Genomic DNA, 56,174 nt, shown 5'->3' on the forward strand with positions numbered 1-56,174 from the left:
CACTCCTTCGCTCGTGTGGAGTTAGGGATGATCTCCGCGCCCGGGTAGAGCCACTGGCATCTCGCACCCCACGTATAGCCCTCCAGATCATGCGTCCTCGGATCAGCGAGAAGGCGATCATCGAGAGATTCCCTCCACTGCTCTGGAAGGATCGCTGTGCGCGCGTGCGCCTCCACGCAAAATCGGAAGAGATAGCGGAGGTAGACAGGTGCAATCCCCGACCGTGGGTCAGTCGTCACATAGATGATCATCTCGTAGTCGCGCATGTAGTCGGTGTACGCGTGATAGATCAACGCCTGGTCGAACACATCGTCCAGAGCGTTTTGAAGATCCGCGACATCCATAGCTGCTCCCTACGCCACTGCTGTAAAGGCAACTGCGAGCTCGTGCATGCTCCGGACCACCGCATCGGCCCCGGCCTCGGCGAGACTCATCTCTTTGCCTCGCTCGTTGGCGTAGGCGATGCTGCGGGTTCCGGCGTTGGCCGCGGCCTGCATGTCGAAGTCGGAATCTCCGATCAGCACAGCTTCGCCCGGCGGCACGTCGACCATCTCACAGGCTCGGAGCACCGATCCGGGGTGCGGCTTCATCTCAGCGGGATTGCCGATCGGCCGGCCGACGACTCCGGCAACCTGCTCCCTCAGATCGGCTAGACCGAGAAACGTCTCGATCGCCGGTCCGGAGTTGTTGCTCACGATCACCACTGACCGGTCCGTCTCAGCACAGGCTTCGAGCAGTTCCCGCACCCCCGGCGTGATCTCGGCGCAGCCTGCGGCCTCGACCTCGTAGGCCATGAACGCGGTCTCCACCTTGTCGACCAGGCTCGGCGCGAAGTCCGCCGTACGGCGCAGCACCTTGAGCGGGTCGTCCAGCTCCGCGACATCTTCGGGAAGCTCCGCCCCCTCGTCCTGGAGCAGCTGCTTGAGCCGGGCCGCGACCACAGGCGCCGGCAGACCGGCGAAGACGCTGCACACCGGTCCGTCGAAGTCGAGAAGCACGGCGCGGGACTGCCGGAAGATCTCCGTCAGTGCCTCGGTCACAGCTCGACTTCCCGGCTGATGGTGGTCCACATGCTCTCGAACCACGCGCGGACCTGGGCGACGTACTGCGACTGCATCGACGACGCGTCCTCGGTCACCTGGTAGTGGAACAGCACCGCGTCCTTGCCCATGACGTCGTACAGCTCGTGCGGCTCGCCCTTGATCCGGACCGTGTGCTTGACCACCGGGTAGAAGCCGAAGAACACCTGTTCCCGGTTGATCACGTAGAACTTGAACGCCGGGGTCGTCTGGTGGATGCGGACTTCGACGGATGCGGACTTCACCAGTCCGAGGTCCGCCAGCTCGTGGACGGCGTCGGCGATGGCCTGGGTGCTGCGCTGCTGGATGCGGTGGGCGCGTGCCCGGATCACCGGGTCATCGCTGAGGTCCTCGGCCCGGCACGGCAGGGACATCGGGTGGTCCATGTCCGGGACCAGGATGCGGATGTTGATGGACTCGGGTGTGAGCCGTCCGAGGCGGATCTTGTCCAGCGGCTCCTGGAGCATGCCCTGAAGCGTCTCCCCGGAGAAGCCGGCGAAGTCGATGGCGACGTTGGTCGCCTCGAAAGCGTGCTCGATGTGCGGCCGGAGCTCCACCGGGCGCTCGGTGCGCTCCCGGACGAACACTCCGCTCCCCTGACGCGACACGATCAAGCCCTCGTCCCGTAGCAGGCGGATCGCCTGCTGAACGGTCATGCGCGCCACGCCGTACTGCTTGGCGAGTTCGGTGCCTGAGGGCAGCTTCTCCCCCGGCTCGAACTTCTTCGTCAGGATCGCCGCACGCAGGGCGTTCGCCACCTGCTGGTAGGGCGGGCGCGGGTCGTCAGGGTCGAGACTCATCACGCAAATCAGTCTAGTTCTCCTAGGTCGCCTAGGCCAGTTAATCCAAGAGGCTTGACATGGCTAGCCATGCTGGTCAACATTGAGCCATGGCCAACCTGGCTAGGCAGGTTAGACAACTCAAGGAGTGATCCACATGCGCAACATCCCCGTCGACCTCTCGGCCCTGGCGTTCATTGTCGCGGGCGAGCCCGAGCCCAAGATCGTGGACCGCGCTACGGGTGAGGTCAAGAGGGACGCGGAGGGGCGGGAGCTCTACACGATCCCGCTGCTGCCCAAGCCGAACGACGACCGGCGCAACCCGGTGATCGTGGTGACGTTCCCCAGCGAGACGTTCCCGCAGATCCCCGAGGGCGTGCAGGTCGTCCCGGTCGGCCTGGCCGCGTTCTTCTGGTCGATGAACGGCCGTTCCGGTCTCGGCTTCCGCGCCGAGACGATCCGGCCGGCCGCGGCACGGGCCGCCTGACCGGCCGGATGTGACGCCCCTGGAGCGGGCTCGCCTGGCAGCACCGCCCGCTCCGGGGCCTCCCTCTCGCCTTCACGAAAGGAGAGCACCCATTATGTTCGAGCGTCTGCTCTGGCCGGCCCTGGTCATAGCTGCGGTCACCACCCTGTTTCTGTGCTGGCGCAGGTGGCACCGGCCTTCGTTCTGGTACGTGGTCGGCTATCCGCTCGCCGCGATCACCGTCCGCGCCACCTGGCGCAAGGTCGCCTTCGGCTGCGGGCTCACCAAGAAGCGTCAACGGTTCTGGTTCACCACCGTGCCCGGACTGATCTCCTCCACCGGCACCGTACGGGTCAAGCGCAAGTTCCAGCGGGTGGCGGTGGACACCAAGCCGTGGATGTGGCTGCCGCTGCCAACCCGGCACGGCTGGCGGGTCACCGTTCACACCCTGGAGGGCCAGGTGCCCGCTGACTACAGCGCGGCGGCGGAACAGCTGGCGCACTCGTGGGGCGTGCACGCGGTTCGCGTCTCCTCGCCCCGGCCGGGACGGGTGGTGCTCGCCGTGACCGTCCGCGATCCCCTGGTGCGCATCGACGACCTACCTCCTTCGCCCGACCTGCTCAAGGTCATAGTGGGGCGTCTGGAGACCGGTCACCCCTGGGAGATCGACTTCCGTACCGTCCCGCACTGGCTCAACGCCGGCGCCACCCAATCGGGCAAGTCCAACCTCGCCAACGCCCTGATCGTCGGCCTCGCGCCCCAACCGGTGGCACTGGTCGGCTTCGACCTCAAGGGCGGCGTGGAGTTCACCCCGTACCGGCCTCGGCTGTCCGCCCTGGCCACCACGCGGGCCGAGTGCGCGGCCCTGCTGGACGACCTGGTGAATCTGATGACCGACCGCATGGAGACGTGCCGGGAGGCCGGAGCACGCAACATCTGGCAACTGGACGGCGAGAGTCTGCCGGTACCCGTCGTAGTCCTGGTCGACGAGCTGGCCGAGCTGTACCTGATGGCCGACAAGAGTGAGAAAGACGAGATCGCCCGCACCTCGACAGCTCTGCTGCGGGTCGCCCAGCTCGGGCGGGCCTTCGGGATCTATCTGTTCTGCTGCGGCCAGCGGATCGGCTCCGACCTCGGCCCCGGCGTCACCGCCCTGCGCGCCCAGTGCTCCGGCCGTATCTGCCACCGGGTCAACGATCCGGAGACCGCGACCATGACCCTCGGCGACCTCGACCCCGCCGCGCTGGTGTCGGCACGAGCGATCCCCTCGGAAACCCCCGGCGTCGCCATCGTCGCCTCACAAGATGGCCAGTGGTACCGGGCGCGCTCCTTCTACGTCTCCGAGGCTACCGCCGAGTACGCCGCTCACCACCATGCCCACCTGGCTCCGTCGTGGGCCGAGGTCATGGTTCCTCGCATCGGTGACACCGTGCGGGACCTGCACGCGGCCTGATCTCACCTCCCCGCGGCCCGGTGTGAGCCCTGATCACGCCATGTCCCTACCTGACCCATGCCCGAATCCGGAAGGAGGTGAATCGCGATGACCGGTCACAAGCCTGGCCGCGTCCGCTCCACGCTGCTGGACTCCGCGCCGATCGTGGTCCTGGCCGTGATCGCGGCAGTGGGGTCCTTCACTCACATCTCCGAACTGGCCGCCGAACACGGCCAGCACGGCTGGCAGTCCTGGGCGGTCGCGGTGTGCATCGACCTGATGTGCGTCATGGCCGCCCGCGAGCTCCAGCGCGACAAGCGCACCGGCCGCCCCCGACGGGGGCCGATCTCCTGGCCCGCTCTCGTGCTGGCCGGCGGCATCGTACTCACTCTGGCCGCCAACCTGGCCAGCGCCGAGACCTCGGTCTGGGGATGGATCTGCACCGCGATGCCCGCGGTGGCCTTCCTGGTGGCGGTCTCCATGCTGGAACGCCGCGCTTCTCACCGGCCTCCGTCTCCGGCCGTCGTCGTCGACCCGGCCCCGGCACCCGTCCCCGAGATCGACACAGCTCCCGTCCCCGCTCCCGAGGCCGCCGAGGGCTCTCCGGGCCACCCGCCTGGTCCGTCTCCGGCCCTGCTCACCTTCGCCCGGCGGCTGGCCGACGAGCACAGCGCCAAGCACGGCCGTCCCGTCACGGCGGACCTGCTCCGTACCCGCATGGGCATCTCCGGCGATCTCGCCGCCGACCTGCTGCGGCAGATCGTCACCGATCCCGTCTGACAGAAAGGACCCGACCCGTCATGACTCTTCCCAACCTCCCGCACCTGGTAGAGGCTGCTCGCGCGTGGGCGCGTGGCTCCTACGCGCTGGAAGCCGCCGTAGAACTGCTGATCTGCCACGGCACGTGGCTGTACCGGAGTGACTTCCTCCGTATGGCCGTGGAGTACGCGCCGGCCAGCTACAGCAGGATCCCGCTCGCCGTCATCTCCTGGGACACCCTCCACGCGGCGCTGTGCAACGGCCTGCTCCCCTGCTCCAACTCCGAGGCGGCCATCCTGCGCATCGTGCTCAGCATCGCCGCGGGCCACCCTGTCGACCTCGGCCCGGCCATCACCCGCCTGGATTCCACCAACCTCGCGTACGTCCTGGCCGCTATCCGGCATGCCGGCGGTGACCGGTCCGCCTGGGCCATCGCCGAACGGGACGCGCCATGACCCGGCTGATCTGCCCCTTCTGCCGATGCTGCGCCCGCTACGGCTGCGAGCTCGACGGCGACCCGACTGACTGCGATCGCCTCGACACCACCTACGACACCCGCTGCCCCTGTCCCCGCTCTGAGGAAGGAGACACCCCGTGATCCACGCCTACGCCTGCGGCACCTGCAACGGCACCGGCCTGGTCAACGACGACAGCGACAGCAGTCCCTACCAGATCGCAGTCACCTGCCTCGACTGCGACGGCACCGGCATCGACACCTGATCGGCGACGCCACCACGGGGCGGCTCAAGCCTGGCAGCCCGCCGCTCCGTGGGGCGTCCCCTTCGCTCGCTCGCAAAGGAACCACCAGTATGCGCCACCGACCATGCGCGGACTGCGACGGCTACGGATCCGTCTGCGTCCGTCCGGCCCATCGAGACAACGACCAGTTGATCACTGTCGACCGCCCCGGCTGCGGGGGCACCGGAGAGGAGGGGAAGTGACCGAACAACCCGCCCACATCAGCGACCTGATCGGCCCGGTCATCCGGGACCTGACCCACCACTCCGGCCGAGACCTGAACCGCTGGCTCCACCTGGTCGACCGGCTGCGCGGCTGCTCCGACCCGATCCGCCTGACCGGCGAGGTCTCCACCCTCGACTCGGGCACCGGGGAGATCCTGCATCACTACTCCACCGGCGGCGAGCCGCACGGACAGTTGCTCGTCCGCTGCGGCAACCGGCGAGCCTCCCGCTGCCCGGCCTGCGCCGAGACCTACCGGGCCGACACCTTCCACCTGATCCGCGCGGGCCTGCTCGGCGGGGACAAGGGCGTACCGGCCACCGTGAGCACGCACCCGCGCGTCCTGGCCACCCTCACAGCCCCGAGCTTCGGCCCGGTCCATCGAGGTCCCGACAAGCACGGCCAGGCCGACGTCTGCCACCCCCGCCGCACCGGGCCGGCCTGCTTCGAGCGGCACGCCTCCGGGGACCGTCGCATCGGCCAACCCCTCGACCCCGACACCTACGACTACGTGGGCCACGTCCTGTGGAACGCCCACGCGGGCAAGCTGTGGCACCGCTTCGGGATCTACCTCCGGCGGCACCTGGGCATGGCGGCCGGGCTCACCCGTGCCGAGTTCAGCCGACAGATCCGGCTGTCCTTCGCCAAGGTCGCCGAGTACCAAGCTCGTGGGATCATCCACTTCCACGCGGTGGTCCGCCTCGACGGCCGCGCTCCGGAAAGCGGAATCGACGCACCACCGGCCTGGGCGACCGTGGAACTGCTCTCCGAGACCATCGAGTCCGCAGCAAAGGCCGTACGTCTCGACGTCCCCGACCCGGACGGCGAGACCTCTCGGGATCTGTGCTGGGGCGCGGTCGACGTGCGGCCGATCGCATCGACCGGCCCGGACGGGTCCGCGCTCTCCGAGGCGGCGGTGGCCGGCTACGTCGCCAAGTACGCCACCAAGGCCGCCGAGACCTCCGGCACCCTGGACCGGCGGATCAAGCGCTCCGACCTTGCCCGGCTCGAACAGCACGGTGCCACCGAGCACGCTGCCCAGCTGATCCGTACGGCGTGGGAGCTCGGCAATGCTGAAGCCCATCCCGACCTCGCGCCGCTCCGGCTTCGGCAGTGGGCGCACATGCTCGGCTTCCGCGGCCACTTCTCGACCAAGAGCCGGGCCTACTCCACCACCCTGACCGCTCTGCGCCGCGTCCGCCTGGAGTATCGCCAGGCCCGCGACCTCGGGCGGCTGCCGTACGACCCCGCCGCCACGCTCGTCCTCGCGAACTGGAAGTACGCGGGCCAGGGCTACACGGCCGGTGAATCCGCACTCGCCGCCAGTCTCGCCCCACCGCCAACCACGCCACATGACCGGGAAGGAGGTGGGATCCCACATGGATCACAAGCTCTACCGCACTCCTGAGGCTGTCGGTGGAACCAAGCCTCTCACCGTTGCCGAGTTCTGCGCCGAACTCGAAATCTCCCGCTCCACCTTCTACGACTGGCGCGCCAAGCGCCGTGCCCCCAAGTGCATCACCCTGCCCAACGGCAGCCTGCGCATCCGCCGCGCCGAGTACGAGCGCTGGCTTGCCTCCCGAGAGGACGCCGCCTGATGAACACCACCTATGACGTGCGTGTATGGCATGTGCTTACCAACAAGAACAAGGGCGGGAACACCTACACCGTCCGCTGGCTCACCGCCGAAAAGCCGTGGCGGGAGACGTTCACGACGCGAGCACTCGCCGAAAGCTTCCGCGCTGAACTGCTCACCGCGCTTCGGAAGGGCAAAGCGTTCGACCTGGCCACCGGGCGACCCGCCGAGCACGCCGGGAAGCGAGGTCAGGCGGTCACGTGGTGGACGCTGATGTGCGACTACGTTGATCATCGCTGGGACGATGCGGCCCCGAACACGCGCCGCTCGATCGCTGACGCGCTTGCCACTGCCACGCTTTCCCTCCTCGCCAACGGGGCCGGCAGTCCACCTAAGAAGGAGATCCGCCAGGCCGTGGCCAAGTGGGCCGCTCATAAGCCGCGGCGCACCACCGGGAACATGCCAGCGGAGATCGCCCGTGCGGTTGCCTGGCTGGAAAGGAACACGGTTCCCGTGTCCGCGCTTGCCGATGAGGCCGTGGTGCTGGGAACGCTGAAAGGCATCTCCAGAACCCTGACGGGAAAGACCGCGTCGGGGACCACGATCGCCCGCAAACGTGCGGTCTTCTACAACATCCTGGACTACGCGGTGAGCCCGGCGAAGCTCTTGACCAGCAACCCACTGATCAGCGTGAAATGGAAGACCCCGAAGGTTGCCGAGGAAGTCTCTCCCCGCCGCGTGGTCAACCCGCAGCAAGCCGCGGCGCTGTTGACCTCAGTTGAAAAAACGATGGATCAACTGACGGCGTTCTTCGCGGTCATGTACTACTCGGCCCTGCGCCCTGCGGAAGCCGTAGACCTGACCGCTGATGAAATCGACCTTCCCGGGGCCGAGAACGGCGATGAGTGGGGATGGTTCTGTCTCGGCGGTTCCGCGCCGGCGGTGGGGGCCGACTGGACGGGCAACGGGAAACGTCGGGAGTCACGCGAGCTCAAGCATCGGGCGCGCAAGGCAGTCCGGCCGGTGCCGATCCCACCGCCCCTGGTGGCCATTCTCCGAGACCACCTCGCCGAATACGGGGTGAGCCCGGACGGGCACCTGTTCATCGGGGAGCGTGGTGGCCCGCTCTCGGAAAGCGTCTACGGTCGTGTCTGGCAGAAGGCCCGTACGGCAGCGCTGAGCAAAGTAGAGGCTGCCTCGCCGCTCGCGGCGCGGCCGTACGACCTGCGACACGCCTGCGTCTCCACATGGCTCAACGCCGGCGTCCCGGCTCCCCAGGTCGCCAAGTGGGCGGGGCACAGCGTGAACGTGCTTCTACGGGTCTACGCCAAGTGCATCGTCGGCCAAGACGACCTCGCCCGGAAGCTGATCGCCGAAGCCCTGAGCCCCTCACAAAACCCCGACTGATCGCCGACGCGCATACGACGCGGGCACCCGTAGTGCGCCGTTGACGACCATGAACAGCCGGACATACGAGAAGAGCCCCGTCACTGCGTTTCCGCTGGTGACGGGGCTCTTTCTGCTGGTGTGGCAGGTGCAGGACTTGAACCTGCGTAGGCTGAGCCGACGGTTTTACAGACCGCTCCCTTTGACCACTCGGGCAACCTGCCGCGTCATCCGCTTGAGGCGGCGACAGGAAGAAGAATAGCGGACTTCCGGGCGTGACGTGACATCGGCGGAGACCGCCTGTCGACGGGCTGCCGTACCTGTACTTCTGAGGCTTGCGCCTGCATCTGGCGGGCAGCTACGGGGGTGGAAGGGCTGACGGGGAGCTGGGGAGGGCTGGAGGCTCCGGGGTGGGGGTGCCCGTCGCCCGGGTGGGGCGGATGGCTTCCCGGGAGGTGAGGGTGAGCGTCGTGCCGCGCGGGGGCAGGGGCCGGCACCGGCCGTAGAGGCTCCATCGACACCGTCATCTGAGCGTTGACGGTCACGTTCATCATGAGCCGATAAGCGAAGCGCTAGGGTCGGCATGAGAGCTAGAAAGGATAGTCGACGCATGGCCGACAGCAGTTTTGACATCGTCAGCAAGATCGACCATCAGGAGGCCGACAACGCGCTGAACCAGACGGTCAAGGAGGTCGGGCAACGATTCGACTTCAAGGGCACCGGCGCGTCCATCGCCTGGTCGGGCGGCCAGAAGGCTGTCGAGATCAGGGCCAACAGCGAGGAGCGCGCCAACGCCGTCCTTGACGTGTTCAAGGACAAACTGATCAGGCGTGGGCTCTCGCTCAAGATTCTGGACGCGGACGAGCCCAAGCTGTCCGGCAAGGAGTACCGCCTGGTGGTCACCCTCAAGGAGGGCATCGACCAGGAGCACGCCAAGAAGATCTCGAAGATCATCCGGGATGAGGGGCCCAAGGGGGTCAAGGCCCAGATCCAGGGTGAGGAGCTGCGGGTGAGCTCCAAGAAGAGAGACGAGCTGCAGGAGGTCATCGCCCTGCTCAAGGGCAAGGACCTGGAGATCGCCCTGCAGTTCACGAACTACCGCTAGAGACGGGCGATCGAGGCCCTGACCTGCAGCTTCAGGGTCAAGCTCGGCGCAAGAGGCACATCCGGGGCACACGGCCGGCGACGCATGTCTCCGCCTGTGCCCCGGCCGCTCCCCGGCGGAGCCCGCAGGCGGCGGTGCGGAAGACTATGCGGAGCGGGTCCCGTGCCCGAATGCGCCGGCGCCGGGGCCATGCGACTCCCGGCCGGTTAAGGCCGACGTGCGGCATCCGTCCCGGTGAGGTCATGTGCGGCGCCTGCTCCGTTGAGGCCGGTGTGCGACATCCAACCGGTTGAGGCCATGTGTGACGCCCGCCCAGGTGAGGCCGGCGTGCGGCATCCGTCCCGGTGAGGCCGGCCTACGAAGAAGTGGGCGGTCCGACGCCCCGCCCCTCCCAGCGGGTGGACAGCGGCGGGGCACAACGGGCGGCGGGGCACCGGGCACAGCCGGGTACGGCGGCGCCCGGCGGTGCGGCTCCCAGCGGCCCAGCACCGTGATCACCGACATTCCGCAGATCACGATGGCGGCGGCCGGCTCACGGATCATCGGTGATCAGACGTGGCTCCCCCGTAACGGCGGCCCGGAGCACGCCATGGGGAACGTGTCTGATTCGTGACGCAACCTTTCGCACCTGAGCCGCATCTACCGAGGTGACGAAAGGAACGCCGATGAGACCCTCACGCGGATTCGCCGTCCTGGCGATCGCGGCAGCGGCCGCCTCGATGATCACAACTCCGGCGGATGCGAGGACGGGAGCCGCATCCGACGATTCCGTCCGGTACGCCTGGATCAAGGCCTGCCCCAAGCCCAAGAAGGACTACAAGATCCCCTGTGGCAACTGGACGCTGGCCATGCGCAGCGGGAAGACCATCAAGCTGACCGACGCGCGGGTCAACCCCAAGCGGGCCGGCGGCAAGGTGGACAAGGAGTCCAGCGCCCTGTTCGCGGTCAGCGGTGACGGCCGCTCCGTGAACTACATCAGGGGCGACAAGCTCGTCGTCCGCGATGTGAACAGCGGGAAGGTCCGTCCGCTCCCCGGCCGGGCGGCCAAGCTGCCCAAGGGCATCGGCCAGGGCGAAGTGGACACCACGCTCTCCCCCGACGGCTCGATCGCCGTGGTCGACTATTTCGACGACGCCGAGAAGCTGCCCAGCCTGGTCGCCAACCTGAAGACCGGCAAGGTGGTCGAGCTGCCGTCGAAGAACAGCGTGATGAGCTTCAGCCCCGACGGGCAGCACCTGCTGACCGGCCGGTTCACCGATGACAACATCACCGAGTTCGCGGTCTTCGACGCCGAGGGGCGTGAGACCTCAAGCCAGGTCGTCCCCCAGATCGTGTCCAACAACGCGCCGATCGCGCTGGCCGATGACGGGACCACCGTCACACTGATCATCACCGGCGGTTCGGGCAAGGTGCGGCTGCGCACCTACGACCTGTCCTCGGACACCGTCTCCGACCCGGTCCCGCTGGGCACGCCCAAGGGCGAGAGCGCGCAGCGCCTCTACTGGGACGCGGCCGGCACCCTGACGCTCTGGACCAGCACCGGCGACGAGGAGGGCACCGTCATCTCCGCGGTGAAGCGGACGGTGAACGCCGAGACCGGGGCCACGCGCAAGCTCGACTCCTTCAGGGTCAGGAGCGACCCGTGGACCTGGTGGCTACCCGGCGAATGAACAAGGAACTATCTTCCCCTTATGGGGAAAATTCATGACAAAATTAACGATCGGCTGCGCGCGTTCATCGGAGCGCAGCCGGTCTATTTTGTAGCGACCGCTCCCGAGCAGGGCGGACACGTCAACGTCTCCCCCAAGGGATACGCCGACACCTTCGCGGTCCTCGACGACACCACGGTGGCCTATCTGGACCTGGACGGCAGCGGCGTGGAGACCATCGCCCACCTCCGCCAGAACGGCCGCGTCACGGTCATGTTCTGCGCCTTCTCGGGTCCCCCCAACATCCTCCGCCTGTACGGCACCGGCCGGGTCGTCGTTCCGGAAGACCCTGACTTCCCCGAGCTGATCAAGAGCTTCGGCCCGCACCCCGGCGTCCGGTCGATCATCGTCGTCGACTGCGACCGCATCTCCGACTCCTGCGGCTTCTCGGTGCCGTTCATGTCCTTCGAGAAGGACCGGCCCCTGCTGGACGAGTGGGCGCAGCGCAAGGAGGTCCAGCAGAAGCGCGCCTACCGCGCGAAGAACAACCGCGAGAGCATCGACGGCATCCCCGGCCTGTCTCCGGAGGAGACCGATCCGGCCGTCCAGCATTCCTGAAACCCGCTCTCGCCACATGCCCTTCCGTGGTCTCGGCGCTCACGCTCCGTCCGTCCACCCACCCCGTCGGCGGCCTCACAGCGCTCCCTCTCCGCATGGCGACCCCGTGACACCGGCGGCCGCACCGGTGGCAGGCCCGTCGCGGCGCCTACAGCGGCCGGTAGGTGGCGCGTACAGTGGCCGGTAAGTGATGTCCCCCTGTCGATGAGCTCAGGGGGCCTCGATGAGCCTGCTCCGCCGACCGGCCGTTCTCGTCGCCGTGCTGGCCGTACTCACCGTGGCCATGAGAGCGGAGGCCCCTGCGCGGGCGAGGGCGGAGCCGGAGGCGGGAGGGGCCTCGGTCCGCTATGCGGGGCTGGCCGGCTGCGTCTGCGCCCCCTGGACTCTCTGGACATGGAGCGGCCAGGTGATCAAACTCACCGACGCCCGGGTGTTCGCGTCGAAGGCGGGTAAGCAGCGGGCGCCGCTGGCTCTGTCACCGGACGGGGAATATGTCGCTTATTTCCGGCGAGGAGACCGGGCGCTCGTCATCCGGAACATGTCCACCGGCCAGGTGCGCGAGGTCCCCGGGATGCAGTGGTCGCGCAAGCTGCGCTCCACGCGGATCGACCTCGCCCCGGCCGGACGTTACGTCGTACTGGGCAGCGGGCGCGACGACAGGGTGCTCGACGCCTACAGCGGGGAGAGCTCGGTGGTGCCGCCGGGACTGCGGCCGTGGAGCTTCAGCTCCGACGCCGGACTCATGCTCGCCGTGGACGACGAGTTCAGGGCGGGGATCTACGTGACGTCCACCCTGGCCGAGCGGGGACGTGTCCCCGTGGGGGGCGCGCTCAGCCCGGACGGCGCGACCGTCGCCCACTTCACCGACGACGACTCGGCCATCAGCCTGTGGGACATGGCCGCGGGCCGGGCCGACGGGCAGCCGATCGCCCTGCCCGCCGGGCAGATCCCCACCCGGCTCCGCTGGGGCGGCTCCGGCCACCTCGACCTGCAGACGGTCGCCCGCAGGGGCGAGAAGAGGACCGACACCGTCTACACCTGGTATCGGCTGGACCAGGGGACGGGGCACCTCCAGACGGTGGACACCTTCGCCGTGCCCGACTCGGTCCACAACCCGATCGTCGCCGGGCTCAGCCCGTGATCGGCGTCAACGGCGGTAGCCGGCCATCCGCTCCAGCCGGGCGACGCGCTCGGCGGTGGACGGGTGAGTGGAGAACAACCGGCCCAGTCCGGCCCCCCGGAAAGGGTTGGCGATCATGAGGTGCGAGGCGGAGGCTATCCGGCCGTTCTCCGGGAGCGGCAGCTGCCGGGTGCCCATCTCGATCTTCCTCAGCGCCGAGGCGAGGGCCAGCGGGTCACCGGTCAACCGGGCGCCGGACTCGTCGGCCTGATATTCACGGGATCGGGAGATGGCCATCTGGATCATCCCGGCGGCGACCGGACCGAGCACCATCATGAGCAGGGCGCCGATGAAACCGGGGCCCTCGTCGTCGTCTCCGCCGCCGAAGAACAGGCCGACGTAGCCCAGATAAGTGATCATGGTGGCCAGCGCGCCGGCCACGGAGGAGACCAGGATGTCCCGGTTGTAGACGTGGGACAGCTCGTGCCCTATGACACCTCGCAGCTCGCGCTCGTCGAGAAGCTGGGTGATGCCGTAGGTCACGCACACCGCGGCGTTGCGAGGGTTACGGCCGGTCGCGAAGGCGTTGGGCTGCATGGTCGGCGAGACGTACAGCCTGGGCATGGGCTGGCGGGCCTCGGTGGACAGCTCGCGCACGATCCGATAGAGAGCCGGCTGCTCGACCTCGCCCACCGGTCGGGCGCGCATGGCGGACAGAGCGATCCGGTCGGAGAAGAAATAGGCGACGCCGTTGGTCACCAGCGCGATCAGAACCGCGATCTGCACGCCGACGCCGCCCCCCAGCCACGCCCCCACCGCGATGATCACCGCGGACAGTGCGCCGAGAAGGACCGCGGTACGCAGACCGTTGTGGTGCACTGCACCCCCCTTTCGGTTGATGCTGATTCACCAGTGCCAACGTCTCCGGCCAGGCCGAACGTTCCCGAAAGCGGTCAGCCGGGAGTGACGAACATCTCCGGCAGGAGGTCGAGCACCACCTGCGGGGCGATCGAGAACACCACCGCGACGGCCCCTGCCAGCGCGATCGCCACCCCCACCGGCACCCATCGGGCACGGCCGCCCACCGCGGGGACCTCACCACCGGCGCCGCCACCCGCCGCGGCGGAGCCGCCCTCCGTCACACCGGCGCCCGCCGCGGCGGAGACACCGGTGGTCTCGGTCACCGGAACGGGGGTGAAGATCCGCGCGGCCCAGGCGACGTAGTAGTAGAGCCCGATGACCGTGTTGACGGCCATCACCACCGCCAGCCAGGCTCCGCCTCCGTCGACGATCTCCCGGAACACCACGATCTTGGCGAACAGCCCGGCCAGCCCCGGCGGCAGACCCGCCAGGCAGATCAGGAAGAAGGCCAGGGCCAGCCCCGCCGCCGGGTTGCGGAACACCAGGCCCCGGTAGTCGTCCAGCTCGCCCCGGGCACCGCGCCGCGAGACCAGCATGACCACCGCGAAGGCCCCGAGATTCATCGCCGCGTAGAAGACGAGGTAGGCAACCGAGGCGCTCATCGCCTCGTCGTCACGGACCCCGAGTGGGGCGAGGATGTAGCCGGACTGGGCGACCGAGGACCAGGCGAGCAGACGTACGGCATGGTGCTGGCGCAGGGCCAGGAGATTGCCGACGGTCATGGTCAGCGCGGCGATGATCGCGACCAGCGGAGCCCAGACAGTGATCTGCGCTCTCAGTCCGGCGACCAGGATGAGGATCAGCCCGGCGAACCCGGCGGCCTTCGAGATCACCGACAGCAGGGCCGCGACCGGGACCGGGGCCCCCTGGTAGACGTCGCCCGCCCACGCGTGGAACGGGACCGCCGCGACCTTGAAGGCGAACCCGGCGAGCACCAGGACCACGGCCACGGTGAGCACCGGCGGCAGGTCGTAGGCGATCGGCAGGGTGGCGGCGTAGGCCCCGGAGGCCGCCGGCTGCGTCCCCGGACCCGCAGGACCCGTGATGGGCCCGCGCAGCGCCTGGGCGAGCCGGTCGAGGTAGACGGTCCCGGTCATGCCGTAGAGCAGGGAGACGCCGAAGAGCATCACCGCCGTGGAGACCACGGAGACCAGGAAGAGCTTGACCGCCGCCTCCGAGCTCCGGCCGTCGTAGCGTCTGAGGGCGGTGAGCGCGAAGACCGGCAGCGAGACCAGCTCCAGCGCGACCACGAGCATGACCAGGTCTCGGGAGGCGGGCAGGGCGACCGCGCCGGCCAGCGTGCACAGCAGCAGGAAGTGCCACTCGCCGACGGGGATGTCACCGGAGGAGAGCTCGGCCATCGACAGCAGCACCACGACGACCCCGGCGGCCAGCGCGAGCCCCGCGAAGATCAGCGTGAAGTCGTCGACCACGAACGAGCACGGCGCCGGGGCGGCGCCGCCCGCACCGGCCGGCCCCGATCCGGACGTTCCGGGGCCCAGCGCACCGAGGCCCGCGCCGGCGGGGCCGGGGAGTCCGGGAGGCACGCAGAAGGTCCGCATCGGATCGCCGCCCCGTACGGCCTGCGAGACCACCACGCCCAGGGCGCCCAGCACCCCGGCCAGGGTGACCCCGCCGAGCGCGGGGCGCACGTACGGCCTGCGAGGCAGGAAGGCGTCGAGGAGCAGCACGAGTCCGGCGGTGAAGGCGAGGACCAGCAGTGGCGCGACCGCGTAGTAGTCGATCGACTGGATCACGGCGCCCCCAGGAGGGTCTGGGCCACCGGGTCGGTGACGAGGAGGAGCGCCTTCGGCCAGAGGCCGAACAGCAGGATGAGCACGACCAGCGGCACCCAGGCGGCCAGCTCGTAACCGGCGACGTCTCGCCGGCGCGCGCCCCCGGCGCCCGGCGCGCTCTCCGGCCGGCCGCCGCCTCCCCCGCCCACGGCGGCGAGCACCGGGGCATGGACGGTCTCGACGGACCGGCCGTGGGTGACGCGGGAGAGCATGACCAGGAAGTAGGCGGCGGTCAGGACGGTCCCGAGACCTCCGACGGCCATGAAGGTCAGGTAGAGCGGGCGGGACAGGCCCGTGGCCGGCTCGAAGGCGCCGAGGAGGGCCAGCATCTCGCCCCAGAAGCCCGCCAGGCCGGGCAGTCCGAGGGAGGCGACACTGGCGAAGGTCAGCAGGGAGCCGAGACGCGGCAGGCTCGACAGCATGCCGCCACCGAGTGAGGGCATGTCGGCGGTGCCGTAGCGGTCCTTGATCGCACCGGCGACGAAGAACAGCAGGGCGGTGATCAGGCCGTGGGCGATGTTGCCGAACAGGGCGCCGTTGAAGCCGACGGGGGTGAGCGTGGCGAAGCCCAGCAGGACGAAGCCCATGTGACCGATGGAGGAGTAGGCGATCATCCGCTTGAGGTCGCGCTGGGCGAGGCAGGCGAGGGAGCCGTAGACGATGCCGATCACCGCGAAGGCGCCGAGCCAGGGCGCCACGGCGGCGGCGCCGTCGGGCAGGACCGGGATGGCGATGCGGGCGAAGCCGTAGGTGCCCATCTTGAGCAGGACACCCGCGAGGAGCACCGAGCCGACGGTGGGCGCCTCGGTGTGGGCGTCGGGCAGCCAGGTGTGCAGCGGCCACATCGGGGTCTTGACCGCGAGCCCGAGGCCGACGGCGACGAAGGCGAGGACCTGCGCCGAGGAGGACATCCCGGTCCCCCGGGCGCGGGCCAGAGCGACCATGTCCAGGGTGCCGGTCTGCGCCCAGATGAGGAGCAGGCCGAGGAGCAGCACGACGGAGCCGAGCAGTGTGTAGAGGATGAACTTGATCGCCGCCGCCCGCCGGGCGCGTCCGCCCCAGACGGCGATCAGGAAATACATCGGGATGAGGACGACCTCGAAGAACACGAAGAACAGCAGCAGGTCGAGCGCGAGGAACGTGCCGACCATGCCCACTTCGAGGACGAGCAGCGTGAACACCAGGGCCCGGGGCCGGTTGCCGCCGGCCGTGGACCGCAGCAGCTGGCCGGGCCCGTCGGCCCGGCCCCAGCACAGGTAGACGGAGCAGAGGAAGGTCAGCAGCGTGGTCAGCACCACCAGCGGCAGTGAGATCCCGTCCACGCCGAGATGGAACCTGAGGTCCAGCCCCGGGACCCAGGCCAGGTCCGTCGAGAACTGCACCCGGGCCGCTCCGCCGTAGTCGAAGGCGGCGGCCAGCACCACGGACAGCGCGAACGTGACGCCGGTCACGGCCAGGGCGTGCACCCGGAGCAGCCGTCTGCCGGCCGCGACGTCCGTCCTGGACGGTGCGAGCAGCACGGCGGCCCCGGCCAGCGGCACCCCGAGAAGCGCGATCAGCACCCAGTTCATGCTCCGGCCACCTCACCCAGGACCAGGCCCAAGATCGTGATCGAATCCCGGACCGAGGTCGAGGCCGATCTCAAGCTTGGGGTCGAGCTCAGCGCCGAGGCCGGGGTCCGGCCGCCGCCCCCGGAGGGCGAGATCGGGAAGGCGCCTGTCGCCGCCGGCCGGATCGACGGCGGGACCGGGAGCCCAGCCGTCGCCACCGGCAGAGCCGGGAACCGGGCCGTCGCCGCCCCGATCAGGGGCGGCACCGCGATGGCGGTCGGGATCGGCGGCAGGGGGCTCATCCGAAGATCACCGCCCCGACCGCGATGAGAAGGACCCCGGCGAGCAGACCGGTGACGTAGAGCTGGGCGTTGCCGTTCTGTATCAGGCGTGCCAGGCCCGACAGCCCCACGGTGGCCCGGCCCGAACCGCGCACCGCGCCGTCGACCACGCGGTCGTCGGCGCGGGTGACCAGGCGGGCGAGGCCGAGCACGGGCCGGACGAACAGCGCGGCGTAGGCGGCATCGACGTAGAAGGCCTGCTCGCAGGGGACGCGGAACGGGCCGAGCACACGGGCCGGATCGCCCAGGGGGTCGCCGCGCCACATCGCGTAGACCACGCCGGCGCCCAGCAGCGCCAGCACGACGCTGAGGGCGGCCGTGCCCCAGTGGACGTCGGCGATGCCGACCAAGCCCAGGAGCAGGGCGGGGACGGCGAGGACGACGATGGGCCAGCGCATGGTGGCCGGCGCCTCGCGGGTGTCGGCGGCATGCGCCGTGCCCGGCTCCGGCTCGGGGAGGGCGATGACAGCACGCTCCCCGAAGAAGGTCCGCAGCCAAGCACGGGTGGCATAGGCGCCGGTCACCGCGACCGTGGCCAGCGCGCAGCCGTACAGCAGCAGGGCCGCCGCGTCGGTGAGCGGCCCCGCGGACAGCGCGTGCTCGATGGCCACCAGCACCTCGTCCTTGCTGAAGAAGCCGCTCGCCGGGGGCAGGCCCATCAGGGCGGCGAAGCCGATCGTCATCGTGACGAAGGTGACGGGAAGCTGCTCCCGGAGCCCTCCCATCGCGCTCATCAGGTTGGAGCCGACCGCGTGGATCACCGCTCCGGCGCAGAGGAAGAGCAGGGCCTTGAAGGCGCCGTGGGTGACCAGGTGGAAGATCGCCGCGCTCTCGGACCCGGCGGCCAGGGCACCGGCCATGTAGGCGAGCTGGCTGATCGTGGAGTAGGCCAGGACGCGTTTGAGGTCGTCCTGTGCCAGGGCGGCCAGGGCCGCGCCGAGCATGCCGAGCGCGGCGAGCACCGCGAGCACGTCCAGGGTGGGACCGGAACCGAGGAAGACGGGGTAGAGGCGGGCGACGATGAAGATGCCGGCCGCCACCATGGTGGCGGCGTGGATGAGGGCGCTGATCGGGGTCGGACCGGCCATCGCGTCGGGGAGCCAGACGTGCAGCGGCACCTGGGCGCTCTTTCCGGCGACCCCGGCGAGCAGCAGCATGGTCGCGGCGATGACCGTGCCGGAGGACATCTCCGGAACCTTGGCGACGACGTCGGCGATCCTGAAACTGCCGGCCGCCGTGCCGAGCACGAACACGCCGAACAGGAAACCCACGTCGCCGATCCGGGTGACCAGGAACGCCTTGACCGCCGCGCGGGAGTTGGCCCGGTCTTCCCACCAGTGCCCGATCAGCAGGTAGGAGCACAGCCCCATGATCTCCCAGCCCACGTAGAGGACGAGGAGGTCGGCCGCATACACCACCAGGAGCATGGCGCTGGTGAACAGGCTGATGAACGCGCTGTAGGACGGGTAGCGCCGGTCGTCGCCCAGGTAGCCGACCGAGTAGATCTGCACGGCCAGCGCGACCACCGTGACCAGCACCGCGACCGAGGCGGCGAGACCGTCGACGAGCAGCCCGACGGAGATCGGCACCGAGCCCGTGTCGATGACGCCGAGAGTGCCGGTGACCCCGGACGGCCCGGCGGCCCCGGCGGGGAACGGCCCGCCCCGGCCTCCACCCGCGCCGGCCCAGCCGGCGTAGGCCAGCCAGGCCGCGAGCGCCGTGGAGATCGCGGTGGGCACGATCGCGATCCAGGCGGCCCGGCGGCCGGCGGCCACGTCGGCGGCTCCGCCCCGGAGACCCCGGGGGAACCGGGATCCGAGAAGTCCGGCGGCCGCCGCGACGAACGGCAGAAGGATGACGAGAGCGGCAACAGTGATCATGGCGTGTCACCCGGTCCGGTGGCCGTTTCGGACGCGACGTGGCCGAGGCCGGGACCGGTGACACCGCCGTGGGATCCGGCGGCGTCCCGCCTCCGCGCCGGGTCCTGAGCCGGGTGCTGCCCTTCGGCCGGGCTCTGAGACTGTGAGCCATCCTGAGCCGGGTCCTGGCCCAGAGGCGGGGCGGCCCCGCCCTGGTCCTGGTCCGGGGTCTGGGCCTGGTCCGGGGCCCGGAGGTGAGGCCGGTCGGCGCCGGTGGGTTCGGCGAGAGCGCGCAGCCGGTCGAGGTCCACGGTCTGGCGGTTGCGGTAGAGCGCCAGGATGATCGCGAGGCCGAGGCCCACCTCGGCGGCGGCGATCACGATGACGAACAGGGTGAGGACCTGGCCGCTGTGCAGCCGGTCACGCAGCCACACGTCGAACGCGACCAGGTTGAGGTTGACCGCGTTGAGCATGAGCTCGACGGACATCAGGACGAGGATCGTGTTGCGGCGGGCGAGCACGCCGTACACGCCGATGGAGAACAGCAGCGCCGAGACGACAGCCGGATAGACGACGTGCAACGTCAGTCCCTCCCCCGGATGTCGGTGCGGGACAGGACGATGGCGCCGATCAGGGCCGCCAGCAGGAGGACCGAGAGCGCCTCGAACGGCAGCACCCAGTTGCGGAAGATGCTGGAGCCGAGATCCTTGGCCGAACCCCGGCCGGGCTCCAGGGGCATATAGGCCATGCGGAAGCCGTCGATCACCACGGTGACCAGCACGACGGCGGTGGCGATCGCCACGGCCGCGGCGGCCGGCCGGTTGCGGCTGTCGAGGTCGGCGGTCCTGCCGATCGGGGCACGGGTGAGCATGATGCCGAACAGGAGCAGGACGACGATCGCGCCGACGTAGATCAGGACCTGGACCCAGGCGACGAACTCGGCCGTCAGGATCAGGTAGCTCCCGGCGAGCGCGCCGAAGCAGACGACCAGCCAGAGGGCGGCGTGGACGAGTTGCCTGGTGGTCACCACCAGCAGCGCCGACCCGACGGCCACCGCGCCCAGCAGCAGGAAGACGATCTCCTGCCCGGTCGGCGACAGATAGGACGGCACCTCGGTCACTTCTCCTCCTCAGGCTCTCCGCTCGGATCCGTGGAAGAAGTCTGCTCCGGATGGCCCGCCGGCGGGGGTGTGCCACCCCCGCCTGTGGACGACTTCTCGACAGATGGCTTGCCTGTGGATGAATCGTCCTTCTTGGGGAGCGCTCCCGGTGGCCGGATGGCCCGGACGTTCGCGTGCCCCGCCGAGGCAGTCCGCGCGGGCCTCGGCGGCCTCCGGCCGGGCGGCGGCTCCGCCGCGCCGGGTCCGTCCGCCGGACCGCGCGCCGCGGTGGCGTCCGGCGCGGCCTCCGGTGCGGTGACTCCGGAGGCGGTGGTCCCAGGCGCGGTACCACCCGGGCCGGCGGCCCCGGAGGCGGTGTCTCCCGGGCCTCCCCGGGTCGGGGGTGGTCCCGAGGGCGTGTCGGAGAAGCCGGGGGACGCAGCCGGCGTGCCGGTCGAGCCGCCGGCCTCAGCCGGGACGGCCGGACCGGAGGACGCGCCAGGCTCCGGCGCAGCCGGGACGGCCGGACCGGAGGACGCGCCGGGCTCCGGCGCAGCCGGGACGGCCGGACCGGAGGACGCGCCGGGCTCCGGCGCAGCCGTGCCGGCCTCACCCGTCGCGCGGCCCGCCGTACCGGCGCCGGGAGCGGAGTCCTCCGGCGCGGAGGACGGGCCGGAGACCGGCCGGGGCCCCGGCGTGCCGGAGGCCGGGACGGGGCCGGTCGCACCGGGATCCGTCCCGGCGGCCCCGGGGGCGGTCCTGATGCCGGCCGCACCGCGACCCGTCTCATCGGGAGCGGTGGGAGTCGCAGCAGGCTCCGTCGTACCGGCACCGGGGGCGGCGGGAGCCACGCCACGGCCCCTCCCACCAGGCGCGGCGGAGGACGCAGCACGGCCGGCCTCACCGCTGCCCGGAGCGGCGGAGGACGGACCGCGGCCGGCCTCACCGACGCCCGGGGCGGTAGGAGCCACGCCACGGCCCATCGCGCCGGCGCCCGGAGCGGTGCGGGCCGTACTCGGGGTCCTCGGGGCCGGGCCGGGGCGGGAGGCGGCGGCGAGCTCCTTCGGGGGGTCGGCGTTGGGCTCGTGGGCGGGGGGCGGGGGGACCGTCTGGACCCAGGCGGCCAGCTTGTCCTTCTCGTGGACCAGGTTGCGGATGTCGCCTTCGGCGTATTCGAACTCCGGGGACCAGAAGAGGGCGTCGAAGGGGCAGACCTCGATGCAGATCCCGCAGTACATGCACAGGGAGAAGTCGATCGCGAAGCGGTCGAGCACGTTGCGGGCGCGGGGACGGCCGCCCTCGGGGGCGGGGAGGGTCTCCTTGTGGGAGTCGATGTAGATGCACCAGTCGGGGCACTCGCGGGCGCAGAGCATGCACACCGTGCAGTTCTCCTCGACCAGGGCGATCACCCCCCGGCTGCGCGGGGGCAGGTCCGGCCGAACTTCGGGGTATTGCTGGGTCACCGATCTGCTCAGCATGTGGCGGAGGGTTACGGAGAGCCCCTTCGCCAACCCCACTCCTGGTATCCGTCCCACAACTCAACATCATGACGCATGGGGGTGCGCTCGGGAATGCGGTGGTCCGTACGGAAGGATGATCCCCGAGCTCCCACGGTTATCCACAACGGTTATCCACAGTCTGTGTGTTCGATTAACGGGTCTTAACTGCGGAACCGATACGGAAGGAGACTGCAAGCGGCTTCAGAAATACGTATTGTTCGCGACATGTCCCACCAGTACGGTCCCGCCTGGCACCCCCAGCCGCCCCCACGCTCCAACACGGGGTGGAGCGTGGTGTGGACGCTGGTGCCCCTGTTCACCTGCGGTGTCGGCACACCGTTCATCATCGGCCACGCCGCTCGCAGGCTGCGGAGCGTCCCGCTGGCCTTCGCCGCCGCCCTCTACGGCCTCGGCATCGGGGTGTTCCTCATCGGCGCGGGGACCTACGGAGACTCCGATCTGATCCCGACCTGGCTGGACGTCCTGACGACGATCGGGCTGTTCGGCAGTTGGATCGGCGGCCTGGGCCACGCGCTGATCATCAGGGGCGCGGTGTTCCGGCAGCGCACGCCGTCGGCGCCGTTCCCCGCCGCGACTCCGGCCCCTGTCCCCTTCCCCGCCGCGGCTCCAGTCCCCGCCCCCTTCCCCGCCCCGCTCCCGGGTCCCGCCCCGGCCGTGCCGTACCCGACCGGCCCCACCGCGCCCTCGTCGAGGCCCGCGCCCCGGCCCCAGACCCACCACACCCAGCCCCAGAACCAGCACGGCCGCACGCACCACGACCCGATCCGGCACGGCCAGACCCAACACGGCCAGATCCGGCACGGCCAGACCCAACACGGCCAGACGCGGCACGGCGCCCAGCCGTACGACGCCCGGCAGAGCGGCACCCAGACGCCCCAGGGCTGGCTGGGACCGTACCGGCTGATCGGCAGCCTGGGCAGGGGCGGCCAGGGAACGGTCCATCTCGCGCTCACCCCCCAGGGGCAGAAGGTCGCGATCAAGGTTCTGCACGAGCACTTCAACGGCAACCAGGTGGTCCGGGACCGGTTCCTGCGGGAGGTGGAGGCGACGCGCAGGGTGGCGACGTTCTCCACCGCGCGGGTGCTGGATGTCAACATCAACGACGACCAGGCCTACGTCGTCAGCGAATACGTGGACGGAGTCTCCCTTGAGCAGCTCGTCCGCGACCAGGGCCCGCGCACCGAGGACGGGCTGACCCGGCTGGCCCTGGCCACGGCGGGCGCGCTGGCCGCGATCCACCGGGCGGGTGTGGTGCACCGGGACTTCAAGCCGGCCAACGTGCTGATCGGCGCCGACGGGCCACGTGTGATCGACTTCGGCATCGCCCGCGCCCTCGACCAGGTCACCGCGACCTCGGGCAACATCATGGGCACCCCCGCCTACATGTCCCCCGAGCAGCTCGCCGGAGGCACCGTCGGGCCGGAGACCGACGTGTTCAGCTGGGCGGCCACCATGATCTTCGCCGCCTCCGGCCGCGTGGCCTTCGGCGAGGACACCATCCCGGCCATCCTCAACAGGGTGATCAACCACCACCCCGACCTGTCGGCCCTTCCCCAGTCGCTGCGCCCGCTGGCCTCGGCCTGCCTGGAGAAACAGCCCGGCAACCGGCCCACGGCCGCCGACATCATGCTGCGGATCGTGAACTAGGGCACCGCGTCGCGGACCCGGGCCGTCAGGTCGAGATACTCCTCGACGCTCAGCGCCCGGGTCCGGAGTTCCAGACCGTTCCGTACGGCGAAGCGCTCCACGTCCCCGGGGTCCCAGTCTCCGGGCAGGTGGAGCAGCCCGTCTCCGACGATCAGCCCGCTCACCCCGGGCTCCGCCGAGTAGAGCAGCAGCTCGGAGGCGTCGATCTCGCGGGTCCGGCGCGCGGTCTCCAGCAGCAGCCGGCCGTGGACGGCCACCAGGCGGCAGTGCGGCTCGCCCCGCCGCTGGATCACGCGGGCGTCGGCGATCCGCCTGCGGGTCCGGTGCCGGCCGATCCCGACGACGACGGCGGCGCCGGCGACGGTCAGCCCCGCCAGGACCAGGGCGGCGACACCGAGCGGGCCCATGCCCCGGGTGACGTCGCGGCCGGGGTGCGTCATGTTGAGGACCACCAGCGTCGCGAAGGCCGCGCCGTAGGCGAGCACCAGCCACATGAGCCCGTAGAGGAGCTGTTCACGCCACCAGATCCTGGGCGAGCCCATGGGGGGCCGCAGGCTCCTCACCCCCGGCACGCGCAGCCGCGGCAGCGGCGGGGGCGGGCGGCGCCAGGTCACCACGTGCCACCCCGGCGACCTGCGGGCGAGTGTGACCCGGGCCTCCTCACCCGTGGCGAAGCGCCGCAGCTCGAAGCCCAGGCCGTTGTCCCGGGCGAACGTCTCCACCTCCTGGCGCGAGCGGGAGCCCGGCGCCTGCAGCAGCACCATGCCGGACTCGTCCAGCACCGCCAGGCCGTATCTCGTCCTGCCCCTGCCCGGATAGCCGAACAGCAGCAGCGTGCTCACCCGGTGCGGGCCGGCGAGCGGCAGCCGTACCGGCGGGTGCTCCGGCACCTCGACGACCAGATCGTCGTCGTCCACGGCGAGCGCGAGGGTCATGCGGTCCGTCCTTGGCCTGTGATGTCACCTACGGGCACTCCTCCTTGCCCGGCGTACGCGCTTCGAACGTGCCCGGCGTGCGCGTTTCCCGCGTCGATCCATCATGTACGGCGGAGCGGGGCGGAGCGCGACCCGCCACGCCCGCCGGGGCCGCGGGCGGCTCCCGGAGACCTCGGACAGGCTCGGATCAGCCCACGAGGACCTTGACGACCCCCGTCAGCGCGAGCTGGACCAGCGCCAGCGGCACCAGGCCGACCCAGGCGAGCTTCTGGAGCTGGTCCTCGCGGAGCCGGGGGAAGCTCACCCGGACCCAGATCACCACGAACACCAGGGCGGAGACCTTGATGAGCATCCACACGGGCCCGGGCAGGAGGGGTCCGTGCCAGCCGCCCAGGAACAGCACGGCGGTGAGCGCGGAGATCACGATGATCCCGGCGTATTCGGCCAGCATGAACAGGGCGAACCTGATCCCGGCGTATTCGGTCATCGGACCCATGATGATCTCGGAGTCCGCGATCGGCATGTCGAACGGCGGGCGGCGCAGCTCGGCGAGCCCGGCGACGAAGAAGATCACACCGCCGATCGCCTGCCAGGGCAGCCACCACCACTGCCAGGACTCCACGATGCCCGGCAGGGAGAGCGTGCCGGCGGCCATGGCGACGCTGGAGGCCGCCAGGACCAGCGGCAGCTCGTAGGACATGAGCTGGGCCGCCGAGCGTATCCCGCCCAGGACCGAGTATTTGTTCCCCGACGACCACCCGGCCATGATCGAGCCGAGCACGCCGACCCCCATCACGGCCAGGACGAAGAACAGGCCCGCGTCCAGGTCGACCCCGACCAGGCCCGGGCCGATCGGGATGACGACCATCACCACGAGGTAGGGGATCAGCGCCACCGCGGGCGCCAGGGCGAAGACCCGGCGGTCGGCGGCGGCCGGGATCACGTCCTCCTTCTGGGTGAACTTGATCCCGTCGGCGATGAGCTGGGCCCAGCCGTGGAAGCCCCCGGCGTACATCGGGCCGAGGCGCGCCTGCATGTGCGCCATGACCTTGTGCTCGGCCTGTCCGGCGATCAGCGGCAGCACGAGGAAGGCCACGACGATCCCCACCAGCCGGACGGCGGCGTCGAGCACCCCGGCCATCACGCCTCCCAAGCGTCGAGCGCCTCAGCCATCACGCCTCCCAAGCGTCGGACACCTCAGCCATCACGCCCCCAGTCGGCGGGCACGCCGGGCGGGAGGGTCTTGCGGCGGCTCGGCGAGCCGTGGTCGGACTCCCCGGGCTCCTTGGCCCCCGGCCACGCCTTGGCGACCCGGGCGGCCAGCACGAAGTCCTTGCGCAGCGGGAAGCCCTCGAAGCCGTCGGGCAGCAGCAGCGGGACCAGGTTCGGATGCCCCTCGAAGATCACTCCGAACATCTCGAAGGTCTCGCGCTCGTGCCAGTCGGCGCCCCGGAAGACGCCGACCGCGCTGGGCAGCCGGGGGTCGGCGCGGGGGACCCGGGTGCGCAGCAGCAGGTGCCCGCGCGACGCGGGGTCGAACACGTGGGCGACGACGAAGAACCCGTCCGGCGGGTCGTCCACGGCGGTCAGCCAGTCGAAGAACTCGTAGCCCTCGGCGCGGACGGACTCCAGCAGGCCGGTCCAGTCGCCCGCCTGGACGTCCACCGTGATCTCGCCGAACGACTCCGACACCTGCGCGCGCGTGCCGTACCGCTCCTGGACCGCGGCGACACCGGGCCGCCCCTCACCGCTGCTCATCTGCTCGGCTCCTCGCGGGATCAGACATACCGGTCACTCAGGTTCTCCGCGGCGATCTTCTCCTGGAGCATCATGATGCCGTGGAGCAGCGCCTCGGGCCGGGGCGGGCAGCCGGGGACGTAGACGTCCACCGGGATGATCTGGTCGACGCCCTTGGTCACGCAGTAGGAGTCCCAGTAGGGGCCGCCGGAGTTGGAGCAGGCGCCGAAGGAGATCACGTATTTGGGGTCGGGCATCTGTTCGTACAGCCGTTTGACCGCCGGGGCCATCTTGTCGGTCACCGTGCCCGAGACGATCATCAGGTCGGCCTGCCGGGGGCCGTTGGCGAACGGGATCACCCCGAACCTGATGAAGTCGTGCCTGCTCATCGAGGTCGCGATGAACTCGATCGCGCAGCAGGCCAGGCCGAAGTTGAACGCCCACAACGAGTAGCGCCGCCCCCAGTTGAGGACAAAGCGCATGGGCTTGGGAGCCAGCCGGGAGGCCGGCCCCACCGTGGGCATCGGAAGGTCCGCCATGACACCCATTCTCCTTCAGTGCCGATGGTCCCGCCCGCCCGGCTCAGGTCCAGGCGAGCACACGCTTACGCCAGGCGTAGAGGATCCCGAGCGCGATGAAGCCCAGGAAGACGAACATCTCCACCAGGGTGGTCATCCCGAAGCCGGGGGCGGCGAAGACCGTCGCCCAGGGGAAGAGGAAGACCGCGTCCACGGCGAAGACCACGTAGAGGTAGGTGAAGACGTAGTAACGGACCTGGGACTGGGCCCAGTCGGCGCCGACCGGGTCGACGCCGCACTCGTAGGTCAGCAGCTTCTCGGGGGTCGGGCGGTGGGGGCGGAGCAGCCGGTTGACCGTCAGCGCCCCGGCGACGATCACCGCTCCGATCGTCAGCAGCGCGAGGACGACCCCGTAGGAGCCGAAGTATCCGCCCATGGACCCTCCTCATGGGGACCCCGCCGGACGGAACCCCCTCCTCCCAGCTATAGCAGTGTCCACCGTCCGCGTCACCTGGTGGAGCGGCCAAACCCGGTCCGGCCAAAACCTCTTCCCGATTAATCCCAAAAACCGGCAAAAGTCCACATATCGCGTTTACTGTGTCAGGCATGCCTAAATTGCGATTCACCGGAGGAATCGCGCTAATTGCCGCAACGGTTGTCGGATGTGGCACGGCCGCCACCTCCCCCAGCGCGGACCACCCCCTTCCCTCTGAACCCACGATGATCAACTACGTGGACCCCTCGGCGGTCCACGGGCTGAGCGTCCGGAACCTGAGCGGAAGTGACTCCGGCGACCGGCGCGTGCACGTCGCCTACCCCACGGTCGACGGCGCCCCCCGCCTCACCGAGAAGCTCCGCCGGACGGTCACCGAGCAGCTCGACCGGTTCACCAGGGACACCTCCATGAACCACGCCCTCCCCCATCCGGAGTTCAACGTGGACTGGCAGCTCGCCGCCGCCTCCGACCAGGTGCTCGGCGTACGGCTGCGCATCGGCGAATCCCTCGGGACCGACTGGTCCGAGGCCCGCACCACCGTCTGGTACGACCGGGTGGACAGCCGCGCCCTGGACTCCGCCGCCCTGCTGAGGGACGACGCCGCGCTGGCCGAGCTGGCCGGGCTCGTCAGGGAGCGGCTGGTCGACCGGGGACCGCGCGTGAACCCGCACGCGATCAAGCCGGACCCGCGGCAGTTCGACTCCCTCGGCTTCAACCCGCGCGGCGACCTCGTCGTGGAGTTCGACGACCACCAGGTGGCCGGCGGGTCCATGGGCCGGGTGGCGGTCGCCGTCCCGGCCTCCGAGGCGGAGCCGCTGCTGTCGGCGACGGGGGCGCGGGCGCAGCGCGCGGCCAGGACCGCGCAGACGCCGTCATCGGGGTCGGAGGAGTTCATCGAGGCGGCGAGCACGGCCGAGCCCCCGGCGCGGAGCTCCAAGGCGGGCGAGGTGGACTGCGCGAAGGCCAAATGCATAGCGCTGACCTATGACGACGGGCCGGGACCCCACACCGGACGGCTGCTGGACGCCCTCGCCCGCGAAGGCGCCAGGGCGACCTTCTTCAGCGTCGGCTCCAACGCCTCCGCCCGCCCCGAACTGCTGCGGCGGATGCGGCAGGAGGGGCACCTGGTGGCCAACCACACCTGGTCCCACCGCGACCTGACCCCCCTGCCCGGCAGCAAGGTCGCCGACCAGCTCAACCGCACCCAGTACGCGATAACCCAGGCGATCTGGCAGGTCCCGACGCTGATGCGCCCGCCGTACGGCGCGAGCAACATCCAGGTCGCCGCGGTGGCGCGCCGGATGGGCCTGTCGGTCGTGCGGTGGAGCGTCGACACCGAGGACCGGGGCGACCCCGACCCCGGGGCCATCGCCGACCGGGCCGTCTCCCGGGCCAGGCCCGGAGCGATCGTCCTGATGCACGACGTCCACGGCGCGACCGTGGACGCCACCCCCCAGATCTTGCGGCGGCTGAAGGAGAAGGGCTACACCTTTGTCACGGTCCCCGAGCTGTACGGCCCGCGCGGGATGCAGCCGGGCGTGACCTACGACTCGGCCGCGTCCGGCGGCGGCCCGGGCAGGACGGGCGGCCTCGCCCGCGCGCTGGAGAAGCAGGCAGTGCCATAACCTGCGGCTATGAGCACATAGCCGGAGGCGATGAGGGCCGCCTCCGGCCGGGACATATAGTTAGGCATCGTGACGCCAACTGTCCTCTTCGGCCGCCTGCACGTGGACCTGTGCCGGCTCGCGGCCGGGCTGTGTCGGGCCAACCGCTCGCGATCGTGACCTCCACGCAGGCCACCCACCCGTCCGTCCGGGCAGTTCCGGCGACGCGGCGTCCCAGCTCCTGATCGACGACAGCCGAGGCTGTATGACGCGTGCCATACCCCCCTTGGGCGAAACGCGGAAGACACCAGACGGAGCACTAAAGATCGCACTCGTCTGCATCCAAAGGATCTAGCAACGCGGAAGACGATGCGTCACCCTGAGGGATCTAGCATGGAAATGACAAGCAACCAGCAACGGCGCGTCGCCGCGTCGAGGAGGTCTGAGCTGTGACCAAGCAGGTTCAGCAACTCGACCGCGTGATCATCCGGTTTGCCGGAGACTCCGGTGATGGAATGCAGCTGACCGGTGATCGCTTCACGGCGGGAACGGCGGAGTTCGGCAACGACCTGTCGACCCTGCCCAACTTCCCGGCCGAGATCCGCGCCCCCGCAGGGACCCTGCCGGGCGTGTCGAGCTTCCAGCTGCACTTCGCCGACCATGACATCCTCACGCCGGGGGACGCCCCCAACGTGCTGGTCGCGATGAACCCCGCCGCCCTGAAGGCCAACCTCGGCGACCTGCCGCGGGGGGCCGACATCATCGCCAACACCGACGAGTTCACCAAGCGCAACCTCCAGAAGGTGGGCTACGACGGCAGCCCCCTGGAGGACGACACGCTCGCCGAGTGGCGCGTCCACCCGGTGCCGCTGACCTCGCTGACCGTCAAGGCGCTCGAAGGCTTCGAGCTGTCCAAGAAGGACGCCGAGCGCTCCAAGAACATGTTCGCCCTCGGCCTGCTGAGCTGGCTCTACCACCGGCCGACCGAGGCGACGATCCAGTTCCTGGAGACCAAGTTCGCCAAGAAGCCCGACATCGCCAAGGCCAACATCGCGGCCTTCCAGGCGGGCTGGAACTACGGCGAGACCACCGAGTCCTTCTCGGTCTCCTACGAGGTCAAGCCGGCCAAGCTCGCCCCCGGCGTCTACCGCAACATCTCCGGCAACCAGGCGCTCGCCTACGGCCTGATCGCCGCCTCCGTCCAGTCGAGGCTGCCGCTGTTCCTCGGGTCCTACCCGATCACCCCGGCCAGCGACATCCTGCACGAGCTGTCCAAGCACAAGCGGTTCGGCATCCGCACCTTCCAGGCCGAGGACGAGATCGCGGGCGTCGGCGCGGCCCTCGGCGCCTCCTTCGGCGGGGCGCTGGGCGTCACCACGACCTCCGGGCCCGGTGTGGCGCTGAAGGCCGAGACCGTCGGCCTGGCGGTGACCACCGAGCTGCCGCTGATCGTGGTGGACGTGCAGCGCGCGGGGCCGAGCACCGGCATGCCCACCAAGACCGAGCAGACCGACCTCCTCATGGCCATGTACGGCCGTAACGGCGAGTCGCCGCTGCCGATCGTGGCGCCGGCCACCCCGTCCGACTGCTTCGACGCGGCCATCGAGGCGGCCCGCCTCGCGGTGAAATACCGCACGCCGGTCATGCTGCTGTCCGACGGCTACCTGGCCAACGGCTCCGAGCCGTGGAAGGTGCCGAGCAAGGCCGAGCTGCCGGACATCGCCACCGAGTTCGCCACCGGGCCCAACGGCGAGGACGGCGTGACCTTCCTGCCGTTCAAGCGCGACCCCGAGACCCTGGCCCGCCCCTGGGCCATCCCGGGCACCGCGGGCCTGGAGCACCGGATCGGCGGCATCGAGAAGGCCGACGGCACCGGCAACATCTCCTACGACCCCAACAACCACGACCGGATGGTCCGGCTCCGTCAGGCCAAGATCGACGGGATCGCCCAGGACATCCCGCCGCTGGAGGTCGACGACCCCGACGGCGACGCCCGGGTGCTGGTCATCGGCTGGGGCTCCACCTACGGCCCGATCGCGGCGGCCGTACGGCGGATCAGGAAGTCCGGCGGCAAGGTCGCCCAGGCCCACCTGCGGCACCTCAACCCGCTGCCGGCCAACACCGGCGAGGTCCTGCGGGCCTACGACAAGGTGCTGCTCCCCGAGATCAACCTCGGTCAGCTCGCGCTGCTGCTGCGTGCGCGGTTCCTGGTCGACATCATCAGCTACAACCGCGTGCGCGGGCTTCCGTTCAAGGCCGAGGAGCTGGCCGGCGTGATCCAGGACGTGATCGACAGTGAGTGATCTTGCAAACGGCAGGGGCCTGTCCCTGGTCCCGAAGTCCGACGTCAAGCTGGGCATGAAGGACTTCAAGTCCGACCAGGAGGTCCGCTGGTGCCCGGGATGCGGTGACTACGCGATCCTGGCCGCGGTCCAGTCCTTCGTCCCCGAGCTCGGCCTCAAGCGCGAGAACATGGTGTTCGTCTCGGGCATCGGCTGCTCCTCCCGCTTCCCCTACTACATGAACACCTACGGGTTCCACTCGATCCACGGGCGCGCCCCGGCGATCGCGACGGGCCTGGCCGCCTCGCGTCCCGACCTGTCGGTGTGGGTGATCACCGGTGACGGCGACTCGCTGTCCATCGGCGGCAACCACCTGATCCACGCGCTCCGCCGCAACGTCAACCTGAACATCCTGCTGTTCAACAACAGGATCTACGGTCTGACCAAGGGTCAGTACTCCCCGACCTCCGAGATCGGCAAGATCACGAAGTCCACCCCGATGGGCTCGCTGGACAAGCCGTTCAACCCGATCTCGCTGGCGATCGGCGCCGAGGCCTCGTTCGTGGCCCGGACCATCGACTCCGACCGCAAGCACCTGCAGTCGGTGCTGCGCGAGGCCGCCGAGCACCAGGGCACCTCCCTGGTCGAGATCTACCAGAACTGCAACATCTTCAACGACGGCGCCTTCGACCAGTTGAAGGACCCGGAGCTGCGTGACGACGTCACGCTGCGCCTGGAGCACGGCCGGCCGATCGTCTCGGCCTCCAAGGCCGCGCGGCGTGCGGCCGACGGCGGCATCGAGGTCGTCCCGAGGTCGGAGGTGAGCGAGGACGAGATCCTCGTCCACGACGCCCACCGCGCCGACCCGTCCCTGGCCTTCGCGCTGTCACGGCTGGACGAGCCCGCCTTCGAGCACGTCCCGATCGGCGTCTTCCGCAGCGTGGAGCGCCCCTCCTACGACGAGCTGATGGCCGGGCAGCTCCAGGAGGCCGTCGGCGAGCGCGGCCAGGGCGACCTGGACGACCTGCTGCTGTCCGGAGACACCTGGCGCATCGGCTGACAGAGGCGCGACGACGACGATGGGGCCGCTCAGCTGAGCGGCCCCATCGCTTTTTCTCCCGGACAGTCGGATATGGGCTGCCGTAGCGCGCGGGACAAGAGAAGATGAGAAACGCGTGGACCCATCCGCAACCAGGGGCCCGCCAGCCAAGCACGCCGGCTACAGCGTCCGACACGACTCGTCAGACACATGAGGAGAACCCGCCCGTGCTCACCGTCCCCGCACTCGAAGACCCGCATGCCCAGCGACAGCAGGACCGCCACTGGTACGGCTCACAGGTGCTGGTGACCGGTGCCACCGGATTCATCGGAGCCCGGCTGGTGGAGCGCCTGGGCTCGCTCGGAGCACAGGTGCACGCGGTCAGCCGCAGCCCCCGGGAGGGGACCGGCCACGGCGAGACCTGGCACGTCGCCGATGTCAGCGACGCCGGCGCGGTCGAGGACCTCGTCCGTTCCACCCGTCCCGCCGTCGTCTTCCACCTCGCCAGCGAGGTCGCCGGCGCCAGGGACCCGCGGCTCGTCCGGCCGATGCTGGACAGCAACCTCGCCAGCGTGGTCAACCTGCTGACGGCGGTCGCCGGCAGCCCGGGCACCCGGGTGGTGCTCGCCGGATCGCTTGAGGAGCCCCGGCCGGCCGAGGGCGAGACCGCGCCGTCCTCGCCCTACGCGGTCGCCAAATGGGCCGCCAGCGGCTACGCGCGGATGTTCCACCGCCTCTGGGACGTCCCCGTGACGACCCTGCGCATCGGGATGGTCTACGGGCCGGGCCAGCACGACACCAGGAAGCTGGTCCCCTACGTGACGCTCTCGCTGCTCCGCGGCGAGGCGCCCAGCCTCGGCAGCGGGACCCGCCAACTGGACTGGGTCTACGTCGACGACGTGGTCGACGCCTTCCTCGCCGCGGGCATGACTCCGGAGGCGGCCGGCCGGAGCCTCGACATCGGCACCGGCACGCGGACGTCCATCCGGGACACCGTGGAGCTGCTGGGCCGGATCATCGGCGGCCCGGCGCGGCCCCGCTACGGCGCGATCTCCGACCGCCCGCTGGACAGCGCCCGGATCGCCGACATCGCCCCCGCCGCCGAGGTGCTCCGGTGGCGCCCCGTCACCGGGCTGGAGGAGGGCCTCCGGCTGACCACGGCCTGGTACGCCGAGCGCCTGCGGCGGGACGGGACCGCCATGGCGGCGGGGACGGCACCGTAGCCAGCGCACCGTAGCCAGCGCACGGTAACCAGACACCACGCCCATACCGGCGGAGGGCACGCTGTAACGGGACGCCGTGGAATCCGATATAAACCGAGGGCCCGGCTCCGTGCGCGCCGCCCTCCCGTAACCGGGACGCCGGATCAGAAACGAGGGCGCTGGTGGATTCGGTCGTCAACCTCACGGTGCACGGCATCGGCCCGACCAGCCGCGAGCTCGACCCGGGCGAGGACACGACCTGGGTCAGCGTGGAGCAGTTCGAGCAGGTCCTCGACGCGGCGGTGGGCCGTCAGGACGTCCGCATCACCTTCGACGACGGCAACGCCTCGGATGTGGAGATCGCCCTCCCGCGGCTGCTCGAACGCGGCCTCACCGCGGAGTTCTTCGTGCTGGCCGGGCTCCTCGGCGAGCCGGGCAGGCTGGACGCCGACGGGGTGCGGGAGCTGGTGGCGGCGGGCATGCGGGTCGGCTCGCACGGCTGGGCGCACCGCGACTGGCGGCGGCTGGACGGGGAGCAGGCCGAGGAGGAGATCGCCGAGGCCAACCGGCTCCTCACCGAGCTCACCGGGCGGCCGGTGTCGAGGGTGGCCATCCCGTTCGGCTCCTACGACCGGCACGTGCTCGGCAGGCTGCGGCGGGCGGAGGTGACCCGCGCCTACACCAGCGACGGGGGCCGCGCCCGGCCCGGCACCTGGCTCCAGCCGCGCAACAGCCTGCGCCACGACATCGACGCCACATGGGCCCCGCAGGTCATGGACGGCACTGCGGCGCTGCCGCTCCGCGTCCGCCGGGTCGCCGCGCGGGCCTTCAAGCGCGCCCGCGGGTGACGCCTCCGCCTCCCCGCGGCCGGGCTCCGCGGCCCGCACCCCCTACGTGCCCCACGACCCCTACGGGACTTGGAACGTGGTAACGACACCGCCGCCCCCGGCGATGACGAATATATGACACCTGGTACCCCCCGGATCGCCATAGTGATCGTCACCTACAACAGCGCGGAGGTACTGGAAGGCTGTCTGCGCTCCCTCGCCGAGGGGGCGCGGGGCGTGCATCTCGCCGGCGTCGTCGTGGCCGACAACGCCTCGAAGGACGGCACGCTCAAGATCGCCGGCGAGGTGACCGGACTACCGCTCCAGATCGTCCAGCTCGGCCGGAACGCCGGCTACGCGGCGGCGATCAACGCGGGCGTCGCGGCGCTGGACCTCCAGGACATCGACGCGGTGTATGTGATCAATCCCGACTGCAGGCTGCGGCCCGGCTCGATCCTCCCGCTCGCCGAGGCTCTGCGCCGGCCGGGGCGCGGCATCGCCGTACCCCGCATGGTCAACCCGGACGGCAGCCTGCAGCCCTCGCTGCGCAGGACGCCCACGGTGCGCCGGGCGCTGGTGGAAGCGGTGATCGGCGGAGACCTCGCGGGCCGGATCGGCACCCTCGGCGAGCTGGTCACCGACCCCCGGGAGTACGAACGGCCCGGCGTCGCGGCATGGGCGACCGGTGCCGCCATGTTCCTGTCGGCGGACCTCATCAGGGAGATCGGCCCGTGGGACGAGTCCTTCCTGCTCTACAGCGAGGAGACCGAGTACGCGCTGCGGGCCGGCGACCGGGGCTGGGCGCTCTGGTACGAACCGGCGTCGGTGATCGAGCACATCGGCGGCGACTCGGGCGTCAACCCCACTCTCGCCGCGCTGCTCACCGTCAACAAGGTCAAGCTGTTCCGCAGGCGGCGGAGCACCCTGGCCTGGCTCGTCTACTACTTCGCGGTCGCCCTGGGCGAGGGGGTGCGCGCGCTCGCGGGGCGCCGCACCTCGAGGGCATCGATCGTGGCGCTGCTCAGGCCGTCGCGCCGGCTCCAGAAGCTTGCGGACTGACCAGGCGACCGGCGAGAGGAACGACCATGAGCATGCCCGCGAGCCAGGCACCCGGCGGGCCGGAGGCGCCCGAGCCCGCCCGGCCCTCGACGGCACGCCCGGAACCGGCGGAACCGGGAACACGGGCGGAACCGGCGGAAGCAGGAACGCGGACGGTACGGGCGGGGCGGACGGCACGCCCGGGACCGGCCGCGCCGACGGGGCGGACCGTCCGGACGGTCCGGACGGCCGGTTTCGACGCGCTCACCGCCGAGGAGCTGGACGCCTGGCATCTGCTACGGGCGGCCAATCCGCTGCTGGACAGCCCCTACTTCCACCCCGGCTTCGCCGCGGCCGTGCACGCCAGCGGGCGCGAGGTCCGGGTCGCCGTGGGCCGGGACGGGGCGGGCGAGGTCTGCGCCCTGCTGCCGCACCACCGCGAGCGGTCACTGATCAGGCCCGCGGGCTGGCCGGCGGCGGACTTCCAGGGGCCCGTGCTCGCCGCGGGCACCTCCCTCCCCCCGCTGGCCCTGCTCACCGGCGGGGTCCGCGCCTTCGCGTTCGACCATCTGGTCGAGAGCTGCGCCGACTTCGAGCCGTGGGTGGAGTCCCGGCGCCCGTCACCGTTCCTGGACGTCTCCGGCGGCCTGGAGGGATATCTGGGCCGGGCCTCGCGCAGCGGCAAGGACAACATGGGGCAGGCCCGCCGCCGCGCCGCGAAGGCCGAGCGGACCCACGGCACGGTGCGGTTCGCGGCCGACGTGGTCGACCCCGAGATCCTGGGCCGGGTGGTGGAGCTCAAGCGCGCGCAGTACGCCGCCACCGGCGCCAAGGACTATTTCGCCGGACCGGACCGCCATGACCTGCTGACCCGGCTGCTGCACACCCGCGACTCCTCATTCGGGGGCGTTCTGTCCACTCTGCATGCCGGCCCCCATCTGGTCGCGGCGCATTTCGGAATACGTTCGGAGAACGTGCTGCACTGGTGGTTCCCGGTCTACGACCCGGCTTTCGCCGGGCTCGCCCCCGGCTGGATGCTGCTGCGCGAGCTCGTCTGCGCCGCTCCCGCTCTCGGCGTCACGCGGATCGACCTCGGGCGGGGTGACGACGAGTACAAACGGCGCGCCAAGACGGGTGAGACGCCGGTGTGCCAGGGGATGGTGACCCGGAGCTCGGCCCGGCAGACACTGCGGCGGGCCCGGGACTCCATGGTCGCCACAGCGAAATCATCCGCGTTCGGCCCTAGCTTGCGCCATATCGCGCGAAAAATCCGCACATTACGTCAGTAATCACGCCCGCTCCTCCAGGGGCGGTCACTTCTCGAAATCGTAACGATCGCAGGAAATCACCCGACTAATGGGTGATCCGGGCAAGGCTTTGTAAACGCCTCCTGCCCCGCAACCCAGCCGGCAAGTGACGCGATGGAGGCAGCGCACAATGAGAATCAGCGTGTTCGGGCTCGGCTACGTCGGCTGCGTCTCCGCGGCCTGTCTCGCGGCCAGCGGACACCAGGTGATCGGTGTCGACGTCAACCCCACGAAGATCGACCTCATCGCCCGCGGCCAGGCGCCGGTCGTCGAGGAGCGGATCGGCGAGCTGACCGCCGAGGTCGTGCGGAGCGGCGCGCTGCGCGCCACCGCCGACGTCGCCGGAGCGATCGGCGAGACCGAGATCTCGCTGATCTGCGTGGGCACGCCGTCCGCGCCGAACGGCAGCCTGTCCACCACCTACCTGGAGCGGGTGGCCGAGCAGATCGGCCAGGCGCTGGCCGGCAAGAGCGGCCGGCACACGATCGTCTTCCGCAGCACCATGCTCCCCGGCACCTGCGCCGACCTGCTCATCCCGATCCTGGAGCGGGCGTCCGGGCTACGGGCCGGGACCGGCTTCGGCGTGGCGGTCAACCCGGAGTTCCTGCGCGAGGGGACGAGCGTGCGCGACTTCTTCGAGCCGCCCAAGACCGTCATCGGCGAGTTCGACACCGCGAGCGGTGACGCGGTCGCCGCGCTGTACGAGGGTCTGCCGGGAGAGGTCTTCCGGGTCCCCATGGCGGTGGCCGAGATGACCAAGTACGCCGACAACGCCTTCCACGGCCTGAAGATCAGCTTCGCCAACGAGATCGGGGCGATCTGCCAGGCGCTCGGGCTGGACTCGCACCGGGTGATGGACGTCTTCCTCGCCGACCGCAAGCTCAACATCAGCCCGGCCTACCTGCGGCCGGGCTTCGCCTTCGGCGGCTCCTGCCTGCCCAAGGACCTGAGGGGCCTGGTCTACGCCGCCCGGCGGGCCGACGTCTCGGTGCCGCTGCTGTCGCACGTCCTGCCCTCCAACGAGGACCACCTGCGGCGCGCCTTCGAGCTGGTGGTCGCGGCCGGCAGCCGCCGGGTCGGGCTGTTCGGGCTGTCGTTCAAGCCGGGCACCGACGACCTGCGGGAGAGCCCGCTGGTCGAGTTGGCCGAACGCCTCCTGGGCAAGGGATACGACCTGCGCATCTACGACGCCAACGTCTCGCTGTCGCGCCTGATGGGCGCCAACCGCGACTACATCGAGAGCAGGCTGCCGCATCTGGGCGACCTGCTGAGCAACTCCGCCGACGACGTGCTCGCCCACGCCGACGTGTGCGTCATCGGTTGCAAGGACCCGGCCGTGCTGAGCGCGCTCGACGGCGCGGGAGACCGTACGATCATCGATCTCGTCCGCCTTCCCGACGCCGAGGCGCGCCGGGCACATCCTGGATACGTGGGCCTTGGCTGGTAAAGCACTCATCCTCGTCGAGAACCTCTCCGTGCCGTTCGACCGGCGGGTGTGGCAGGAAAGCACCACGCTGCGCGACGCCGGCTGGGACGTGCACGTCATCTGCCCCCAGGGCACCAGACGCGACACCGAGCCGCGCGTCGAGATAGACGGGGTGAAGATCTACCGATATCCGCTGCGGGCGGCGACCGGCGGTCCGCTCGGCTACCTGCAGGAGTACGGCTCGGCGCTGTGGCACACCTTCCGGCTCGCCCGGCGCGTCGGGCGGGTGGACGTCGTGCACGCCTGCAACCCGCCGGACCTGCTGTTCCTCGTGGCGAGGATGCTCAAGCGGCGCGGCGCACGGTTCGTGTTCGACCAGCACGACCTGGTGCCCGAGCTCTACCTGTCCCGCTTCGACCGCGGTCAGGACTTCCTCTACCGGGCCGTGTGCCGGCTCGAACGGCTCACCTACCGGGCGGCCGACGTGGTCATCGCGACCAACGAGAGCTACCGCGAGGTCGCGGTCACCCGGGGCGGCATGCGGCCCGAAAAGGTGTTCGTGGTGCGCAGCGCGCCGGCGGTCGAGCGCTTCCACCAGGTCCCCGTGGAGGAGGGGCTCAGGCGCGGGAAGCCGCACCTGCTGTGCTACCTCGGCGTGATGGGCCCGCAGGACGGCGTGGACTACGCCCTGCGGTCGCTGGCCAAGCTCCGCGACGACCTGGGCCGCACCGACTGGCACGCGGTGTTCGTCGGCGCCGGCGACACCTTCGAGGACATGATCGCCCTCTCCCGCGAGCTGGGCCTTTCGGACTCCGTCGAGTTCACCGGCCGGATCCCGGACGAGGACCTGCTGCGCTACCTGTCCGCGGCGGACGTGTGCCTCGCGCCGGACCCGCTCAACCCGCTCAACGACGTGTCCACCATGAACAAGATCATGGAATACATGGCGATGGGCCGCCCGGTCGTCTCCTTCGACCTCCGGGAGGCGAGGGTCTCGGCCGGGGACGCCGCCGTCTACGCGCCGGCCAACGACGAGTCGGAGTTCGCCAAGCTGGTCGCCCGGCTGCTCGACGATCCGCAGGAGCGGCACCGGATGGGCGAGATCGGCAGGGCCCGGGTCACCGGCCCGCTGTCCTGGGAACGCTCCAGGGTCGCGCTCCTGGCCGCCTACGAGGCCGCCCGTTCCTGAGACCTGAGTGAACAAGCGCCTGTTCCTTGGCGCCGAGTGAGAAAGGGACCACCGCCATGAGCGTGCTCATCGAGACCATGTCCACCGCGGAGGCCGCCTCCCTGGTGGAGGGCTGCGTCGACGCGGGCACGGCAGTCGTGACCGGGCTGCTGGAGGGGGTGCGGCGGTCCTACGCGTGGTTACGCCGCAGCAGCGTCCAGCTCCTGTTCGAGCGCCGGTACGGCGTGCGGACCGCGGAGGTCGTGAGCCTCGACGAGTTCGGGCTCGGCCACCAGGAGCGGGTCTACTATTCGGCGGCGAACTGGCAGACCCTGCGGCGCACGCTGCCCCTGCGCGACGTCGGCGAGCACGACGTGTTCATCGACCTCGGCTCCGGCATGGGCCGCATGGTGCTGGAGGCGGCGTCGCGATACCCGTTCCGGAAGGTGATCGGCGTCGAGCTGTCCGAGCAGCTCAACGACATCGCCCGGGAGAACATCGCCAACACCCGCCTCCGCCTGCGCTGCGCGGACGTCGACCTCGTCCGCTCCGATGTCCTCGAATACGAGATCCCCGACGACGTCAGCGTGGTGTTCCTCAACAACCCCTTCCGGGGCGAGATCTTCGCGGCCGCGATCGAGAAGCTGCTCGCGACCGTGGACCGGAATCCGCGCCCGGTCACGGTGATCTACTTCAATCCGGTCGAGGAGGCGTTCCTGCTGAGCACCGGCCGGTTCCGCCACCTCCGGACGGTGACCCGGGGCCGGAGGGCCCCGGGGGACGACAGCCCGTTCGGCACGGTCCGGGTGTATGCGATCACCGAGCGGGCCGGTGCCTGACCGTACCGACCGCACAGCAGCCCGCACGGCCGGCCGTACCGAGCGCGCGGTCACCGTGGCCGGCCGTATCGGCCACACAGCAGCCCGCACGGCCGCCGCTACGCCCGGCGGGACCGCACGCCCGGGCGGCGCCGACCGCGCGGACGGTACGGCGGGCCCGGGCGGGTCATCCGCCCGGCTGCGCCCGGCTGCCGGCGTCCGTGCCCCACTGGACCTGGCCACCGCGCCGAGCCCGCACCCGGGTCAGTGCCCGGTCCATGAGCAGGACGGTGAGATAGCAGAGCGCGTCGGACGGGCTCACCTTCCGCCCCGCCACCAGGGCGCCCAGGGAGCTCAGCCGCAGGCGCCCCTCGGCGGCGGACCGGCCCAGCTCGGCGAGCTGCCGGTTGCCCAGGCGCACCCGCACCCGCCGGTTCAGATGCGCCGAGACGGTTCTCGCCGGGCGGACCAGCGACCGGGCCTCGGGCACCACCACCCGCTCGTGGGGCGCGAAGCTGCCGTGCACCCAGCCGTCGTCGGAGATCACATCCGGCAGGGGGAAGACCCTGGCGTGCCCCCGCTCGGTGAGGACGTAGACGCCGACCCCCGCCAGTGCCCGCAACGGCGCGATCAGCTGGTCGTGCACCCGGTGCATGCGCCGGGCGATCCAGCCGACCCCGTCCAGGTCCAGCACCGGGACCGGGGCGCAGGCGAGCACGCCGGGCCGGCCGGCGGCGACGGCGAGGGCGCGCACCGACTCCGCGCTCAACTCGACGTCGGCGTCGAGATACACGCGGGGGAAGGTCCGGCAGACCTCGTCGCCGAGCCTCAGGGCGTTGGCCTTGCCCGGGACCGGCGTCTCCACGACCCGCACACCGGCCTGCCTGGCGACCTCCGCCGTGCGGTCGGAGCAGGCGTTCGCGACCACCACCACGTCGAACTCGCCCGGCGCCGTCCCCGCGAGCAGCCGCCGCAGGCCGCCCGCGACGACGGCCTCCTCGTTGTGCGCGGGCACGACGACGCTGACAACCGGCCACCGCTCACCGGGCCGTCCGTGGTCCGGCGGAACGTCCTCATCCGCAGCGTCGTTCACCGCAACGCCTCCCGCTCGCCTCTGCCGACTCGCCTCTGAGAAAAGGATGACCCGATGAGAGTAGAACGGACCAAAATCGACGGGGTGCTGTTGTTCATTCCGACGCCACACCGTGACGACCGGGGGCTGTTCACCAGGACCTTCGACAAGGCCGTCGCCGAGGAGGCCGGGCTGGATCCCGCGGCGTTCGTCCAGGACAGCCAGTCGCGCTCGCGGCAGGGGACGGTCCGCGGGATGCACGGCCGCTCCGGCCGGGGTGAGGCCAAGCTGGTGCGCTGCGCGCGCGGAGCGGTGCAGGACGTGCTCGTCGACGCCCGTCCCGGCTCGCCCACCTTCGGCGAGCAGACCTCCGTGCTGCTCGACGACGAGACGTTCGTCACCCTCTACGTGCCCCCCGGGCTGCTGCACGGCTTCCAGGCCCTGACCGAGCAGACCGACGTCTGCTACCGCATCGACCGGGAGCACGACCCGGCCGAGGACCTCTCCGTCCGCTACGACGATCCCGAGCTGCGGATCCACTGGCCGCTCCCGGTGACGGCGATCAGCGGACGGGATCTTTCTGCGGGATCATGGGCACAGCTGCGGGACCGGCTCCGCGGTCCGGACGCGATGGAGTGAACGACAATGCGATGGGTGAGTCTGGCCGCCGCCGTCTCAGCGGTCACCGTGATGTCCCTGGCGGGATGCACCTCCTCGGCCGAGAGCCCGACGGGCAGGCCCAGCGGCACCCCGGTCGAGCCCACGGCCGCCTCCCGCTGCCCCGAGTATCCGACCCCGGCCTGCACCGGCGTGCCGCCCGGCACCAGGCTGACCGCGCTGGCCCTCAACGAGGACGGCGCCGCCTACCGGGTCAGGACTCCCGGAACGGTGCTGGACGGTGTGCACATCCCGGGCGACCTGCTGATCCACGCCGCCGACGTCACGGTCAGGAACAGCCGGATCGACGGGCTCGTCATCAACGCCGACGGGCCCCGGAGCTACCGCTTCACCATCACCGACTCGACCATCGGACCCGCCAAGGGCTGCCAGACCCTGCCCGGCATCGGACAGGACAAATACACCGCCCTGCGCGTGCACGTCCGCGGCCACGGCGACGGCTTCCGCGCCTCCGGTGACGACGTCGTCATCCGCGACTCCTACGCCGCCCTGTGCTCCAACCCCGGCGACCACTCCGACGGCATCCAGACCTACGACACCGGCAAGGGCCTGATCTTCGACCACAACACCATCGACCAGCGCGGCGCCAAGGACGTCACCGCGCCGATCTTTCTCGTGGACAAACAGATCGTCGACGCGGTCATCACCAACAATCTGATCATGGGCGGCACCTACAGCATCCAGCTACGGAACGGGCGCGGAAAACTGATCATGCGCGGCAACAAACTGGTCGACAAGTCATGGGTTTACGGTCCGGTCGATTCGGAATGCAAGGCGATCGACTGGGCCGACAACTCACTGGTGACGATCGACCAGAACTACCGCGTCACCTCGACCGTCGGCCCGCTGAGCTGCGTGGGGTGACCCGCATACCGGCTTTTCCGCATTGTTGGCGCATCGCGGGAGATGCCCGTCGCGCTTGGGAGAGCGAGTAAACGACATAGTCCGACAATCGTCATTTGAAAACTCTTATGGGCAATACCCGCAAAACTGATGCGTATCTATGACCTCAACCGCAACAATGTCCTCTGCGCGAGGACCAAACGGACACATTGTCGAGCCGACCGCAGATCGGCGCGGAGGTCAGAGAGATGACCAGTACACGCCCCCCACGCCGGGGTGGAGCCAGCGAAGGCGGACCACCCCGCCGCCGGCGGACGCAACCGGGGCTGGCGGCAGTCCTGGGCGTGGCCCTCGTGGCGGCGGCCGTCCCGGCTGTCTGGTTCCTCACCCGTGACGGCGCCACCGTGGAGCAGGCGGCCGCGGAGCAGCCCGCGCCCGCCGCCAGGCCGTACAAGCCCAAGGAGACGAGCTTCTGGTCGACCGGCACGCGGGTGAAGGCATCACCCCGTGCGGACCGCACACCCGTCGAGCTGGGCATGCGCTTCACCGCGGCCCACAGCGGCTGGGTGACGGGGGTCCGCTTCTACAAGGCCCGCGGTGACAAGGGCAAGCACACCGGGAGCCTGTGGAGCGCGGGCGGCAAGCGGCTGGCGCGCGTCACGTTCGCCGGAGAGAGCGCCGCGGGCTGGCAGGAGGCCCGCTTCGCCTCGCCGGTCCAGCTCAGGGCCAGGCAGGTCTACACGGTCTCCTACCACAGCGCGGGCGGCAACTACGTCGGCAGCACGGGCTTCGACTCCGCCCGTTCCGGCCCGCTGACCACGGCCTCCCGCAACGCGGGAGTCTTCGGGTACGGCACGAGCGCCTTCCCGCGCCGGTGGAACCCCAAGGGTTACAACTACTGGGTGGACGTCATCTTCAAGTGGCGCGACCGCTCTCCGGCCCCCGGGACCACACAGTCGCCCCAGCCGACGGCACCGGAGTGGACGCCGGCCGACACGCCCACTCCGGGCGTCACCTCCTCCGGCACCGACCAGACCCCCGGCACGGGTCCGAGTGAGAGCGGCGGCACGGGTCCCAGCCCGAGCACGAGCGGCGAGGGCACCCCGACCCCGAGCACGAGCGACGGCACGGGCCCCAGCCCCAGCGCGAGCGACAGCACCGCCCCCAGCCCGAGCGCGAGCACCACCGAGCCCGGCGGTCACAGCCCCGGCCCGAGTCAGACCGGCCCCAGCCCCAGCACCAGCCCCACCAAGCCGGGCACGCCGACGCCGACCTCGACCCCGGAGCAGACGCCGACCCCGAAGGTGACACCGACCTCGACCCCGGAGCAGACGCCGACCCCGAAGGTGACACCGACCTCGACCCCGAAGGTGACACCGACCTCGACTCCAAAGGTGACACCGACCTCGACTCCGAAGGTGACACCGACTCTGCGGCCGACGCTGACCGCGGGGCCGACGCTGACCCCCGACCCGGGTAACGGCGGTTGCGCGGGCCACCCGACCCCGGCCTGCACCGGCGTGCCGCCCGGCACCACGCTGACCGCGATGACCCTCAACGAGGACGGCGCCGCCTACCGGGTCACCAAGCCCGGCGCCGTGCTGAACGGCGTGCACATCCCGGGCGACCTGCTGATCCACGCCGAGGGCGTGACCATCAAGAACAGCCGGATCGACGGGGGCGTCATCAACGCCGACGGGCCCCGGAGCTACCGCTTCACCATCACCGACTCGACCATCGGACCCGCCAAGGGCTGCCAGACCCTGCCCGGCATCGGACAGGACAAATACACCGCCCTGCGCGTGCACATCCGCGGCCACGGCGACGGCTTCCGCGCCTCCGGCGACGACATCGTCATCCGCGACTCCTACGCCGCCCTGTGCTCCAACCCCGGCGACCACTCCGACGGCATCCAGACCTACGACACCGGCAAGGGCCTGATCTTCGACCACAACACCATCGACCAGCGCGGCGCCAAGGACGTCACCGCGCCGATCTTCCTGGTCGACGACCAGATCGTCGACGCCACCGTCACCGACAACCTCGTGATGGGCGGCACCTACAGCATCCAGCTGAAGAACGCGCGCGGAAAGCTGGTCATGCGCGGCAACAAGCTGGTCGACAAGTCCTGGCTCTTCGGGCCGGTCGAGGCCGACTGCAGGTCCATCGACTGGGCCGACAACTCGCTGGTGACGATCGACCAGAACTACCGGATCACCTCGGTCGTGGGACCGCTGAGGTGTGAAGGCTGAGCTGATGAAGGCTTGGCCGATGAGGGCTGAGCTGTGAGGGCTGAGCTCGAAGTGTGAGGCCGCGGGTGCGGGCGGTCAGGCTCCGGTCTGACCGCCCGTGCCACCGGATCCGCGCAACAGCTCCATGGTGGTGCGGACGCGCCAGGACGGCCAGGACGCGCCGGGGGCGCGGGGCCGGAGCGCGGCCGACTCGGTGACGCTGCGCAGCAACGACCCCGCGGCACCGATCAGCAGGAACGCCAGCCCGGTGACGATGGCGAAGGACAGCAGGTCGAAGGTCGCCGCCCCGATCAGCGGGACCACCATGCAGGCGGCCAGGGTGAGGCCCAGGTCGCGGGTGCCGGGATCGTCGCTCAGGTGGCGCGCCCGGAGTCCCGCGTACATCGCGCACCCGAACATCCCGATGATCGCCCCGATGCCGATCAGGCCGGTCTCCACCGTGGACAGGATGTACTGGTTGTCGAAGACCTGATGTTTCGGGGCGTACCACGTGCCCGCTCCACGGCCCAGCCACAGGTGCTTGGCGATCTCGTGGGCGGCGACCTCGTAGTCGTGGGTGCGGTAGCGGATGCTGTCGTCGTTGCCGAAGTTCGCGAACAGGCCGTAGAACGTGCCCAGCAGCCCCGGAACCATGATCCTCATCAGGACCAGGAAGACGACGACGACTCCCATGGCGTGCATCCGCCGCCGGGCGGGCCAGCCGAGGAACAGGATGACGCCGACGCCGGCCAGCCCGAGCACCGCGGACCGCGAGACCGAGAACATCAGGCCCATCCCGATCAGCCCGGAGCACACCCACCACCGCAGGGCGGGCTCGGCGCGTTCGCCGGCCTGGAACCCGTAGTGGACGGCGATCGGCAGGAGCATCGCGCACACGACGCCGAACTCGATGGGATGGCCGGTCGTCCCGGCGACCCGGCGGAAGTCGGAGCGCGCGGTGATGAACCCGTCCTCGGAGGTGTAGCGGAGTCCGGGGATCTGCATGTATTGGGTGAGGTCGAGGTCGAACAGGAACTGGCAGGCGCCGATCACCGCGATGACCGAGCCGGCCACCACGAGGGCCTGGAGCACGAAGTCGAGGCGTGCGACGCCGCGGACCCCGTCGCACATCATGAGCGCGATCCCGGCGTTGGCCACCAGCAGGACCAGGGCGTGGTCGGCGAGGTTGAGCTCGTCGGAGGGCATGTAGCCGTAGGTGGCGTAGCCGTAGGTGGCGAGCATCGCGGTCAGGAAGACGAACAGCGCGGTGCGCACCGGGTTGCGCCCCTTGGCCATCCCCAGCGTGAGGGTGAGGTGGGCGCACAGCCACAGCAGGGCCGCGGCGAGGGCGATGAGGCTGGCCGGCGTGATCGACAGGGGCAGCGCCCGGAAGACCATGCGGGCCGGGACGATCAGCAGGGTCACGGCGAAGATCCCGGCCAGGGTCGCGCCGTCGGCACGCCGGCGGGCCGGCAGGACGAGTTTGGCCACCATGGGTCAGTGCCTCGCAACCGGGCCGTCGGCGGGCGACCGGCCGTTGAGGGCGGCCCTGACCGGCGCGGGATCCGGGTCCGGAAGCGCACCGGCGTGGTCCGGGACGCCGCTCTGGCCGCGGAGCCTGCGCCGGTGGAAGAAGCTCTCGGCCATGAACGTGGCGCACAGGCTCGCCACGACGCCCACGCCCGCGGCCGCCGCGACGGCGCGCAGTTTCCGGCCCCGCTGCGCCATCGGGGTGGTCGGCGGCACCGCCTCGTAGGTGGTGATGTAGGTCGCCACGGGGGCCCGCACCACCTTCTGCCGGTGGTCCAGCTCGGCCTTCGCCCGCACGATGACCCGCTTGACGATGTCCTGCGCGCCGGCCGCCGAGGACGCCTCGCCCTCGATGAACAGGAACGGTCCAGTGGCGAGCGACTCAAGGTTGTTGCCGCCGTTGGTGACCTTGAAGCCGAAGTCTCCGCCGTCCGTCACGCCGAGCTCGGCCGCCATGTCCGAGGTCCCCATCGCCGCGATGAGGATCGAGGCCGAGACGCTCAGCCCGTGGTCGAAGTTGAGCATGGGGTTGGTCAGGCCGTTGGGGATGTCCGGGTTGGTCGGCAGACTCCCGCCGGTGGTCGGCGTGGTCAGGATGAGGACGGCGCTGGAGGTGTAGGTCGTGGGGATCGTCGAGTAGAGGCCACCGGCGGCGGTCAGCGACAGCGCGAATATCGGCAGGAAGATGTACCAGCGGCGGAAAACGACAAGGACCGTTCCCCAGAAGTCCATGCGCGCTTCCTCCCCGAACCTGACGACGGGCGACCGCACAGAAGCCCGCTAATGGTCATCGCCCGGACCGGGGCGAGGCGTTACTCGGAATCGGAACGGGCCCGAGGTTGCGCTGAACGCCCGCCGTAACGGAGCAATTGATGTGACGATACTGATTGGGGGTGTTTCATGACCACTGATCCCGCATGACTGGAGCCCACCGTCCATGACCGAGCTGGCCGTCATCACCCCGAGTCACGGGCCCGACGCGGAGCTGTTCGCCGATCTGCACCGGTCGGTTCTGGAATACACCTCGGACGAGACCGTGCACCACGTGATCATCTCTCCGGTCTGGAAGAGCGTCTTCGCCAAGTACGCCGGGCCGCGCTGCCGTATATGGACCTACGGGGAGCTCCTTCCGAAGCGCTACTTCCGCCTGGCCCCCTACCACCTGTGGGCCAACTCCCGCAGGCCGTGGCCCCCGGTCCGGGGCTGGGTCATGCAGCAGACGCTCAAGATCGCCCTTGCCGGCCGGCTCGACGCGGACGCCGTGATGATCGCCGACTCCGACGTGGTGCTGGTCCGCCCGACGACCGTGGAGAGCTTCACCGCCGACGGGCGGCTGTGCCTGCACCGGGAGGAGAAGGGGGTGACCGCGGACATGGAGCGGCACGTCCTGTGGCACCAGGTCTCCCGCGAGCTGCTCGGTCTCCCCCCGGCGCCGCCGCCTCCGCTGACCGACTACGTGACCGCTCTGAACTTCTGGACCCCGGCCACCGTCCGCGCCATGCAGCGGCGGGTGAGCGAGACCACCGGGCGAGACTGGCTGGACGCCTTCAACTCCCGCCTGCACATCTCGGAGTTCATGCTCTACGGCGTGTTCGTCGACGAGGTCCTGGGCGAGGACACGCCGCCCCCGCCCTCCAACACCACGATCTGCCACAAGAACTGGCAGCGGACCCCGCTGGACCGCGAGGGGGCCATCGCGTTCGCCGACCGGCTGGGCCCCGAGGCGGTGGCGATGATGATCTCGGCGAAGTCGGAGACCCCGGCGGACGCGCGGCGGGCCGCCATCGAGCGGTGCGCTCAGATCACCGGATGACCGCCGGGCGGCCACGGGGAGGACGTCGCGGGCCCGGTCACTTCTCGTGGTCGTCGCGGCCGCTGGCCCGCATGAACACGATGGTGTCGCCGGCCTCGTCGTCCCGGTGCGCGAACGGCTCGTTCTCGATCAGGACGACAAGCTGCTCGGAGTCGTCTTGGAACGGTCCTTCGGCGGACTCTCGCACATCCGTGCGCGGGTAGACGGTCAAGGGGGTGTCGACGGGGTCGGGGGTGGAGAGCGCGGCCGCCCCCGGCCCGCCGCGCCCGCCCGCGGGAGCCGGCGCGGACGCGGGATCGGCGGAGCGCCCGCCCCTGCGCATCTGGGTCGCGGCGTAGGCGATGGTGATGCCGGCCAGGAGCACGAGGAACAGGGTCCCGCCGGCGGCCGTCAGCTTCCCCGAGAGCTTGGCCTCGGGGGTGGAGGAGGGCACCACGTCGACGATCGATATGAAGGTGGAGCGCGGGGCCTTGAGCGCCTGCTGGCGGTTGGCCAGCTCCCGGCGGACGCGCTGCTTGGCCTTGAGCACCACGTCCTGGGCGGTGGCGGCGGACCTGCTCTGGACCTCCACGTAGACGAACGGGCCGTTCGTGCTGATGCCCAGCAGGTTCGGGTTGGTGCGGCCGTCGTTGATCGTGATCTCGGTGGTGCCGTCCTTCACCACGCCCAGCTCGGCGGCGACCTCGGGGGCGTTCATGGAGAGGATGAGGATGCCGGCCGTGACCCGCAGACCGTCGCTGAACTGAAGCAACGGGTTCGTCAGCCCGAGCGGCTTGGTCGGGTCGGACGGGAGCGTTCCACCGGTCGCGGGGGTCGTCAGCACCATGGACGCGGTCGACACGTAGGAGGTGGGCATCAGGAAGAAGACCAGGGCCGCCGCGGCGAGCGCGAGTGCGGCCAGGGGAGGGCCGATGGTTCTACGCTTGACGAGCCCGAATATGGCCTTCCAGAAGTCCATATTTCTCCGCCCCTAATTTATGACGGGGCACCGCCACCCCCCGAGACATACAACCAACTACCCATCGGCGAGCGCGGATCTCCCGTTACACCAGCCGGACACCGGGCAGGCCACGTCGCATTCCCTCATCGGATGTTACGTCTGGTGACGATACAGCGATAGACCCGTCGATAGGCCAAAAAGGGGGAGATGTGAGCGCCCCCATCACCTCAAGATGGGGGTTTATCGGATGAAATCGCCCGAAAGGGATGTTCGGGATGGCCCGGCCGGCGATCAGGTACGGCCTTCCGGAGACTCCGGCGGGCCGGTCGGGCGGGTGTCCGGAGACCGCGGCAGGCTGGCGGGGCTGGACGGGATCCGCGGCGTCGCGGCCCTGTTCGTCATGGTGCACCACTGCTGGTTGATGGCCTTCCCCGGATACCCGGCCGACACCGGCCCGGGCTGGCTCGGCTGGCTGCTCTACGGGCACATCGCGGTGGTGGTCTTCATCGTCCTGTCGGGCTTCTCGCTGGCCGTCTCCCCCGCACGGTCAGGATGGCGGCTGGGCGGCATGGGCCGGTTCGCCCAGCGCCGCGCCTGGCGCATCCTGCCGCCCTACTGGGCCGCGCTGGTGTTCAGCCTGGTGATCGCCTGGACCCTGGTCTCCCAGCCGGGAGAGGGACCGCCCACCGCCAAGTCGGTGGTCGTCTACGGCCTGCTGCTGCAGGACCTCTTCGGCGCGCCGAGCCCCAACGGGGCCTTCTGGTCCATCGCCATCGAGGCCCAGCTCTATCTCGTCTTCCCGCTGCTGCTGCTGATCCTGCGCAGGGCGGGCGCGGCCGTGATGCTCGGCGCCGTCACCGTGATCGTGGCGGCGATCGGCCTGCTCGCGCCCGCCGTGCCCGCCGTGGGCATGCTGATGCGGCTGACGCCCCAGTTCGCCGTGCTGTTCGCGGTGGGCGTGGTCGCCGCGGGCGTCATCGCCGCGGGCGACCGCCTGCGGCGGCTGCCCTGGCACTGGCTGGCGCTGCTCGCCGCCGTCCCGGTGCTCGCGGTGATCGTCGTGCGGGGCTCGGTCTGGACGGTGGGGAACTACTTCTGGATCGACATCGCGCTCGGTCCCGCGGTCGGCCTGCTGCTGGCCGCGGTGGCGACGGGCCGCCCGGCCTTCCTGGTCCGGCTGCTGGACCTGCGGCCGATCCGGAGCCTGGGCTCCTTCTCCTACACGCTCTACCTGATCCACGCCCCGATCGTCGTGGCGATCCACCAGCTGGTCGTCGCACCGAACGTGCCCGCGGGCCTGCCCGCGTTCCTGGCCGCGCTCGTGCTGGCCGTACCGGTGGCCCTGCTGGCGGCCCGGACGTTCGCGGCGGTCTTCGAGCTCCCCTTCCAGCGGCACCGCAGCTGGCCCGCGCTGCGCGAGGCGGCACGGGCCAGATTGTCACGGATGCGCGCGGCCGTACGTCCCGCGCCGTAGGCGACGGGCGGCGGCCGGGGCCGTCAGCTCACCCGCGCCAGCGCCTCGGCCTCGTACTCCAGCGCCAGCTCCTCCGGCATCGGGTCGAGGTCGGTGCAGCGCACGAAGTCGCGCAGGGTCGTGCCGGTGCACGCCGCGTCCACGTTGGCCGCGCCCCGGCGCGCCCGCACGTCGTCGATGTTCACGGTCCGGAAGTCGATGCTGAAGCGGGTCCTGCCCGAGGTGTTGGGGACCGTCGAGTGCAGCTGCGCGCCGGAGAACAGCATCACCCCGCCCGGCTCGGGCACCACCCGCACCTGCGGGTCGAGCTCGACCGGCTCCTCGGGCCTCGGCTGCTCCCTGGTGTCGCTGCGCACGTGCTGGGCCGCGCTGAGCCGGCTGGTCCGGTTCCACTCGGCGTAGTCGTAGCGCGCGCTCCCGTTGCGCACGGGGCGGTCGAAATACTTCGGGTGGAAGGCCATCACGTTCTCCGGCACCACCGGGTAGATCGGGATCCACCAGTTGAGCTGGTTGAACGGCGCGGAGTACCAGCAGTCGCGGTGCGGGTGGAAGGCGTAGGAGATCCCGGAGGTGAGGTAGTCGTTGGAGGTGGAGGTGCGCAGCCGGGGGACGTCGAAGTAGGTCCGGTCGAGCGGGCAGCCGAGATCGGCGAGGACGGCCGGCAGCAGCTCCTTGCACCGGGGGTGATGGATGAACCTCGGCTTGAGCCCGGCGAGCAGCGCCGCGAACTCCTCGACCGGCATGTCGAACTGCGCGGTCTCCGGGTCACGGCCGCCGAACGCCTCGGTGATCAGCTGATGGGCGAGGCCGACGAGCTCCTTGGAGGCCGGTGTCGCGGAGTAGGTGAACACCTTCCCCTCGTAGAGCAGGCCGCGCCGGGTGTCGTCGTCCACCACGCTGTTGGAAAAGACGGTGGTCATCCTGAGCGCTCTCCCTTGTTCACGACTTGTTCACGACTGATGCGACTGATGCGGTCGGCGCGCCGGGCACGCGCACGGTGGTTCATGATCAGCTTCTGCCCGACGGGCGCCCGGCGGCCCGGCCGGGCAGGAGCAGCCCGGTGCCCAGCCGCACGAGCTTGCGGCTGCGATGCGAAACCGTCCGCCACTGGCGGCGGGCGTACATCCGGTGCGCGGCGGCGTACGCGCGGCGGCGCTGCTCCTCGGTGAGGGGGGCCTCGCCCAGCCAGCGCAGGATCTCGCGGTACTGCAGGGTCGAGGAGAAGCGCGCCTGCCAGGCGGGCACGCCGAGGCGGCGGCCGACCACCCCGATGCGTTCGTGCTTCCAGTTACGGTGGGCCAGCACCTCGGGCACGTGGCCCCACGGCCCGGCCAGCGCGAGCTTCGCCGCGAAGACCTCGTCCTCACGGAGCATGTTGCGCCGGGGGATGCCGACTACGGAGGCCCGGCGCATCAGGCCGTACAGGGGGTCGATCAGCAGGTGGCTCTCGTTGAGCATGCGCAGCATCTCGGCGAACCGCTCGGCCGGGTCGTCGGACAGCAGGCCCCCGCCGTCGTAGACGCCGGTGCTGGTGGTGCCGTCGGGATCGGTGTAGGCCACCTGCGTGGTGACCAGGATGAGGCGCTCGTCCTGGGCGAAGGCGCTCAGGGAGCGGGAGACGCAGGCGGGGTCCAGCCGGTCGTCGTCGCCCACCCAGCGGAAGAACGTCCCCCGGGCGATCCGCCCCGCGTGCACGAAGTTGTTGAGCAGCCCCACGTTGTGCGGCTGCCGGTGGTAGACGACCCGGTCGTCGGAGCGCGCCAGCTCCCGGCAGAACTCCTCGGTGTCGTCGGTGGAGGCGTTGTCACAGATCACCAGCTCGATGTCCGTGTGGTCCTGCGCCAGGACCGACCGGACCACGCCGTCCAGCCGCTCGGCGCCGTTGCGCACCGGCAGTCCGATGGACACCAGGGTGTCGGAGTCAAGCATCCGGTTTCCTTCTCCAGTCAGCGAGAGCGTAAGGGGATCAGCTCGGTCACCCTGCCGCCCAGCTGCCTGAGCACCGCCTGCGGCACGACGACGAGGACGTAGGCGAGCAGCCCCGTGCCGCCCGCCACGCACAGTTGGACCAGCGGGACGCCACGGGTGACCTGGGCCAGCGACATCATGACGACCACCGCGAGCACGCCGCCCAGCAGCGGGCGCACCAGGGCGGAGGCGACCGGGGCGAGGACCACTCCCGCCCGGTGCAGGGCCAGCGTCGCCAGCGGCAGGGCCACCAGGACGGCGACCACCGCGTGCCCGATCGCCGCGCCGCGGATGCCGTCCAGCCGCGCGCCGGCCGTCAGCACGGGCAGCAACGTCACGGCCCAACCCAGGTTGAGCCAGACGGTGGACTTGGTGGCGCCGAGAGAGGCCAGGACGTCGAAGGCCAGGGCGGTCAGCATCCGCACGGCCATCACGATCGCCAGGAAACGCAGCACCTCGGCGGAGGGCGCCCAGCGCTCGCCGTACAGGAAGACCACCAGCGCGGGAGCGAGCGTGCCCATCATCACCGCGATCGGCAGCACGATGGACAGCAGCAGCGGGACCGCCCGCTGCACGCCCAGCGACAGCGACCGCGGATCCTCCTCCGCCAGCCGCGAGAAGCTGGGCAGGGCGACGTAGCGGACGGCCGTGCCGATCAGGCCGGGCACCCAGCTCGAGATGTTGAAGGCCAGCAGGTAGAGGCCGAGCAGGGTGGGCCCGAGGGCGTTGCCGACGATGACGGAGTCGGCGTTGAGCAGCACGCCCTCGATGCCGAGGCTCACGCACAGCGGGAGTCCGAAGGTCAGCAGCCGCCTGACGACCGCGCGGTCGAGGCCGATCCGGATCCGCAGCCTCGCGAAGGCGACCACCAGCACCCCGGTGACCACGGTGCCCATGAGCTGGCCCCAGGCGAAGCTGAAGGCCCCGGCGCCCCCGGCGGCGAGCGTGATGGAGACCGTGGCGTTCACCAGGAAGCCCACCAGGTTGGCCTTGGTGAGCTTGTCCTGCTCGAACCTGCGCAGCAGCGCCGCGCTGCGCACGGCGGTCAGGCCGTAGACGACGTTGGTGGCCGCGAGGACCCGGATCACCCAGGTGGCCTCCTCGCTCCCGGACAGCTGCGCGAAGAACGGCGCGATCACCCAGAAGATCCCGTACAGGACGCCGCTGGACACGATGGCCACGACCGTCGCCGTGGGCGCCATGTCCTCAAGCCTGCCCCGCCACTGCACGGTCGCCGCGATGATGCCGGCGTCGTTGATGTGGACGACGAGCTGGCTGGCCGCCAGCGCGATGGCGAAGACGCCGAAGTCCTCGGGTACCAGCAGGCGGGCGAGGACCAGGCTCATGGCGAACGAGCCGACTTTCATCGCCAGGTTGCCCAGCACGCTCCAGCGCAGCCCGCGACCGGCCTGGCGGCCGATCTCCCCGACCCGGCCGTTCTCCCCGTCCGGGGAGGCGGCCGGGCCGGGCGGCCCGGACTCCGGGTCCGTGCCCGTCGCCGGCTCCGCGCCCTGTCTGTCTTCCATGTCTTACCTTTCACAGCCAGCCCGCCGGGCCGCCGGCGCCGTCTCGGCGGCGGCGGTCGGGTCAGGCGGGCTCCTCGATCCGTTCCAGCCAGATCTCCCGCCAGAACGGGATGAACTCACGCGGGCAGCTGACGGTGTAAGCGCCCGCGCAGACGACGCCCTCCAGCACGATGCACGGGGACTTCATCTGGAGCATCCGGCCGGTCTTCTCGTCGATGCACCGATCGACCCGCGAGAGCACCCGCGCCGTCTGCCCGCAGTAGCGCGACATCTCCTCCTCGAACCCCATCCCGCGGTTGAGCAGGTCCTGGTTGAGGGTTTTGACGATCTCCTCCTTGGACTTGATCCGGACGAGCTCTCCCGGCCGGAGGTCGAGGGTGACGCTCGGCGTCGCGCCGACGAGCCCGCCCTTGACGAACCCCCACCGGAGGCCGCCCCTGATCCGCAGCCAGCTTGGCAGCACCCGCCCGCTCCGGTCCTGAAAGCGGTTGAAAAGTCCGACGAGAAAGGCGCGGAGCGCGAAGAACATGCCCGCGTTGCCGGTGCGCACATCCATGACGTACTGCCGGACGTCCTTGAACGGCAGGCAGGTGGGCGCGGCCCGCAGCAGCTCGGTGGCCTGGCAGGAGAAGCGCTCCTCCCCGTCCGGGCCGGGCTCCTTCCGGGCGGCGACCTCCAGGATCGGCAGGAGGGGCCGGCCCGCCGCGAGGCCGCCCGGAGCAGCGGCCCCGGGTCCGCCGCCGGAGGCCGCGGGATCCCGCGGGGCGGACGCCGGGGGGTCACCGGGCTCCACCCGCTTCAGCCACGCCTCCTTCCAGTACATCAGGCAGGCCGTCTGGCAGCCGCCGTGCGCCTGGCCGCCGCAGCGCGCCCCGGTCAGGTGCACGGCGCGCTCCATCCGCCGCATGCCGGTACGGCTGATCGTGTCGCAGAGCTTGTGGGCGACCTTGTGCACGGTGAGCCGCTGCCCGCAGAAGGCCAGCATCTCCGGCATGAAGGGCAGCGCGTCCAGCTCGCCCCTCTCGTCCAGCGTGGCCATGATCTCGGCCTCGCTGAGCACCTCGACCAGCTCACCGACCCGGAGGTTGAGCGTCCCGGCACCCATGACGGTCTGGACCTGCGTCATTTCCCCTTCTCCTTGAGCAGTCCTGCACCACGCAGGGCCTGTGCCGCATCCGCCACGGCGGCGAAGGGCAGGTTGGACCGTTCCGCGATGTCCAGCAGGCTGTGCTCCCCGTCGGAGAGGTTCAGCACCCACAACATCGCCATCTGCGCCTGTTTGGTGTCGCTGCGGCCGCCCAGCGACCCGTACAGGCCCCGCCGGCCGAGCTGCGGCTCGCCGTACGGGCTGAGGTTGACGTAACGCCGGTTGCGCTCCAGCACCCGCGTGATCTCCCAGCAGGTCTCCAGCGTGTCGGCCATCGCCTCGGGTGAGACGAAGTCCGGGTTGTCCGCCGAGGTGTGGTACTCCGGGTAGCCGGCGTACGGCGTGCGGGTCAGTGAGCCGACCGGCATGTCGAAACCGGGCGAGCAGAACTGCCGCTCGTCGTAGCCGTACGGCGAGAAGTCCACGATCCGGTGCTCGCGCCCCGAGGTCCGCAGGACGTGCCGGACCACCTGGTCGATCTCCGCGTCCCCGCGCCTGCTGCGCTTGTAGGTCAGCGCGCCGCCGTCTCCGGCGCAGGCCAGCACGAGCCCGTGCTTGACCCTCTCGGAACGCTCCCGGTTGCGCGCCAGCCAGGTGATCGCGCCGATCGTGCCGGGCATGAACAGGAAGCGGTAGGTGTAGTACGGGTCGGTCCCGGCCAGCCGCCGTGCGAGCTCGGCCGCCACGGCGACGCCCGCCAGGTTGTCGTTGGCCAGCGAGGGATGGCACACGTGGCAGGAGACGAGCACCTCCTCGGAGACCTGCCCCGGCACCACGTGCTCGCCGTAGGTCAGGTGACCGTCGGCGAGGGTCGAGTCGATCCTGACCTCGTAGTCGCCCTCCGGCAGGCCCGCCAGGGTGCTCTCCCGCAGGCAGAAGCCCCACGTCTCGGC

Annotated in this window: 54 protein-coding genes, 1 tRNA gene and 1 pseudogene (2 of these 56 only partly in view); 31 read left to right on the plus strand and 25 right to left on the minus strand. The window is 70.5% G+C overall.

Annotation, left to right across the window (positions count from 1 at the left end; genetic code table 11):
- The 3 genes in view from ACZ6R6_RS04240 to ACZ6R6_RS04250 are tightly spaced (at most 9 nt apart) and all read right to left on the minus strand, a layout consistent with a single transcriptional unit that may run on beyond the window.
- Positions 1-344, minus strand: partial view of a YxiG-like protein gene (locus ACZ6R6_RS04240; RefSeq protein ID WP_470090072.1) — the 5' portion only. It extends 151 nt beyond the left edge of the window; the window shows 344 of its 495 coding nt (coding positions 1-344); it begins with the start codon at positions 342-344; the stop codon falls past the left edge of the window.
- 9 nt (positions 345-353) lie between these two features.
- Complete coding sequence (locus ACZ6R6_RS04245) at positions 354-1,040, minus strand: HAD family hydrolase (RefSeq protein ID WP_470090073.1); 687 nt, start codon at positions 1,038-1,040, stop codon at positions 354-356.
- Positions 1,037-1,879: a GntR family transcriptional regulator gene (locus tag ACZ6R6_RS04250; RefSeq protein ID WP_355577893.1), complete on the minus strand. Its 843-nt coding sequence runs from the start codon at positions 1,877-1,879 to the stop codon at positions 1,037-1,039. Before ACZ6R6_RS04250 ends, ACZ6R6_RS04245 begins: the two co-directional genes overlap by 4 nt.
- A gap of 136 nt (positions 1,880-2,015) precedes the next feature.
- Here ACZ6R6_RS04250 and ACZ6R6_RS04255 point away from each other — a divergent pair, with 136 nt between their 5' ends.
- From ACZ6R6_RS04255 to ACZ6R6_RS04295, 9 genes are all read left to right on the plus strand, one after another.
- Positions 2,016-2,345 (plus strand): SCO3933 family regulatory protein, encoded by a 330-nt coding sequence (locus ACZ6R6_RS04255; RefSeq protein ID WP_355577891.1) that lies wholly within the window; start codon positions 2,016-2,018, stop codon positions 2,343-2,345.
- A gap of 94 nt (positions 2,346-2,439) precedes the next feature.
- A complete protein-coding gene (locus ACZ6R6_RS04260) occupies positions 2,440-3,777 on the plus strand; it encodes an FtsK/SpoIIIE domain-containing protein (RefSeq protein WP_470090074.1) in 1,338 nt (445 codons plus the stop codon).
- An 87-nt stretch (positions 3,778-3,864) separates the two neighbouring features.
- A complete protein-coding gene (locus ACZ6R6_RS04265; protein WP_470090075.1) occupies positions 3,865-4,536 on the plus strand; it encodes a DUF2637 domain-containing protein in 672 nt (223 codons plus the stop codon).
- A gap of 20 nt (positions 4,537-4,556) precedes the next feature.
- A complete protein-coding gene (locus tag ACZ6R6_RS04270; protein ID WP_364104746.1) occupies positions 4,557-4,970 on the plus strand; it encodes a hypothetical protein in 414 nt (137 codons plus the stop codon).
- Positions 4,967-5,113 carry a hypothetical protein gene (locus tag ACZ6R6_RS04275; protein ID WP_470090076.1) on the plus strand — a complete coding sequence of 49 codons (147 nt, stop codon included), beginning with the start codon at positions 4,967-4,969 and terminating at the stop codon, positions 5,111-5,113. Before ACZ6R6_RS04270 ends, ACZ6R6_RS04275 begins: the two co-directional genes overlap by 4 nt.
- Entirely contained in the window at positions 5,110-5,235 is a 126-nt protein-coding gene (locus ACZ6R6_RS04280) for a hypothetical protein (RefSeq protein ID WP_470090077.1), read from the plus strand. The genes ACZ6R6_RS04275 and ACZ6R6_RS04280 overlap by 4 nt, the downstream gene beginning before the upstream one ends.
- 217 nt (positions 5,236-5,452) lie before the next feature.
- On the plus strand, positions 5,453-6,883 hold the full coding sequence (locus ACZ6R6_RS04285; RefSeq protein ID WP_470090078.1) for a replication initiator: 1,431 nt from the start codon (positions 5,453-5,455) through the stop codon (positions 6,881-6,883).
- Positions 6,855-7,073, plus strand: a complete 219-nt coding sequence (locus tag ACZ6R6_RS04290) for a helix-turn-helix transcriptional regulator (RefSeq protein ID WP_355577878.1) — start codon at positions 6,855-6,857, stop codon at positions 7,071-7,073. The genes ACZ6R6_RS04285 and ACZ6R6_RS04290 overlap by 29 nt, the downstream gene beginning before the upstream one ends.
- Positions 7,073-8,458, plus strand: a complete 1,386-nt coding sequence (locus tag ACZ6R6_RS04295) for a tyrosine-type recombinase/integrase (protein ID WP_470090079.1) — start codon at positions 7,073-7,075, stop codon at positions 8,456-8,458. The genes ACZ6R6_RS04290 and ACZ6R6_RS04295 overlap by 1 nt, the downstream gene beginning before the upstream one ends.
- A 121-nt stretch (positions 8,459-8,579) precedes the next feature.
- On the opposite strand, the gene ACZ6R6_RS04300 is transcribed toward ACZ6R6_RS04295, so the two are convergent.
- Positions 8,580-8,661, minus strand: a tRNA-Tyr gene (locus tag ACZ6R6_RS04300).
- Between the two features lie 386 nt (positions 8,662-9,047).
- Here ACZ6R6_RS04300 and ACZ6R6_RS04305 point away from each other — a divergent pair.
- The 4 genes from ACZ6R6_RS04305 (at position 9,048) to ACZ6R6_RS04320 (ending at position 12,950) form a co-directional block, all read left to right on the plus strand.
- Positions 9,048-9,542, plus strand: a complete 495-nt coding sequence (locus ACZ6R6_RS04305) for a YajQ family cyclic di-GMP-binding protein (RefSeq protein ID WP_470090080.1) — start codon at positions 9,048-9,050, stop codon at positions 9,540-9,542.
- A 665-nt stretch (positions 9,543-10,207) separates the two neighbouring features.
- The gene (locus ACZ6R6_RS04310; protein ID WP_470090081.1) at positions 10,208-11,212 is read left to right on the plus strand and encodes a hypothetical protein; all 1,005 of its coding nucleotides are present in this window, start codon (positions 10,208-10,210) and stop codon (positions 11,210-11,212) included.
- A 21-nt stretch (positions 11,213-11,233) separates the two neighbouring features.
- On the plus strand, positions 11,234-11,809 hold the full coding sequence (locus ACZ6R6_RS04315) for a pyridoxamine 5'-phosphate oxidase family protein (protein WP_470090083.1): 576 nt from the start codon (positions 11,234-11,236) through the stop codon (positions 11,807-11,809).
- A 223-nt stretch (positions 11,810-12,032) separates the two neighbouring features.
- A complete protein-coding gene (locus ACZ6R6_RS04320) occupies positions 12,033-12,950 on the plus strand; it encodes a WD40 repeat domain-containing protein (protein WP_470090085.1) in 918 nt (305 codons plus the stop codon).
- 6 nt (positions 12,951-12,956) lie between these two features.
- Here the strand turns inward: ACZ6R6_RS04320 and htpX are convergent, their stop codons facing one another.
- The 3 genes from htpX to ACZ6R6_RS04335 form a co-directional block, all read right to left on the minus strand.
- Complete coding sequence (gene htpX, locus ACZ6R6_RS04325) at positions 12,957-13,808, minus strand: zinc metalloprotease HtpX (RefSeq protein WP_470090087.1); 852 nt, start codon at positions 13,806-13,808, stop codon at positions 12,957-12,959.
- A 74-nt stretch (positions 13,809-13,882) separates the two neighbouring features.
- A complete protein-coding gene (locus ACZ6R6_RS04330) occupies positions 13,883-15,607 on the minus strand; it encodes an NADH-quinone oxidoreductase subunit N (protein ID WP_470090089.1) in 1,725 nt (574 codons plus the stop codon).
- Positions 15,604-17,217: a complex I subunit 4 family protein gene (locus ACZ6R6_RS04335; RefSeq protein WP_470090091.1), complete on the minus strand. Its 1,614-nt coding sequence runs from the start codon at positions 17,215-17,217 to the stop codon at positions 15,604-15,606. Before ACZ6R6_RS04335 ends, ACZ6R6_RS04330 begins: the two co-directional genes overlap by 4 nt.
- 36 nt (positions 17,218-17,253) lie before the next feature.
- On the opposite strand from ACZ6R6_RS04335, the gene ACZ6R6_RS04340 reads away from it, so the two are divergent.
- Positions 17,254-17,526 carry a hypothetical protein gene (locus ACZ6R6_RS04340; RefSeq protein WP_470090093.1) on the plus strand — a complete coding sequence of 91 codons (273 nt, stop codon included), beginning with the start codon at positions 17,254-17,256 and terminating at the stop codon, positions 17,524-17,526.
- On the opposite strand, the gene ACZ6R6_RS04345 is transcribed toward ACZ6R6_RS04340, so the two are convergent.
- The 4 genes and pseudogenes from ACZ6R6_RS04345 to ACZ6R6_RS04360 all read right to left on the minus strand — a co-directional run bounded on the left by ACZ6R6_RS04345 (position 17,495) and on the right by ACZ6R6_RS04360 (position 21,973).
- Positions 17,495-19,417 (minus strand): NADH-quinone oxidoreductase subunit 5 family protein, encoded by a 1,923-nt coding sequence (locus ACZ6R6_RS04345; RefSeq protein ID WP_470090095.1) that lies wholly within the window; start codon positions 19,415-19,417, stop codon positions 17,495-17,497. The two genes, ACZ6R6_RS04340 and ACZ6R6_RS04345, sit on opposite strands and share 32 nt — an antisense overlap.
- A 257-nt stretch (positions 19,418-19,674) precedes the next feature.
- Positions 19,675-19,977: pseudogene (nuoK, locus tag ACZ6R6_RS04350) on the minus strand (NADH-quinone oxidoreductase subunit NuoK); the annotation flags it as partial.
- Positions 19,978-19,979: 2 nt separating this feature from the next.
- Positions 19,980-20,516, minus strand: a complete 537-nt coding sequence (locus tag ACZ6R6_RS04355) for an NADH-quinone oxidoreductase subunit J family protein (protein WP_306860221.1) — start codon at positions 20,514-20,516, stop codon at positions 19,980-19,982.
- Positions 20,513-21,973 (minus strand): 4Fe-4S binding protein, encoded by a 1,461-nt coding sequence (locus tag ACZ6R6_RS04360; RefSeq protein ID WP_470090097.1) that lies wholly within the window; start codon positions 21,971-21,973, stop codon positions 20,513-20,515. Before ACZ6R6_RS04360 ends, ACZ6R6_RS04355 begins: the two co-directional genes overlap by 4 nt.
- A 246-nt stretch (positions 21,974-22,219) precedes the next feature.
- Here ACZ6R6_RS04360 and ACZ6R6_RS04365 point away from each other — a divergent pair, with 246 nt between their 5' ends.
- A complete protein-coding gene (locus ACZ6R6_RS04365) occupies positions 22,220-23,662 on the plus strand; it encodes a serine/threonine-protein kinase (protein WP_470090099.1) in 1,443 nt (480 codons plus the stop codon).
- Here the strand turns inward: ACZ6R6_RS04365 and ACZ6R6_RS04370 are convergent.
- The 5 genes from ACZ6R6_RS04370 to ACZ6R6_RS04390 form a co-directional block, all read right to left on the minus strand.
- Positions 23,659-24,597, minus strand: coding sequence for a hypothetical protein (locus tag ACZ6R6_RS04370; RefSeq protein ID WP_470090101.1), 939 nt, complete (start codon positions 24,595-24,597; stop codon positions 23,659-23,661). The genes ACZ6R6_RS04365 and ACZ6R6_RS04370 overlap by 4 nt on opposite strands.
- Positions 24,598-24,784: 187 nt before the next feature.
- Positions 24,785-25,738: an NADH-quinone oxidoreductase subunit NuoH gene (gene nuoH / locus ACZ6R6_RS04375; RefSeq protein ID WP_470090103.1), complete on the minus strand. Its 954-nt coding sequence runs from the start codon at positions 25,736-25,738 to the stop codon at positions 24,785-24,787.
- Positions 25,739-25,794: 56 nt separating this feature from the next.
- Positions 25,795-26,355 (minus strand): NADH-quinone oxidoreductase subunit C, encoded by a 561-nt coding sequence (locus tag ACZ6R6_RS04380; protein ID WP_470090105.1) that lies wholly within the window; start codon positions 26,353-26,355, stop codon positions 25,795-25,797.
- A gap of 20 nt (positions 26,356-26,375) precedes the next feature.
- A complete protein-coding gene (locus ACZ6R6_RS04385; RefSeq protein ID WP_306860229.1) occupies positions 26,376-26,873 on the minus strand; it encodes an NADH-quinone oxidoreductase subunit B in 498 nt (165 codons plus the stop codon).
- A gap of 43 nt (positions 26,874-26,916) precedes the next feature.
- Entirely contained in the window at positions 26,917-27,288 is a 372-nt protein-coding gene (locus ACZ6R6_RS04390) for an NADH-quinone oxidoreductase subunit A (RefSeq protein ID WP_451929158.1), read from the minus strand.
- A gap of 284 nt (positions 27,289-27,572) precedes the next feature.
- Between ACZ6R6_RS04390 and ACZ6R6_RS04395 the strand changes: the two genes are divergently transcribed.
- From ACZ6R6_RS04395 to ACZ6R6_RS04445, 11 genes are all read left to right on the plus strand, one after another.
- On the plus strand, positions 27,573-28,973 hold the full coding sequence (locus ACZ6R6_RS04395) for a polysaccharide deacetylase family protein (protein ID WP_470090108.1): 1,401 nt from the start codon (positions 27,573-27,575) through the stop codon (positions 28,971-28,973).
- A 69-nt stretch (positions 28,974-29,042) separates the two neighbouring features.
- On the plus strand, positions 29,043-29,132 hold the full coding sequence (locus ACZ6R6_RS04400; protein ID WP_369011196.1) for a putative leader peptide: 90 nt from the start codon (positions 29,043-29,045) through the stop codon (positions 29,130-29,132).
- Positions 29,133-29,401: 269 nt separating this feature from the next.
- Positions 29,402-31,255, plus strand: coding sequence for a 2-oxoacid:acceptor oxidoreductase subunit alpha (locus tag ACZ6R6_RS04405; RefSeq protein ID WP_306860234.1), 1,854 nt, complete (start codon positions 29,402-29,404; stop codon positions 31,253-31,255).
- Entirely contained in the window at positions 31,248-32,294 is a 1,047-nt protein-coding gene (locus ACZ6R6_RS04410; protein WP_470090111.1) for a 2-oxoacid:ferredoxin oxidoreductase subunit beta, read from the plus strand. The genes ACZ6R6_RS04405 and ACZ6R6_RS04410 overlap by 8 nt, the downstream gene beginning before the upstream one ends.
- 206 nt (positions 32,295-32,500) lie before the next feature.
- A complete protein-coding gene (locus ACZ6R6_RS04415; RefSeq protein ID WP_470090113.1) occupies positions 32,501-33,496 on the plus strand; it encodes an NAD-dependent epimerase/dehydratase family protein in 996 nt (331 codons plus the stop codon).
- A gap of 161 nt (positions 33,497-33,657) precedes the next feature.
- Positions 33,658-34,323: a polysaccharide deacetylase family protein gene (locus ACZ6R6_RS04420; RefSeq protein ID WP_470090115.1), complete on the plus strand. Its 666-nt coding sequence runs from the start codon at positions 33,658-33,660 to the stop codon at positions 34,321-34,323.
- A gap of 114 nt (positions 34,324-34,437) precedes the next feature.
- Positions 34,438-35,361 (plus strand): glycosyltransferase family 2 protein, encoded by a 924-nt coding sequence (locus ACZ6R6_RS04425; RefSeq protein ID WP_470090117.1) that lies wholly within the window; start codon positions 34,438-34,440, stop codon positions 35,359-35,361.
- 26 nt (positions 35,362-35,387) lie between these two features.
- The gene (locus tag ACZ6R6_RS04430) at positions 35,388-36,629 is read left to right on the plus strand and encodes a GNAT family N-acetyltransferase (RefSeq protein WP_470090119.1); all 1,242 of its coding nucleotides are present in this window, start codon (positions 35,388-35,390) and stop codon (positions 36,627-36,629) included.
- Positions 36,630-36,777: 148 nt separating this feature from the next.
- A complete protein-coding gene (locus ACZ6R6_RS04435) occupies positions 36,778-38,094 on the plus strand; it encodes a nucleotide sugar dehydrogenase (protein WP_470090121.1) in 1,317 nt (438 codons plus the stop codon).
- On the plus strand, positions 38,084-39,262 hold the full coding sequence (locus ACZ6R6_RS04440; RefSeq protein ID WP_470090122.1) for a glycosyltransferase family 4 protein: 1,179 nt from the start codon (positions 38,084-38,086) through the stop codon (positions 39,260-39,262). The genes ACZ6R6_RS04435 and ACZ6R6_RS04440 overlap by 11 nt, the downstream gene beginning before the upstream one ends.
- A 56-nt stretch (positions 39,263-39,318) precedes the next feature.
- A complete protein-coding gene (locus ACZ6R6_RS04445) occupies positions 39,319-40,080 on the plus strand; it encodes a methyltransferase domain-containing protein (protein WP_470090124.1) in 762 nt (253 codons plus the stop codon).
- A gap of 166 nt (positions 40,081-40,246) precedes the next feature.
- On the opposite strand, the gene ACZ6R6_RS04450 is transcribed toward ACZ6R6_RS04445, so the two are convergent.
- Positions 40,247-41,152, minus strand: a complete 906-nt coding sequence (locus tag ACZ6R6_RS04450; protein ID WP_470090126.1) for a glycosyltransferase family 2 protein — start codon at positions 41,150-41,152, stop codon at positions 40,247-40,249.
- A 54-nt stretch (positions 41,153-41,206) separates the two neighbouring features.
- On the opposite strand from ACZ6R6_RS04450, the gene ACZ6R6_RS04455 reads away from it, so the two are divergent.
- The 3 genes from ACZ6R6_RS04455 (at position 41,207) to ACZ6R6_RS04465 (ending at position 44,904) form a co-directional block, all read left to right on the plus strand.
- Positions 41,207-41,770, plus strand: a complete 564-nt coding sequence (locus tag ACZ6R6_RS04455) for a dTDP-4-dehydrorhamnose 3,5-epimerase family protein (protein WP_306860253.1) — start codon at positions 41,207-41,209, stop codon at positions 41,768-41,770.
- A 6-nt stretch (positions 41,771-41,776) separates the two neighbouring features.
- Positions 41,777-42,673, plus strand: a complete 897-nt coding sequence (locus ACZ6R6_RS04460) for a hypothetical protein (RefSeq protein ID WP_470090128.1) — start codon at positions 41,777-41,779, stop codon at positions 42,671-42,673.
- A gap of 323 nt (positions 42,674-42,996) precedes the next feature.
- Positions 42,997-44,904: a DUF4082 domain-containing protein gene (locus ACZ6R6_RS04465; RefSeq protein ID WP_470090130.1), complete on the plus strand. Its 1,908-nt coding sequence runs from the start codon at positions 42,997-42,999 to the stop codon at positions 44,902-44,904.
- Between the two features lie 75 nt (positions 44,905-44,979).
- Here ACZ6R6_RS04465 and ACZ6R6_RS04470 read toward each other — a convergent pair whose 3' ends face one another.
- Both ACZ6R6_RS04470 and ACZ6R6_RS04475 read right to left on the minus strand, forming a co-directional pair.
- Complete coding sequence (locus tag ACZ6R6_RS04470; RefSeq protein ID WP_470090132.1) at positions 44,980-46,377, minus strand: O-antigen ligase family protein; 1,398 nt, start codon at positions 46,375-46,377, stop codon at positions 44,980-44,982.
- A 3-nt stretch (positions 46,378-46,380) separates the two neighbouring features.
- Positions 46,381-47,145 (minus strand): hypothetical protein, encoded by a 765-nt coding sequence (locus ACZ6R6_RS04475; RefSeq protein ID WP_470090133.1) that lies wholly within the window; start codon positions 47,143-47,145, stop codon positions 46,381-46,383.
- A 205-nt stretch (positions 47,146-47,350) separates the two neighbouring features.
- On the opposite strand from ACZ6R6_RS04475, the gene ACZ6R6_RS04480 reads away from it, so the two are divergent.
- Complete coding sequence (locus ACZ6R6_RS04480; RefSeq protein WP_470090135.1) at positions 47,351-48,226, plus strand: DUF6492 family protein; 876 nt, start codon at positions 47,351-47,353, stop codon at positions 48,224-48,226.
- 37 nt (positions 48,227-48,263) lie between these two features.
- Here ACZ6R6_RS04480 and ACZ6R6_RS04485 read toward each other — a convergent pair whose 3' ends face one another.
- Entirely contained in the window at positions 48,264-49,184 is a 921-nt protein-coding gene (locus ACZ6R6_RS04485) for a hypothetical protein (RefSeq protein WP_470090136.1), read from the minus strand.
- A gap of 316 nt (positions 49,185-49,500) precedes the next feature.
- On the opposite strand from ACZ6R6_RS04485, the gene ACZ6R6_RS04490 reads away from it, so the two are divergent.
- Positions 49,501-50,640, plus strand: a complete 1,140-nt coding sequence (locus ACZ6R6_RS04490; RefSeq protein ID WP_470090138.1) for an acyltransferase family protein — start codon at positions 49,501-49,503, stop codon at positions 50,638-50,640.
- A gap of 23 nt (positions 50,641-50,663) precedes the next feature.
- Here ACZ6R6_RS04490 and ACZ6R6_RS04495 read toward each other — a convergent pair whose 3' ends face one another.
- The 5 genes from ACZ6R6_RS04495 to ACZ6R6_RS04515 all read right to left on the minus strand — a co-directional run.
- The gene (locus tag ACZ6R6_RS04495; protein ID WP_470090139.1) at positions 50,664-51,560 is read right to left on the minus strand and encodes a phytanoyl-CoA dioxygenase family protein; all 897 of its coding nucleotides are present in this window, start codon (positions 51,558-51,560) and stop codon (positions 50,664-50,666) included.
- Between the two features lie 88 nt (positions 51,561-51,648).
- Positions 51,649-52,569 (minus strand): glycosyltransferase family 2 protein, encoded by a 921-nt coding sequence (locus ACZ6R6_RS04500; protein WP_470090141.1) that lies wholly within the window; start codon positions 52,567-52,569, stop codon positions 51,649-51,651.
- Positions 52,570-52,586: 17 nt separating this feature from the next.
- Positions 52,587-54,134, minus strand: a complete 1,548-nt coding sequence (locus ACZ6R6_RS04505) for a lipopolysaccharide biosynthesis protein (protein WP_470090143.1) — start codon at positions 54,132-54,134, stop codon at positions 52,587-52,589.
- Between the two features lie 61 nt (positions 54,135-54,195).
- Positions 54,196-55,260 carry a hypothetical protein gene (locus tag ACZ6R6_RS04510; RefSeq protein ID WP_470090145.1) on the minus strand — a complete coding sequence of 355 codons (1,065 nt, stop codon included), beginning with the start codon at positions 55,258-55,260 and terminating at the stop codon, positions 54,196-54,198.
- Positions 55,257-56,174, minus strand: the 3' portion of a protein-coding gene (locus ACZ6R6_RS04515; RefSeq protein WP_470090147.1) for a DUF4910 domain-containing protein. Its footprint extends 357 nt past the window's final position; only the last 918 of its 1,275 coding nucleotides appear in the window; its start codon lies off the right edge, out of view — the gene reads right to left on this strand; the stop codon is at positions 55,257-55,259. The genes ACZ6R6_RS04510 and ACZ6R6_RS04515 overlap by 4 nt, the downstream gene beginning before the upstream one ends.

The organism is Streptosporangium sp. NPDC048886, assembly GCF_055586905.1.

Bases quoted from the DNA above. Each gene is read 5' to 3' on its own strand.
- ACZ6R6_RS04505 (WP_470090143.1), bottom strand. From the start codon at position 54,134: ATGGAAGACAGACAGGGCGCGGAGCCGGCGACGGGCACGGACCCGGAG.
- ACZ6R6_RS04315 (WP_470090083.1), top strand. From the start codon at position 11,234: ATGGGGAAAATTCATGACAAAATTAACGATCGGCTGCGCGCGTTCATC.
- ACZ6R6_RS04310 (WP_470090081.1), top strand. From the start codon at position 10,208: ATGAGACCCTCACGCGGATTCGCCGTCCTGGCGATCGCGGCAGCGGCC.
- ACZ6R6_RS04370 (WP_470090101.1), bottom strand. From the start codon at position 24,597: ATGACCCTCGCGCTCGCCGTGGACGACGACGATCTGGTCGTCGAGGTG.
- ACZ6R6_RS04495 (WP_470090139.1), bottom strand. From the start codon at position 51,560: ATGACCACCGTCTTTTCCAACAGCGTGGTGGACGACGACACCCGGCGC.
- ACZ6R6_RS04475 (WP_470090133.1), bottom strand. From the start codon at position 47,145: ATGGACTTCTGGGGAACGGTCCTTGTCGTTTTCCGCCGCTGGTACATC.
- ACZ6R6_RS04430 (WP_470090119.1), top strand. From the start codon at position 35,388: ATGAGCATGCCCGCGAGCCAGGCACCCGGCGGGCCGGAGGCGCCCGAG.
- ACZ6R6_RS04295 (WP_470090079.1), top strand. From the start codon at position 7,073: ATGAACACCACCTATGACGTGCGTGTATGGCATGTGCTTACCAACAAG.
- ACZ6R6_RS04275 (WP_470090076.1), top strand. From the start codon at position 4,967: ATGACCCGGCTGATCTGCCCCTTCTGCCGATGCTGCGCCCGCTACGGC.
- ACZ6R6_RS04305 (WP_470090080.1), top strand. From the start codon at position 9,048: ATGGCCGACAGCAGTTTTGACATCGTCAGCAAGATCGACCATCAGGAG.
- ACZ6R6_RS04390 (WP_451929158.1), bottom strand. From the start codon at position 27,288: ATGGGCGGATACTTCGGCTCCTACGGGGTCGTCCTCGCGCTGCTGACG.
- ACZ6R6_RS04480 (WP_470090135.1), top strand. From the start codon at position 47,351: ATGACCGAGCTGGCCGTCATCACCCCGAGTCACGGGCCCGACGCGGAG.
- ACZ6R6_RS04335 (WP_470090091.1), bottom strand. From the start codon at position 17,217: ATGAACTGGGTGCTGATCGCGCTTCTCGGGGTGCCGCTGGCCGGGGCC.
- ACZ6R6_RS04510 (WP_470090145.1), bottom strand. From the start codon at position 55,260: ATGACGCAGGTCCAGACCGTCATGGGTGCCGGGACGCTCAACCTCCGG.
- nuoH (WP_470090103.1), bottom strand. From the start codon at position 25,738: ATGGCCGGGGTGCTCGACGCCGCCGTCCGGCTGGTGGGGATCGTCGTG.
- ACZ6R6_RS04270 (WP_364104746.1), top strand. From the start codon at position 4,557: ATGACTCTTCCCAACCTCCCGCACCTGGTAGAGGCTGCTCGCGCGTGG.
- ACZ6R6_RS04460 (WP_470090128.1), top strand. From the start codon at position 41,777: ATGCGATGGGTGAGTCTGGCCGCCGCCGTCTCAGCGGTCACCGTGATG.
- ACZ6R6_RS04380 (WP_470090105.1), bottom strand. From the start codon at position 26,355: ATGAGCAGCGGTGAGGGGCGGCCCGGTGTCGCCGCGGTCCAGGAGCGG.
- ACZ6R6_RS04345 (WP_470090095.1), bottom strand. From the start codon at position 19,417: ATGATCACTGTTGCCGCTCTCGTCATCCTTCTGCCGTTCGTCGCGGCG.
- ACZ6R6_RS04455 (WP_306860253.1), top strand. From the start codon at position 41,207: ATGAGAGTAGAACGGACCAAAATCGACGGGGTGCTGTTGTTCATTCCG.
- ACZ6R6_RS04435 (WP_470090121.1), top strand. From the start codon at position 36,778: ATGAGAATCAGCGTGTTCGGGCTCGGCTACGTCGGCTGCGTCTCCGCG.
- ACZ6R6_RS04425 (WP_470090117.1), top strand. From the start codon at position 34,438: ATGACACCTGGTACCCCCCGGATCGCCATAGTGATCGTCACCTACAAC.
- ACZ6R6_RS04395 (WP_470090108.1), top strand. From the start codon at position 27,573: ATGATCAACTACGTGGACCCCTCGGCGGTCCACGGGCTGAGCGTCCGG.
- ACZ6R6_RS04500 (WP_470090141.1), bottom strand. From the start codon at position 52,569: ATGCTTGACTCCGACACCCTGGTGTCCATCGGACTGCCGGTGCGCAAC.
- ACZ6R6_RS04470 (WP_470090132.1), bottom strand. From the start codon at position 46,377: ATGGTGGCCAAACTCGTCCTGCCGGCCCGCCGGCGTGCCGACGGCGCG.
- ACZ6R6_RS04365 (WP_470090099.1), top strand. From the start codon at position 22,220: ATGTCCCACCAGTACGGTCCCGCCTGGCACCCCCAGCCGCCCCCACGC.
- ACZ6R6_RS04265 (WP_470090075.1), top strand. From the start codon at position 3,865: ATGACCGGTCACAAGCCTGGCCGCGTCCGCTCCACGCTGCTGGACTCC.
- ACZ6R6_RS04485 (WP_470090136.1), bottom strand. From the start codon at position 49,184: ATGGACTTCTGGAAGGCCATATTCGGGCTCGTCAAGCGTAGAACCATC.
- ACZ6R6_RS04290 (WP_355577878.1), top strand. From the start codon at position 6,855: ATGGATCACAAGCTCTACCGCACTCCTGAGGCTGTCGGTGGAACCAAG.
- ACZ6R6_RS04445 (WP_470090124.1), top strand. From the start codon at position 39,319: ATGAGCGTGCTCATCGAGACCATGTCCACCGCGGAGGCCGCCTCCCTG.
- ACZ6R6_RS04255 (WP_355577891.1), top strand. From the start codon at position 2,016: ATGCGCAACATCCCCGTCGACCTCTCGGCCCTGGCGTTCATTGTCGCG.
- ACZ6R6_RS04260 (WP_470090074.1), top strand. From the start codon at position 2,440: ATGTTCGAGCGTCTGCTCTGGCCGGCCCTGGTCATAGCTGCGGTCACC.
- ACZ6R6_RS04385 (WP_306860229.1), bottom strand. From the start codon at position 26,873: ATGGCGGACCTTCCGATGCCCACGGTGGGGCCGGCCTCCCGGCTGGCT.
- ACZ6R6_RS04250 (WP_355577893.1), bottom strand. From the start codon at position 1,879: ATGAGTCTCGACCCTGACGACCCGCGCCCGCCCTACCAGCAGGTGGCG.
- ACZ6R6_RS04320 (WP_470090085.1), top strand. From the start codon at position 12,033: ATGAGCCTGCTCCGCCGACCGGCCGTTCTCGTCGCCGTGCTGGCCGTA.
- ACZ6R6_RS04360 (WP_470090097.1), bottom strand. From the start codon at position 21,973: ATGCTGAGCAGATCGGTGACCCAGCAATACCCCGAAGTTCGGCCGGAC.